Annotated in this window: 46 protein-coding genes and 2 tRNA genes (2 of these 48 cut by a window edge); 32 read left to right on the top strand and 16 right to left on the bottom strand. The window is 70.8% G+C overall.

Going from position 1 to position 57671, the window contains the following annotated elements; translation table 11 throughout:
* A protein-coding gene (locus tag ABD366_RS22905) for an NYN domain-containing protein (protein WP_324771144.1) crosses the window boundary here: on the top strand, positions 1–410 show its final stretch. 502 nt of this gene lie to the left of the window's left edge; only the last 410 of its 912 coding nucleotides appear in the window; its start codon lies beyond the left edge, outside the window; it ends in the stop codon at positions 408–410.
* 152 nt (positions 411–562) lie between these two features.
* Here ABD366_RS22905 and ABD366_RS22900 read toward each other — a convergent pair whose 3' ends face one another.
* Both ABD366_RS22900 and ABD366_RS22895 read right to left on the bottom strand, forming a co-directional pair.
* On the bottom strand, positions 563–1432 hold the full coding sequence (locus tag ABD366_RS22900; protein ID WP_324771145.1) for an alpha/beta fold hydrolase: 870 nt from the start codon (positions 1430–1432) through the stop codon (positions 563–565).
* A 100-nt stretch (positions 1433–1532) separates the two neighbouring features.
* A complete protein-coding gene (locus ABD366_RS22895) occupies positions 1533–3869 on the bottom strand; it encodes a DEAD/DEAH box helicase (protein ID WP_324771146.1) in 2337 nt (778 codons plus the stop codon).
* Positions 3870–4381: 512 nt separating this feature from the next.
* On the opposite strand from ABD366_RS22895, the gene ABD366_RS22890 reads away from it, so the two are divergent.
* On the top strand, positions 4382–5128 hold the full coding sequence (locus ABD366_RS22890; protein ID WP_324771147.1) for a ferritin-like fold-containing protein: 747 nt from the start codon (positions 4382–4384) through the stop codon (positions 5126–5128).
* Between the two features lie 111 nt (positions 5129–5239).
* Here the strand turns inward: ABD366_RS22890 and ABD366_RS22885 are convergent, their stop codons facing one another.
* The 4 genes from ABD366_RS22885 to ABD366_RS22870 form a co-directional block, all read right to left on the bottom strand.
* Positions 5240–5518 carry a hypothetical protein gene (locus ABD366_RS22885; protein WP_324771148.1) on the bottom strand — a complete coding sequence of 93 codons (279 nt, stop codon included), beginning with the start codon at positions 5516–5518 and terminating at the stop codon, positions 5240–5242.
* A gap of 281 nt (positions 5519–5799) precedes the next feature.
* Positions 5800–6027 carry a DUF3107 domain-containing protein gene (locus ABD366_RS22880; protein ID WP_324771149.1) on the bottom strand — a complete coding sequence of 76 codons (228 nt, stop codon included), beginning with the start codon at positions 6025–6027 and terminating at the stop codon, positions 5800–5802.
* Between the two features lie 189 nt (positions 6028–6216).
* Complete coding sequence (locus tag ABD366_RS22875) at positions 6217–6858, bottom strand: TetR/AcrR family transcriptional regulator (protein ID WP_324771150.1); 642 nt, start codon at positions 6856–6858, stop codon at positions 6217–6219.
* Positions 6859–7041: 183 nt separating this feature from the next.
* Positions 7042–7260, bottom strand: coding sequence for a hypothetical protein (locus ABD366_RS22870; protein WP_324771151.1), 219 nt, complete (start codon positions 7258–7260; stop codon positions 7042–7044).
* Positions 7261–7491: 231 nt separating this feature from the next.
* Between ABD366_RS22870 and ABD366_RS22865 the strand changes: the two genes are divergently transcribed.
* The 7 genes from ABD366_RS22865 (at position 7492) to moeZ (ending at position 17271) form a co-directional block, all read left to right on the top strand.
* Positions 7492–8622: an alpha/beta fold hydrolase gene (locus tag ABD366_RS22865; protein WP_324771152.1), complete on the top strand. Its 1131-nt coding sequence runs from the start codon at positions 7492–7494 to the stop codon at positions 8620–8622.
* 8 nt (positions 8623–8630) lie between these two features.
* Positions 8631–10010, top strand: a complete 1380-nt coding sequence (locus ABD366_RS22860; protein ID WP_411293768.1) for a DUF3152 domain-containing protein — start codon at positions 8631–8633, stop codon at positions 10008–10010.
* Positions 10011–10210: 200 nt separating this feature from the next.
* The gene (locus tag ABD366_RS22855) at positions 10211–12307 is read left to right on the top strand and encodes a DUF3492 domain-containing protein (protein ID WP_324771153.1); all 2097 of its coding nucleotides are present in this window, start codon (positions 10211–10213) and stop codon (positions 12305–12307) included.
* A complete protein-coding gene (locus ABD366_RS22850) occupies positions 12304–14037 on the top strand; it encodes a hypothetical protein (RefSeq protein WP_324771154.1) in 1734 nt (577 codons plus the stop codon). The genes ABD366_RS22855 and ABD366_RS22850 overlap by 4 nt, the downstream gene beginning before the upstream one ends.
* Before the next feature lie 280 nt (positions 14038–14317).
* A complete protein-coding gene (locus ABD366_RS22845; RefSeq protein ID WP_324771155.1) occupies positions 14318–15292 on the top strand; it encodes an NAD-dependent epimerase/dehydratase family protein in 975 nt (324 codons plus the stop codon).
* The gene (locus ABD366_RS22840; protein ID WP_324771156.1) at positions 15280–16029 is read left to right on the top strand and encodes a spherulation-specific family 4 protein; all 750 of its coding nucleotides are present in this window, start codon (positions 15280–15282) and stop codon (positions 16027–16029) included. The genes ABD366_RS22845 and ABD366_RS22840 overlap by 13 nt, the downstream gene beginning before the upstream one ends.
* A 63-nt stretch (positions 16030–16092) precedes the next feature.
* Positions 16093–17271, top strand: coding sequence for an adenylyltransferase/sulfurtransferase MoeZ (moeZ, locus tag ABD366_RS22835; protein ID WP_324771158.1), 1179 nt, complete (start codon positions 16093–16095; stop codon positions 17269–17271).
* A 103-nt stretch (positions 17272–17374) separates the two neighbouring features.
* Here the strand turns inward: moeZ and ABD366_RS22830 are convergent, their stop codons facing one another.
* The 3 genes from ABD366_RS22830 to ABD366_RS22820 form a co-directional block, all read right to left on the bottom strand.
* The gene (locus ABD366_RS22830) at positions 17375–18928 is read right to left on the bottom strand and encodes an alpha/beta hydrolase (protein WP_324771199.1); all 1554 of its coding nucleotides are present in this window, start codon (positions 18926–18928) and stop codon (positions 17375–17377) included.
* Between the two features lie 163 nt (positions 18929–19091).
* Positions 19092–20636 (bottom strand): alpha/beta hydrolase, encoded by a 1545-nt coding sequence (locus tag ABD366_RS22825; RefSeq protein ID WP_324771159.1) that lies wholly within the window; start codon positions 20634–20636, stop codon positions 19092–19094.
* Between the two features lie 72 nt (positions 20637–20708).
* Entirely contained in the window at positions 20709–23438 is a 2730-nt protein-coding gene (locus ABD366_RS22820; protein WP_411293770.1) for a lysylphosphatidylglycerol synthase transmembrane domain-containing protein, read from the bottom strand.
* Between the two features lie 200 nt (positions 23439–23638).
* Here ABD366_RS22820 and ABD366_RS22815 point away from each other — a divergent pair, with 200 nt between their 5' ends.
* From ABD366_RS22815 to nudC, 5 genes are all read left to right on the top strand, one after another.
* Positions 23639–24004 (top strand): MGMT family protein, encoded by a 366-nt coding sequence (locus ABD366_RS22815; RefSeq protein ID WP_324771161.1) that lies wholly within the window; start codon positions 23639–23641, stop codon positions 24002–24004.
* A 278-nt stretch (positions 24005–24282) separates the two neighbouring features.
* The gene (locus ABD366_RS22810) at positions 24283–27624 is read left to right on the top strand and encodes an ATP-dependent helicase (protein WP_324771162.1); all 3342 of its coding nucleotides are present in this window, start codon (positions 24283–24285) and stop codon (positions 27622–27624) included.
* A gap of 63 nt (positions 27625–27687) precedes the next feature.
* Positions 27688–31203: an ATP-dependent helicase gene (locus ABD366_RS22805; RefSeq protein WP_324771163.1), complete on the top strand. Its 3516-nt coding sequence runs from the start codon at positions 27688–27690 to the stop codon at positions 31201–31203.
* Between the two features lie 10 nt (positions 31204–31213).
* Positions 31214–32635, top strand: coding sequence for a dipeptidase (locus tag ABD366_RS22800; RefSeq protein WP_324771164.1), 1422 nt, complete (start codon positions 31214–31216; stop codon positions 32633–32635).
* Between the two features lie 83 nt (positions 32636–32718).
* Positions 32719–33678 carry an NAD(+) diphosphatase gene (gene nudC, locus ABD366_RS22795; protein ID WP_324771165.1) on the top strand — a complete coding sequence of 320 codons (960 nt, stop codon included), beginning with the start codon at positions 32719–32721 and terminating at the stop codon, positions 33676–33678.
* 23 nt (positions 33679–33701) lie between these two features.
* Here nudC and ABD366_RS22790 read toward each other — a convergent pair whose 3' ends face one another.
* Positions 33702–33944, bottom strand: a complete 243-nt coding sequence (locus ABD366_RS22790) for a mycoredoxin (RefSeq protein ID WP_324771166.1) — start codon at positions 33942–33944, stop codon at positions 33702–33704.
* A 161-nt stretch (positions 33945–34105) separates the two neighbouring features.
* Between ABD366_RS22790 and ABD366_RS22785 the strand changes: the two genes are divergently transcribed.
* The 5 genes from ABD366_RS22785 (at position 34106) to ABD366_RS22765 (ending at position 38023) form a co-directional block, all read left to right on the top strand.
* On the top strand, positions 34106–36322 hold the full coding sequence (locus ABD366_RS22785) for an ATP-dependent DNA helicase UvrD2 (protein ID WP_324771167.1): 2217 nt from the start codon (positions 34106–34108) through the stop codon (positions 36320–36322).
* Between the two features lie 163 nt (positions 36323–36485).
* Positions 36486–36809: a hypothetical protein gene (locus ABD366_RS22780; RefSeq protein ID WP_324771168.1), complete on the top strand. Its 324-nt coding sequence runs from the start codon at positions 36486–36488 to the stop codon at positions 36807–36809.
* A 187-nt stretch (positions 36810–36996) separates the two neighbouring features.
* Positions 36997–37365: a WhiB family transcriptional regulator gene (locus ABD366_RS22775; RefSeq protein WP_324771169.1), complete on the top strand. Its 369-nt coding sequence runs from the start codon at positions 36997–36999 to the stop codon at positions 37363–37365.
* On the top strand, positions 37362–37685 hold the full coding sequence (locus ABD366_RS22770) for a hypothetical protein (protein WP_324771170.1): 324 nt from the start codon (positions 37362–37364) through the stop codon (positions 37683–37685). Before ABD366_RS22775 ends, ABD366_RS22770 begins: the two co-directional genes overlap by 4 nt.
* A gap of 134 nt (positions 37686–37819) precedes the next feature.
* Complete coding sequence (locus tag ABD366_RS22765; protein ID WP_324771171.1) at positions 37820–38023, top strand: hypothetical protein; 204 nt, start codon at positions 37820–37822, stop codon at positions 38021–38023.
* Between the two features lie 16 nt (positions 38024–38039).
* On the opposite strand, the gene ABD366_RS22760 is transcribed toward ABD366_RS22765, so the two are convergent.
* Complete coding sequence (locus ABD366_RS22760; RefSeq protein WP_324771172.1) at positions 38040–39404, bottom strand: ABC1 kinase family protein; 1365 nt, start codon at positions 39402–39404, stop codon at positions 38040–38042.
* Positions 39405–39471: 67 nt separating this feature from the next.
* The gene (locus ABD366_RS22755) at positions 39472–40632 is read right to left on the bottom strand and encodes a TOMM precursor leader peptide-binding protein (RefSeq protein WP_324771173.1); all 1161 of its coding nucleotides are present in this window, start codon (positions 40630–40632) and stop codon (positions 39472–39474) included.
* 222 nt (positions 40633–40854) lie between these two features.
* On the opposite strand from ABD366_RS22755, the gene ABD366_RS22750 reads away from it, so the two are divergent.
* The 4 genes from ABD366_RS22750 (at position 40855) to ABD366_RS22735 (ending at position 44714) form a co-directional block, all read left to right on the top strand.
* Positions 40855–41451, top strand: coding sequence for a M48 metallopeptidase family protein (locus tag ABD366_RS22750; protein ID WP_324771174.1), 597 nt, complete (start codon positions 40855–40857; stop codon positions 41449–41451).
* A 113-nt stretch (positions 41452–41564) separates the two neighbouring features.
* Positions 41565–43250, top strand: coding sequence for a TerD family protein (locus ABD366_RS22745; RefSeq protein WP_324771175.1), 1686 nt, complete (start codon positions 41565–41567; stop codon positions 43248–43250).
* 11 nt (positions 43251–43261) lie between these two features.
* A complete protein-coding gene (locus ABD366_RS22740; protein ID WP_324771176.1) occupies positions 43262–43942 on the top strand; it encodes an AIM24 family protein in 681 nt (226 codons plus the stop codon).
* Between the two features lie 16 nt (positions 43943–43958).
* Positions 43959–44714, top strand: a complete 756-nt coding sequence (locus ABD366_RS22735) for an AIM24 family protein (protein ID WP_324771177.1) — start codon at positions 43959–43961, stop codon at positions 44712–44714.
* 72 nt (positions 44715–44786) lie between these two features.
* Here the strand turns inward: ABD366_RS22735 and ABD366_RS22730 are convergent, their stop codons facing one another.
* Positions 44787–45311 carry an NUDIX hydrolase gene (locus tag ABD366_RS22730; protein WP_324771178.1) on the bottom strand — a complete coding sequence of 175 codons (525 nt, stop codon included), beginning with the start codon at positions 45309–45311 and terminating at the stop codon, positions 44787–44789.
* A complete protein-coding gene (locus tag ABD366_RS22725) occupies positions 45308–46831 on the bottom strand; it encodes a zinc-dependent metalloprotease (protein WP_324771179.1) in 1524 nt (507 codons plus the stop codon). The genes ABD366_RS22730 and ABD366_RS22725 overlap by 4 nt, the downstream gene beginning before the upstream one ends.
* Positions 46832–47024: 193 nt before the next feature.
* Here ABD366_RS22725 and ABD366_RS22720 point away from each other — a divergent pair, with 193 nt between their 5' ends.
* The 4 genes from ABD366_RS22720 (at position 47025) to ABD366_RS22705 (ending at position 50161) form a co-directional block, all read left to right on the top strand.
* A complete protein-coding gene (locus tag ABD366_RS22720) occupies positions 47025–48137 on the top strand; it encodes an SDR family oxidoreductase (protein WP_324771180.1) in 1113 nt (370 codons plus the stop codon).
* A 108-nt stretch (positions 48138–48245) separates the two neighbouring features.
* The gene (locus ABD366_RS22715; protein WP_324771181.1) at positions 48246–48710 is read left to right on the top strand and encodes a molybdenum cofactor biosynthesis protein MoaE; all 465 of its coding nucleotides are present in this window, start codon (positions 48246–48248) and stop codon (positions 48708–48710) included.
* A gap of 102 nt (positions 48711–48812) precedes the next feature.
* Positions 48813–48977: a hypothetical protein gene (locus tag ABD366_RS22710; protein ID WP_324771182.1), complete on the top strand. Its 165-nt coding sequence runs from the start codon at positions 48813–48815 to the stop codon at positions 48975–48977.
* Positions 48978–49075: 98 nt separating this feature from the next.
* Positions 49076–50161 carry a YlbL family protein gene (locus ABD366_RS22705; protein WP_324771183.1) on the top strand — a complete coding sequence of 362 codons (1086 nt, stop codon included), beginning with the start codon at positions 49076–49078 and terminating at the stop codon, positions 50159–50161.
* 98 nt (positions 50162–50259) lie between these two features.
* Here the strand turns inward: ABD366_RS22705 and ABD366_RS22700 are convergent, their stop codons facing one another.
* The gene (locus ABD366_RS22700) at positions 50260–50802 is read right to left on the bottom strand and encodes a PPA1309 family protein (RefSeq protein ID WP_324771184.1); all 543 of its coding nucleotides are present in this window, start codon (positions 50800–50802) and stop codon (positions 50260–50262) included.
* A 139-nt stretch (positions 50803–50941) separates the two neighbouring features.
* On the opposite strand from ABD366_RS22700, the gene ABD366_RS22695 reads away from it, so the two are divergent.
* From ABD366_RS22695 to ABD366_RS22680, 4 genes are all read left to right on the top strand, one after another.
* The gene (locus tag ABD366_RS22695; RefSeq protein ID WP_324771200.1) at positions 50942–53908 is read left to right on the top strand and encodes a UPF0182 family membrane protein; all 2967 of its coding nucleotides are present in this window, start codon (positions 50942–50944) and stop codon (positions 53906–53908) included.
* A 44-nt stretch (positions 53909–53952) separates the two neighbouring features.
* Positions 53953–54026, top strand: a tRNA-Met gene (locus ABD366_RS22690).
* A gap of 239 nt (positions 54027–54265) precedes the next feature.
* Entirely contained in the window at positions 54266–56083 is a 1818-nt protein-coding gene (locus tag ABD366_RS22685; RefSeq protein WP_324771185.1) for a tetratricopeptide repeat protein, read from the top strand.
* Positions 56084–56203: 120 nt separating this feature from the next.
* Positions 56204–56277, top strand: a tRNA-Met gene (locus tag ABD366_RS22680).
* A 141-nt stretch (positions 56278–56418) separates the two neighbouring features.
* Here ABD366_RS22680 and ABD366_RS22675 read toward each other — a convergent pair.
* Positions 56419–56832 carry a Fur family transcriptional regulator gene (locus ABD366_RS22675; RefSeq protein WP_324771186.1) on the bottom strand — a complete coding sequence of 138 codons (414 nt, stop codon included), beginning with the start codon at positions 56830–56832 and terminating at the stop codon, positions 56419–56421.
* A 136-nt stretch (positions 56833–56968) separates the two neighbouring features.
* On the opposite strand from ABD366_RS22675, the gene katG reads away from it, so the two are divergent.
* Positions 56969–57671: the start of a catalase/peroxidase HPI gene (gene katG / locus ABD366_RS22670; RefSeq protein WP_324771187.1), read on the top strand. 1517 nt of this gene lie beyond the right edge of the window; the window shows 703 of its 2220 coding nt (coding positions 1–703); the start codon lies at positions 56969–56971; its stop codon lies beyond the right edge, outside the window.

The raw sequence follows: 57671 nt of genomic DNA, 5'->3' as shown, positions 1-57671 counted from the left end.
AGGGCTACGGCGCCCGCGTCCACCTGTGGGGCATCGAGGCGCCCGACGGCCGCAACCAGGCGGAGCCGCTCCTGTGGGAGGTCGACAGCGAGCGCACGCTCGACCTCGACTTCTTCAAGCCGTACGTGACCCGACGCGCCATCACCTCGTACGAGAACGCGGACGCGCCGCGCCCCACCCGCGAGCAGGTCCGGTTCGCCGGGGCCCGGATCGCGGCGCAGTGGCTCGGGGAGCGCGGGCGCGAGGCGTTCGCCGACGTGCTGCCCGGCCACCCCTATCTGCCGGGCCCCGTGGACCAGGACCTGCTGGTCGAGGCGGAGGGGGTTCTCCAGTACTCGCTGCGCGGCCAGTCCGACCTGCGGCGGGCGCTGCGGGACGGGTTCTGGGCGCATCTGCACGCCCAGTTCTAGAAGCGCCCCCGGCCGCGCTCCCCGGCCGGGGCGGTCCGGAAGCGCTACCCGGCCGGGGCGGTCCGGAAGCGCTACTCGGCCGGGGCGGTCCGGAAGCGCTACTCGGCCGGGGCGGTCCGGAAGCGCTACTCGGCCGGGGCGGTCCGGAAGCGCTACTCGGCCGGGGCCGGGTGTCGGTCCCAGAAGGCGGCGAGCGCCGCGGCCGTCTCGTCCGGGCGGTCGGTGTTGGGGGAGTGCTCGGCGCCGGCGATCACCGTACGCTCGGCCCTGAGGCGCCGCGCCATGTCGTCGAGCAGCGGCACCGGCCAGGCATCGTCCCGCTCCCCGGACAGTACGTGCACCGGCGGCGCGACCGCGGCCAGCTCCTCGACCCGGTCGGGCTCGGTCGTCAACTGCCGCCCGGTGGCGATGAGCTGGGCCGGACTGTTGCTCAGCCAGCGCTGCCGCAGATTTTCCTCGTCCCCGCGCACGTCGACCACGTCATCGGCTGCCTCCAGCGCCTGGATGGCCTCCCACACCTGCGCCATGCCGAGCGAGGCGAGCGCGCCCTGCAACAGCTCGACGCGCTGTTGCTGCGACGCCGAGACGGCGGCCGGGCCCGAGGCCATCAGCGTCAGCGAGGCGAACGGGGCCGGGTCCGCGATCACCGCGGCACGAGCCACCAGCCCACCCAGCGAGTGCCCGAGCAGATGCACCTTCGCCGGGCCGAGCGCCGCGGCCTGTGCGAGCACGTCCTGTGCCAACTCCGCCTGCGCGTAGGGGCGTTCGTCGTCCGCGGGGCCCTCTGTCTGGTACTGGCCGCGCCCGTCGACGGAGACACAGCGATATCCGGCCGCGCTCAACGGTCCGTGCAGCGCGATGAAGTCCTCCTTGCTCCCGGTGAACCCCGGAAGCAGCAGCGCGGTTCCCCGCACGGGACCGGACTCCGGCTCACCGGCGAGCGCGGCGAAGTCGCCTCTGGCGGTGCGCAGGACATGGGCGCGGGTGCCGGGCGGCGGGGCGAAGGTCGGGGGCCTGCTCATGCGGCGAGGTTACGCGGCGCGGTGTCCGGGCGCCCAAGGGGGCCACGGCAGAGGCCCGGACCCCGCAGAGCGGGATCCGGGCCTCTGGGCGCGGTGCTGATCAGGCGTCGGGGGCCTTGGCCACGGCCTTCTTGCGGGTCCGCTTCGGCTTGTCCTCGGCGGCGGGCGCGTCGGAGGCGGCCTCGGCCTGCGCCGGAACAGCGGCGACGGCCTTCTTGCGGGTGCGCTTCGGCGCGGCCTCGACGGCGTCCGCGGCGGCCTCGGCCGGAGCCGCGGCCTTCTTGCGAGTGCGCTTCGGCTTAGCCTCTGCGGCCTCGACCGTGTCGACGACGGCTTCCGCCTTCTTGCGGGTCCGCTTCGGCTTGGTCTCCGCGGCGGGCGCCTCGGTGACGGCCTCGGCCTGCGCCGGAACAGCGGCGACGGCCTTCTTGCGGGTGCGCTTCGGCTTGTCCTCGGCGGCAGGCGCCTCGGTGACGGCCTCCGCCTCCGCCGGAGCGGCGGCAACGGCCTTCTTGCGCGTACGGGCCGGCTTGGCCTCGACGGCCTCCGCCGTGTCGACGGCGACCTCCGCCTTCTTGCGCGTACGACGCGGCTTGGTGGCTGCCGGGGCTTCCGCCTCGACGGGCTCCGCGACCGGCGCCACGGCCTCGGCCGTCTCGACAGCGGCCTCCGCCTTCTTGCGCGTACGACGACGCGGCTTGGCCGGGGCCTCGGCCTCGACGGGCTCGGCGACCGGCGTCACGGGCTCGGCCACGGCTGCCGGGGCTTCGGCCGACTCGACGGCGGTCTCCGCCTTCTTGCGGGTACGGCGACGCGGCTTGGCCGGGGCCTCGGCCTCGGCGGCAGACTCGGTCACCGGCTCGCTCACCGGCGCGACAACCGTCTCGACCGACTGGACCGTCTCGACGACGGCCTCTGCGGCGGGAGCGGGAGCGGCCTGCGCGGCACCGCGCGTACGACGACGGCGACGCGGCGTCCTCGGCTCGGAGGCGTCCTCCGCGAGCGGCGTGGTCGGCGTGGCGGCGGTGGCGGTCGTCTCCGCGGCGGCCACCGGCTCACCGTTGCGCGTGCGGCGACGGCGACGGGGCGTACGGGCGGAACGCTCCTGGTCACGGTCCCGGTCGCGATCCCGGTCGTGGTCACGGCCCCCGCGGTCGCGGTCCTGCGAGGAACGGCCACCGCGGTCACGGTCACGGTCACGGTCGGGACGGCCACCGCGGCCGCGCTGCGACGCGCCACGGCCACCGGTCTCGCCCAGGTCCTCGATCTCCTCGGCGCCGAGCCCGGCACGCGTGCGCTCAGCGCGCGGCAGGACACCCTTGGTGCCGACCGGGATGCTGAGCTCCTCGTACAGGTGCGGCGAGGAGGAGTACGTCTCGACCGGGTCGTTGAACTTCAGGTCGAGCGCCTTGTTGATCAGCTGCCAACGCGGGATGTCGTCCCAGTCGACCAGCGTGATCGCGATGCCCTTCTTGCCCGCGCGGCCGGTGCGGCCGATGCGGTGGAGGTACGTCTTCTCGTCCTCGGGCGTCTGATAGTTGATGACGTGCGTCACGTCGTCGACGTCGATACCGCGCGCGGCGACGTCCGTGCACACGAGCACGTCCACCTTGCCGTTGCGGAACGCGCGCAGCGCCTGCTCGCGCGCGCCCTGCCCGAGGTCACCGTGGACGGCGCCGGAGGCGAAGCCGCGCTTCTGCAGCTGCTCCGCGATGTCGGCGGCGGTCCGCTTCGTCCGGCAGAAGATCATCGTGAGCCCGCGGCCGTCGGCCTGCAGGATGCGCGCGACCATCTCGGGCTTGTCCATGTTGTGCGCGCGGTACACGTGCTGCGCGGTGTTGCGCACGGTCGCGCCCTCGTCGTCCGGCGAGGTGGCGCTGATGTGCGTCGGCTGCGACATGTAGCGGCGGGCGAGGCCGATGACGGCGCCCGGCATGGTCGCCGAGAACAGCATCGTCTGACGCTTCGCCGGAAGGTAGTTGATGATCTTCTCGACGTCGGGCAGGAAGCCCAGGTCGAGCATCTCGTCGGCCTCGTCGAGGACGAGCGCCTTCACGTGCGAGAGGTTGAGCTTCTTCTGCCCGGCGAGGTCGAGCAGGCGGCCAGGGGTGCCGACGATCACGTCGACGCCCTTCTTCAGGGCCTCGACCTGGGGCTCGTAGGCGCGACCGCCATATATGGCGAGAACGCGCACATTGCGCACCTTGCCGGCGGTCAGCAGGTCGTTGGTCACCTGCGTGCACAGCTCGCGGGTCGGGACGACGACGAGCGCCTGCGGGGCGTCGGTGAGCTGCTCGGGCTTGGCCCGGCCCGCCTCGACGTCCGCGGGAACGGTGACGCGCTCCAGGATCGGCAGTCCGAAACCGAGGGTCTTGCCCGTGCCGGTCTTGGCCTGGCCGATGACGTCCGAGCCGGAGAGGGCTACGGGGAGGGTCATCTCCTGGATGGGGAAGGCGGTGACGATGCCGACGGCCTCGAGGGCTTCGGCGGTCTCGGGCAGAATGCCCAGTTGACGGAAAGTGGAAGTCTGCGTAGTCAGGGTGCTGCCTCTTCTGTGAGGTGCGGTGCGAGGCGAACGCGGGGGTCGTGACCGTGCCGGTGTTACGCCGGTCTCGATCCGCGGGTGCGGGTGGACCGGGTGACGCGGGACCACTGCCGACGCTCGAGCGCTCGTACCGCTGAGGGCCCCTCCTCGTGCCGTACGTCGTGTGACGGACCGGCTGGAGGGCTGTCGGGTCGGAGCCGATCGGGCCTCCGACCGGGCATCCTCATTCGTGCGGCCCGTCGCATGTACGCGCAAACACCAGGAATCGGGCTTGCACTCGGCGGGCTCTTTACCACCATACCCCGGAAACCCGCATGTGCGATGGCCGAATTGGTCACGTCGTCGTCGTCACACTCTTTGACCAGGGCGTTCCGGGGGGTGGCAGGCGGGCTATTGTGCGCTTCATGGAGACGCCTGACAACGCCACACCGTCCACCGAAGCGACCCCCGCTGCGACCGGTATCGCCGCCCAGGACTGGGCCACCGCGTCCGCGGACGCGAACTACCGCGCAGCCGTCGTCGACCTGCTCGGCGCCCTCGCGTACGGAGAGCTGGCGGCGTTCGAGCGGCTCGCCGAGGACGCGAAGCTGGCGCCGACGCTGGGCGACAAGGCGGAGCTGGCGAAGATGGCCTCCGCCGAGTTCCACCACTTCGAGCAGTTGCGGAACCGGCTCTCGGAGATCGGTGTCGAGCCGACCGACGCGATGGACCCGTTCGTCGGCGCCCTCGACGGCTTCCACAAGCAGACCGCCCCGTCGGACTGGCTGGAAGGCCTGGTCAAGGCGTACGTGGGCGACTCGATCGCCAGTGACTTCTACCGGGAGGTCGCGGCCCGGCTCGACTCGGACACCCGCTCCCTGGTCCTCGCGGTGCTCGACGACACCGGGCACGCTTCGTTCGCCGTGGAGAAGGTGCGTGCGGCGATCGACGCCGACCCGCGCCTGGGCGGACGGCTCGCGCTGTGGGCGCGACGGCTGATGGGCGAGGCCCTGTCGCAGTCGCAGCGTGTGGTCGCGGACCGCGACGCCCTGTCGACGATGCTGGTCGGGGGCGTGGCCGACGGCTTCGACCTGGCCGAGGTCGGTCGGATGTTCTCGCGCATCACCGAGGCGCACACCAAGCGGATGGCGGCGCTGGGCCTCGCCGCGTAGGGCCTGTTACCAGCCCGGCTGCGCCGAGGCCCCGGAGGCCGTGTCTGCGCCGGCCGGACCGGGCCCGGCGCCGTCCGGGCTTGCTGCCGTCCGGGCTTGTTGCCGTCCGGCCTACGCGTTGGGGCTCAGCTGGTGTGCTCTTCCCCGCTCCCGGGTCGGGCGGAGCAGCAGCGACAGCAGGGCCGCGGAGATGACGAGCGCGCCGAAGAGCGTGGCGAGCGAATGGCCCGCGCCCAGCGCGCTGTGGGTGATGAACGCCCCGAACAGGGCGCCCGCGACTCCGGTCGGCAGCACAAGGGTGCGCGACGGAAGACGGTGCGGCACACGCAGGCCCGCGGCCCACGCGAGGGCCAGGCCGAGCAGTGCGGAGCCGAGTGCTTCAAGAAGCATAGTGAGGGTCCCTCCCGCGCTGCCAGTGGGTGCAAATCGGTCTTAGCCGGTCTACCCCTGGCACCCGGAACGCAATCCTCCCCAAGTGCATCCGCTGTGCGTGCCCTGTGAATGTGAAGAAGGCCCGACGGCACACTCGCCGTCAGGCCCTCTCGTACTGCTTCTACTGCGTTCCTACTGCGCTTCTACCGCGCTTGCATCGCCTACCGGCGCTCCGGGCGCCTTCCGGTGCCCAAGAGCTCCTAGGAGTACCTAGGAGCCCCCTGAGTGCTCCTCGTGCCCTAGAGCGGGCCGAAGCCCACCTTGCGCACCGCCGGCTCGCCGATCTCCACATAGGCGAGGCGCTCGGCCGGTACCAGCACCTTGCGGCCCTTCTCATCCGTCAGGGACAGCAGCTGCGCCTTGCCGGACAACGCCTCGGACACCGCGCTCTCGACCTCCTCGGCGGACTGGCCGCTCTCCAGAACGATCTCGCGGGGCGTGTGCAGCACGCCGATCTTGACCTCCACGGCCTTGTCCCTCCGACGATCCGTGATGTGCGCGGACGACCGCGCGCCGTACGCAGCAAACATTAGCCCGGTGAGGCGAGGCACCTGGTGCCCCGGCTGCACGCCAAGAGCGAACAGCGGGACGGGAACAAAAATGCGTGACCGGTGTGCGCGCGGGGCAGAGGGCGCGCGAAAGGTGCCCAGCGCCGGTCAGTGCTGGTCGGCGCCGTGCAGCGGGAACCCCGCGATGCCCCGCCAGGCCAGCGACGTCAGCAGCTGTACGGCCTTGTCACGCTCGACCGGGCTCTCGCTGGACAGCCAGTAGCGCGCGACGACCTGGGAGACGCCGCCCAGACCCACGGCCAGCAGCATCGACTCGTCCTTGGACAGGCCCGTGTCCTCGGCGATGACGTCCGAGATGGCCTCGGCGCACTGCAGGCTGACCCGGTCGACGCGCTCGCGCACCGCCGGCTCGTTCGTCAGGTCCGACTCGAAGACCAGCCGAAACGCGCCGCCGTCGTCCTGCACGTACGCGAAGTAGGCGTCCATCGTCGCCGCCACGCGCTGCTTGTTGTCCGACGTGGAGGCGAGCGCCGTGCGGACCGACTGCAGCAGCGATTCGCAGTGCTGGTCGAGCAGGGCCAGGTACAGGTCGAGCTTGCCCGGGAAGTGCTGGTAGAGCACCGGCTTGCTGACGCCGGCCCGTTCGGCGATGTCGTCCATCGCGGCCGCGTGGTACCCCTGCGCGACAAAAACCTCCTGGGCCGCACCCAGAAGTTGATTGCGTCGGGCTCGGCGCGGCAAACGCGTGCCCTTGGGGCGCGCTGCCTCCGTCTGCTCGATGGCTGTCACGCCGCCTCCCAAAATTGTTCGTGCGCGGTGTGCGCCGCGCCGTCATCGTACTTTTGGGTAACCGTGATGTGCGCGGTGCGAGCGCAGAATTTCACGGACCGGACGGCAGCGATAGCCGCACGTAGCGCCCCTACATGTGCAAAGCGGCGCATACTGCCACGCCCTTCGCCGAACTCGTCACCGTCACCGGTAGTCGTCCTCGTCGATGGCGACGACCCGGGCCTGCTCGACCCGGTCGCCCTCGTCGGCGCCGTCCGGATCGGCCACCTCTTCCGGTACGTCCTCCTGGCCCGGGGAGACCTCCATGAACTGCTCGGCGGTGTCCGCCTCCGGCGCCTCCACGTCGATCTCGGGGGGTTCGTTCGCCTCGAAGGTCTCGGGATCGCTGGGGTCGACTGTCATGAATGGCTCCCTTCCTCACCTGTTCCGTGCGGGCCGGGTGCCCTGAATCGAGCGTAGGAGACACGCGATCGAGGCGCTATGCGATCGCGTGCCGGATGGGCTGGTGAGCACCTGTCGGACGGGCTGGTCAGCTCTTCTTGGATGAACCGGGTGAGCTTTGGGTAGAGCTATGCGCTGTCTGTGACGGCGAACACACGATCCAGTGCGTGATCGTCTCGTAACATATGCCGCATGTCTTCGACCGATTCGCCGCGTGTGCCTCCCGCCATCGCCGCCGCGGTACCCAAGCCGGGCACCGTCAAGGTCGCGGAGGGGGAGCGGCTCCGCTCGGTCGGTCTGCCCGGACTCACGCTGTCCGTCCGGTCCCGGCCGGGCACGCGCGAAGGGCTGCCGCCCGCGCTGTACGTGCACGGACTGGGCGGCTCCTCGCAGAACTGGTCGGCGCTCATGGCGTTGCTCGAGGACGGCTTGGACGGCGAGGCAGTCGACCTGCCCGGCTTTGGGGACTCCCCGCCACCGGACGACGGCGACTACTCGGTGACGGGGCACGCGCGCGCTGTCATCCGTTTCCTCGACGCGTCCGGCCGCGGCCCCGTCCATCTCTTCGGGAACTCGCTGGGCGGCGCCGTCGCCACGCGCGTCGCCGCCGTCCGTCCCGACCTCGTACGGACACTGACGCTGGTGTCGCCGGCCCTGCCGGAGATCCGGGTGCAGCGCACCGCACTGCCGACCGGACTGCTCGGCGTGCCCGGAATCGCCGCGCTCTTCACACGCCTCACCAAGGGATGGACGCCGGAGCAGCGCGTGCGCGGCGTCACGGCCCTCTGCTACGGCGACCCGGGGCGGGTCACGCCCGAAGGCTTTCAGGCCGCCGTGGAAGAAATGGAGCGCCGGCTTCAGCTCCCTTACTTCTGGGACGCGATGGCCCGCTCCGCGCGCGGAGTGGTGAACGCGTACACACTCGGCGGCCAGCACGGGCTGTGGCGTCAGGCCGAGCGGGTGCTCGCGCCGACGCTGCTCATCTACGGGGGGCGCGACCTGCTGGTCTCGTACCGGATGGCGGCGCGCGCGGCGCGCACCTTCCGGGACTCGCGCCTCCTCACGCTGCCGGACGCGGGGCACGTCGCGATGATGGAGTATCCGGAGAGAGTCGCCGCGGCGTTCCGGGAACTTGTCGCCGACACCGAGGCGTTCAACGGGCAGCGCGATCTTGAATCGCCGCCCGCGATCACCGGCAGAGGTACCACGAGCAGCGGCACCAAGAGTAGAGACAGTAAGCGCAGTGATAGCAAGAGCAGTGATAGCAAGAGCAGTAACAGCAAGAGCAGTGACGGCAAGCGCAGTGACGAGCAGGGGAGCTGAGGCGGCCAGTGGGACGGCACAGCCGCCGAGGACCGGCAGACAACGGCGATACCGCTGACATACCGGAAGTATCCGTAGCGCCCACCGTGCCCGGTCAGGCACACCCCGGCACCGGCCGCCGGCGTAGGGAGTCCGCCGAGGCTCCCACCGCCGACCGCCCGCGCGCGGGATCCGGGGCACCGCATGTCCGCGGTGGGCACCCCGAGCAGCGGGAGACGGGCGGCGGCTGGGGCGGAGCCGGTGGCCGAGAGGACGCCGGGCGCGGATTCACGGCCCCCGCCGGACCTCCGCTGGTGCCGCGCCCGAGACCCCGGCAGGAGTACGTCGACGCGTTCGACAAGGGTGTTTCCCGGGATCAGGACGGGGAGCGGCGCACCGCCAGGGATCCGCGGGTCGCCACAGATCCTTACGCCGACACAGGGCCTCGCGGCGCCACCGATCCGCGCGGAGCCACTGATCCTTATGCCGCGGTGACCGACTGGGACGACGAGGCGCCCGCGGCCGCCGACGCGCCTTCGCCTTCGGAGGCGGACCCGGCCGGGCCGGACGGCGGTCGCGAGAAGCGGGGCAAGGGGCTCACCTACACCGGTATCGCCGCCGCGGCCGTCACCACCGTGCTCGCCGTGGTCGTCGCCGGGCAGGTCACCGACAGGGATGCGGGCGCCGCCGACGATGCGCGTGCGCAGGCCGCGGAAGGGGGCCGGGTCCACGACGGCTCGGCCTCGCGCTCGGACGACCGTGCCACCCCGTCGAGGACGGCCCAGGCCGCCCCGGCGACGTACGCGCAGAAGATGAGCAAGAAGTACCCGCTGGGCACGAACCTGAAGGGCTCGGGGGACTTCGAGGCGATCCCCGGCTTCGACAAGGCTCCGGGGCACGGGGAGAAGATCCGCTACCGCATCGACGTGGAGAAAGGGCTCGGGCTCGACGGCTCGCTGTTCGCGCAGGCGGTGCAGAAGACCCTGAACGACAATCGGAGCTGGGCCCATGACGGCGCCCGCACCTTCGAGCGGATCTCCTCGGGCGAGCCGAAATTCGTGATCACGCTCGCCAGCCCCGGGACCACGGCCACCTGGTGCGCCAAGTCGGGACTCGACACGACCGAGGACAACGTGTCGTGCGACTCCGCCGCCACCCCGCGCGTCATGATCAACGCCTATCGGTGGGCACAGGGTTCGAAGACGTACGACGACGTGCTCCACGGCGAGTCCATCTACCCGTACCGGCAGATGCTCATCAACCACGAGGTCGGCCACCGACTCGGCTACAACCACGTCACCTGTTCGCAGAACGGCGCGCTGGCGCCGGTCATGCAGCAGCAGACCAAGTTCCTGAGCTTCGAGGGAATCACTTGCAAGCCCAACCCCTGGGTCTTTCCCAAGGGTTGACGCTCCGTAGCTTTCTGTAGCGGCCCGGCCTCTTAGCGCGACAGAACGTCACGCGCACGCGAAAGTTACGACCGTTCACCCCTTTTGGTGGCGCGATGGACAACCGTCCATCGCGCCACCGGCATGTCCGCATACGTTCGTCCCGCTGTGAGCCGCCGGGTCAACGGCGGCTCCCCACATGGGAGATCGGGGGTGTACTCGTGCGCATCGCACTGTTGACCGAGGGTGGTTATCCGTATGTGAGCGGTGAGGCCAGACTCTGGTGCGACCGGCTTGTGCGCGGCCTCGAGCAGCACGAATTCGATATCTACGCGCTCAGTCGCAGCCGTGAGCAGGAAGCGGCCGGCCGGCTCGAACTCCCCCCGCAGGTCGGTCAGGTGCGGACCGCGCTCCTCTGGGCGGGGGGCGCAGGGAGTGCGGGGAGCGAGGACGGCGCACGCGGCGGCGGACTCGGGCGCCGCGCCCGGCGCCGATTCGCCGCGCTGTACGAGGAACTGGCGACTGCGGTCGTTCGTGGCCCCGGCAGCGAACCGAGCGGTGCGAGCGGTGTGAGTGGTGCGAGCGGCGGGAGTAGCGGGAGCGGTGGGAGTAGCGGGAGCGGCGGGAGTAGCGGGGGTGGCGCGAGCGGCTCGGGCGGTGTGAGTTGCGGGGGCGGTACGGGTGGTACGAGCGGCTCGGGCGGCTCGGGTGGTGAGGCGGACCGTTTCGCCAACGCGTTGTACGGGCTCGCCGAGCTCGCCCGCGACGAGGGCGCCTTGGGGGGCGCTCTTCGCTCCGAGGCAGCCGTGCGCATCCTGGAGCGCGCCTGTCGTGCGCCGGGTGCTCTGCGCGCCGCCCGCGCGGCCCGCGTGCCCGACCTGCTCGCCGTCGCCGGGCATGTGGAGCGCGCCCTGCGCCCCCTCTCCCTCGACTGGTACGAGGATGCCGACGGCGGGGAGAGCAGGCACGGGGGCGAGAACAGGCACGCGGGCGGGCGCGGGCGTGGCGGGCTCGGCTCCGTCGACCTGTGCCATGCGACGACGGGCGGGGCGGCGGCCCTGCCCGGCCTGGTCGCCAAGCGGTTCTTCGGCGTCCCCCTGCTCGTCACCGAGTACGGAGTACAGCTCAGGGCCCGCTACCTCGCCGCAGGCGACGCCGAACTCAGTGCGCCGGTGCGCGCGCTCCTCGCCGCGTTCCACGGACTGCTCGCCGCGGAGGTCTACCGGCAGGCGACCGTGATCACCCCGGGAAACGCGCACGCCCGGCGCTGGCAGGAACGGTGCGGCGCCGACCGCGCCAAACTGCGCACCGTCCACCCCGGCATGGAGGCCGCCCGCTTCGCAGAGGTCGGGGAGCGCGAGGAGCCGGGAGAGCCCGACACCCTCGTCTGGGTCGGACGCGTCGACCCCTCCAAGGACCTCATCTCCCTGCTCCACGCGTTCGCGGAGATCCGCCGCGAGGAGCCGAACGCGCGGCTGCGCATCGTCGGGGCGATGCCGGACGGGGCCGAGCAGGGTTGCCCCACGGACCGCGAGGCCGAAACGTACCTCGGGCACTGCAAGGCCCTGGCCGCGCAGCTCTTCCCCGACGAGGCCGAGGGGATCCACGCCGTCGGCGAGAACCCCGTCTCCTTCGAAGAACTCGGCGGCCCCGAAGCACCCGACCTCGCCGAGGTCTACGGTTCGGGCGGCGTCGTCGTCCTGTCCAGCGTCGTCGAAGGCTTCCCGATCAGCCTCGTCGAGGCCATGTTCTGCGGACGTGCCACGGTGTCGACCGACGTCGGCGCCGTCGTCGAGGTCATCGGCGGAACCGGCCTCGTCGTGCCGCCGCGCAACCCCCGGGCACTCGCCGAGGCCTGCGTGGCGCTGCTGCGCGACTCCGGGCGCCGGGAACGGCTGGGCGCGGCAGCCAGGGCGCGCGCTCTCGAGCTGTTCACCGTCGAACAGAACATCGCGGCATTTCACAGCATTTACCTGGAGATCGTCTCTCACTGCCCGGTACGCCGGGACGCCGTGGACGACGCGGGAGAGCCGTTGCCCTTCGGCCACCCCCTCGAGGCCCACGTCCCGGGCCGCTGGACGGCCTCGACCACCGGCGGCCTCGGCGGCTCCTGGCTCGCCGGCCGGTCCAGAGGGGCGGGGACACCGAGCTGGGCGTTCGACGTCTCCGGTACGGGCGACGACGCGGCTGCGCATCTCGATGCGGGCGCGGGTGCCCGCGCTGGTGCTGGTGCCGGTGCCGGTGCCGGCGCTCGCGTCGGCGGTGAGCGGGAGCAGTTGGCCGGGGTGGCGCAGGGCGGCGGGGAGGGTGACGTATGAGCGGGCATGAGGGTGCGGGGCGCGAGACCGGCAGCGGTATCGGAGTCGACGTGCCGCGCGTGCCGGTGAGCGCCGGGGCCTGGGGAGCCGGATCGGCGCAGGCGCTGGAGGGTTCGCCGACCGATGAGCGGCCCGATCTCAGCAAGTTCGGCGCTCTCGGCGATCTGGGTGACTTCGGCCGTCTCGGCGGCGAGCTGCTGCGGGCTCCGCATGCGTGGAAGGCGGCAAAAAGCGGTGCCGGTGCGGGGGCGGGTGTCGGTGTTGGCTTCGAGGGGGCCGGTGGTGCTGGTGCCGGTTCCGAGGAGGCCGGCGGTACGGGTGCCGGTGCGGAACGCCGGGACGAGGACCGTGCCGTCGAGGCTGCGGTGCCGACAGGCGGGAGTACTGGACTGGACCCGGGCGCTCGGTCGGAGGGGAACGACGACGCCGAGCCGGATCGGAGCCCGACGCCGGAGCGGAGCGCGGGCAGCCAGCAGGCACAAGACAACCCCGCGTCGGCGCCTGAACCACTTGCCGACCCGGCCACCCCCGAGTCGTCGCGTGAACCGGACGGTGCTCTCGGCGCCCCGCAAGTGACGCGTAAGAAGCCGCACGCCCTTCCGGAAGAGCGCCTGCCCCACTCCCGCGCGCCGCAGCGCCGCTCGGGCGCCGACCCCGTCAAAGCCCTCATGCACCGGCACCGCGAACTGTGCGAGCGCGCTGTCGACCCCCTGGAGATCGCCGCCGGACTCGAGGCCCACGGCGTCACCGACCGGACCGCGGCCCGCTTCCGCCACAAGGACGTGTTCTCGCTCGCCGAGGAGATGTACGCACGCGTACCCAGCGACGGCGAACAGAACGCGCCGATCGACACCACCTCCGCTCCCGTCCCTGCCCCCACCACCGGCGTGCGCGGCGCGTGGGCCGTGCTCGCGCTGCTGCCGGGCGCCGTCTGCGCACTGACCCTGCTCGCCATGGACGTCACCACCGGCACCACGCGGTGGGCCATCGGCGTCGGTGGTGCGCTGGCCGGGGCCGCCGCCCTGCGTACGACCTTGCGGCACGGGCCGCTGCGCGTCAGGGACGGAGCGCCCGCCCCGACGACCCGCCTGTGGGCAGGATGGCTCCTCGCCTACTCCCTGCTCGGCGACGGCCTGCTGAACGCCGCCCTGGCCGGCGGACCCGACGAGGCCTGGGCCCCGGCGACCGCACCGCTCCTCGCGCTCGCCGTCGCCGTGGCCCCCGCGCACGCGTGCACCCGGCTCTACACGTCCGCGGCCCGCCGCCGACTCACCACCAGCCGCGGACTCGCCGAGTTCACCGCCTCCGCACGGCCGTTGCTCCTCGGCAGCGTTGCCCTCTTCGCCCTCGCCCTCGCCGCGCTGCTCGGCCTGTCCGGAGCGCTGCTCGACCAGAGCGTGGACTACGCAGGAGCCGGAGCCCTGGGCGTTCTGCTGCTCCTCGCGCGCCTCCTCACCGTGCACGGCCGTACGCATGCCCCCGCTGTCGTGCTCGGCGCTGCCGCCGCCGTCCAGGCCCTGGCCGTCGCCTCCGTCTTCGCCGCGCGGCTCCCGGGCTGCGACGCCCTGGGCACGCCCGTCGAGGCAGCTGTCGACGCCCTGGGCGTGGGCGTCGTACCGGGCGCCGCCTGCGGTGCCGCGGCCCTGGCGCTGCTCGTCCACGCCACCCGCACGCTCGCCCGAGCCTCCGCCCACGCCCGCGCCACGAGCGCGACAGGGGGTGCGCCATAACCACCGCCAGGCCTCCCGCCGAGCACGCTGCCGAGCACACCGCTGATCACGTCGCCCGGCGCGCCGCAACAACTGCCGCATGACCAGGCACACCCCTCTCCCGCGGGGCCGACACCGCGGGCCCACCCGACGATCCACGGCAACACCCCTAAGGAGAACGCCAGATGACCACCCCTCCACCCGGAGGCGCCGGATATGCCGGATACTCCGGACCTCACGGGCAGCGCGACATCGACGGTTCGCGCGCACGACGCGCAGCGCGAACCCCGGGAGGTGCCCGATGAGGGTTCTGCTGATCGGAGCCAACGGGTACCTCGGCCGCTTCGTCGCCGACCGACTCCTGGCAGACCCGGCCGTGCAGCTCACCGCGCTCGGCCGGGGCGACGACGCCGACGTCCGCTTCGACCTGGCCACCGGCAGCCCGGGCGCGCTCACCCGCTTCCTGGACGCCGTCCACCCCGGAGTGGTCATCAACTGCGCCGGAGCCACCCGCGGCGGCGCCCGCGACCTCACCCGGCACAACACCGTCGCCGTCGCCACCATCTGCGAGGCCCTGCGCCGCAGCGGCTGCGGGGCCCGCCTCGTACAGATCGGCTGCGGTGCCGAGTACGGCCCGTCGCAGCCCGGCTCGTCCACCGCCGAGGACGCGATGCCCCGGCCCGGCGGCCCGTACGGCGTCAGCAAACTCGCCGCCACCGAACTCGTCCTCGGCTCCGGCCTCGACGCCGTCGTCCTGCGCGTCTTCTCGCCGGCCGGCCCCGCCACCCCCGCCGGATCCCCGCTCGGCCGGCTCGCCGAGGCGATGCGCCGCGCGATGCAGGCCGGCGACGGCGAGTTGAAGCTCGGCGGCCTCGGCGCGCAGCGCGACTTCATCGACGTACGCGATGTGGCGCGCGCCGTGCACGCCGCGTCGCTCTCCGCCGCGCAGGGCGTCATCAACATCGGCTCGGGGCGCGCCGTGCGCTTGCGCGACGCCGCCGCCGTGCTCGCGCGGGTCGCCGGATTCGGCGGCGCCCTCCACGAACTCGACGCGCCGCCGATCGCGCTCCGGCAATCCGTCGGCCACCCCCGCTCCGAATCCGACCACGTGATGCAGGGGGGTCCGGTGGCCGCCGCGTATCCGTACCCCGACGGCTGCGGAAGCTGGCAGCAGGCCGATGTGCGCACGGCCCGCGACCGGCTCGGCTGGCGTCCCCGCATCAACCTCGAAGAGTCCCTCGCCGACATCTGGATGGAGGCGGCATGCCGTATCTGACTCCTACCGCGACCGGCCTGTCGAGCACCGACGTACGCCTCGGCTTCGGTATCCCCGGTTTCGCGCACCCCCTCGTGGCCCCCGCGGAGTGGGCCGAACTGACCCGCCCTCAAGCCCCTCTGCACTGGGTCGTCCTGAACGTCGCCGACGGCCCGGGTGCCCGCCCCGACCCGCACTGCCTGGAGGCGGCGGGCCGACTGCGCAACGCGGGCGTGCGTGTCCTTGGTCACGTCGACATGACCTACGGCGCCCGCTCCTTCGGGGAGCTCGTCTCGGACGCCCATCGCTTTCTCGACTGGTACCAGGTCGACGGGTTCAGCCTCGACCGCTGTCCCACCGAGCGAGCCGCGCTTCCCGAGGTCCGGCGCACCGTCATGACGCTGCGCGCCCTCATCGACGACGCGTACATCGTGCTCGGCCACGGCACGCACCCGTACCCCGGTTTCGCCGAGACGGCCGATCAGTTGGTGACGTTCTCCGGGCCCTGGAGCGACTACCGCTGGTCCCAGGTCGCGGAGTGGACGGCCGACTATCCGCCCGAGCGGTTCTGTCACTTCGTCCACGGCATGCCCCGCGGCCATCTCGACGAGGCGCTGCGCATCGCGCGCTGGCAGGGCGCGGGCACGATCTACTTCACGGATCACACGGACCGCGACGGCGCGACGGACCCCTGGGAATCGATGCCCGGCTACTGGGACGAAATCGTCTCGCGTATCGGACCGGGTGTCTCGGAATGAAGGGGGGCGTGGCAGTGTTGCAGACAGAACAACCGTACGTAGATACCGACCAACGGAGTCCCCGTGTCGCTGCCACCCCTGGTCGAGCCAGCTGCTGAGCTCACCGTAGACGAGGTCCGCAGGTACTCCCGCCACCTGATCATCCCGGATGTCGGGATGGACGGGCAGAAGCGGCTGAAGAACGCCAAGGTGCTCTGTGTGGGCGCCGGCGGCCTCGGATCGCCGGCCCTGATGTACCTGGCCGCGGCCGGCGTGGGCACGCTCGGCATCGTGGAGTTCGACGAGGTCGACGAGTCGAACCTGCAGCGCCAGATCATCCACAGCCAGGCCGACATCGGCCGGTCCAAGGCGGCGTCCGCGAAGGACTCCGTCCTCGGCATCAACCCGTACGTGAACGTGATCCTCCACGAAGAGCGGCTCGAAGCCGAGAACGTGATGGACATCTTCAGCCAGTACGACCTGATCGTCGACGGCACGGACAACTTCGCGACGCGTTACCTCGTCAACGACGCGTGCGTGCTGCTCAACAAGCCGTACGTGTGGGGTTCGATCTACCGCTTCGACGGCCAGGCCTCGGTCTTCTGGTCCGAGCACGGTCCGTGCTACCGCTGCCTGTACCCGGAGCCCCCGCCCCCCGGCATGGTCCCCTCCTGCGCCGAGGGCGGCGTCCTGGGCGTGCTGTGCGCGTCCATCGGCTCCATCCAGGTCACCGAGGCGATCAAGGTCCTGGCCGGCGTCGGCGACCCGCTGGTCGGCCGCCTCATGATCTACGACGCCCTGGAGATGCAGTACCGCCAGGTCAAGGTCCGCAAGGACCCCAACTGCGCGGTCTGCGGCGAGAACCCGACCGTCACCGAGCTCATCGACTACGAAGCCTTCTGCGGCGTCGTGTCCGACGAGGCGCAGGAAGCCGCGGCCGGTGCGACGATCACTCCCAAGCAGCTCAAGGAGTGGATCGACGACGGTGAGAGCATCGAGATCATCGATGTCCGCGAGCCGAACGAGTACGAGATCGTCTCCATCCCGGGCGCCAAGCTGATCCCCAAGAACGAGTTCCTCATGGGCACCGCTCTGTCGGGGCTCCCGCAGGACAAGAAGATCGTCTTGCATTGCAAGACGGGTGTCCGCAGTGCGGAAGTCCTCGCTGTGCTGAAGTCCGCGGGCTTCGCGGACGCCGTGCACGTGGGCGGCGGCGTCATCGGCTGGGTGAACCAGATCGAGCCCGACAAGCCGGTCTACTGAGCCTCCGCTCGACAGTGACCCACCCGGACGGGCCTCGCGCACTGCGCGCGGGGCCCGTCCGGCATGTCGGGGCCCCGTATCGCGCGGAACGACATGGGCGCGGTCAGGAGCACACCTTGCCGTCGCGCGGTATTCGACCCTCCAGCAGGTACGCGTTCACCGTCGAGTCGACGCAGGAACTGCCGGCCGCGTAGGCCCCATGTCCTTCGCCTTTCCAGGTCAGCTCGACGCCGACGCCCTTGCCCAGCTCGTCGGCCATGCGCCGGGCGCCCTCATAGGGAGTCGCAGGATCGCCGGTGTTGCCGACGACGAGGATCGGCGCCGCCGTCGGCGCGCTCACCTCCGGGTCGTCCCACTGCCCCGGCTCGGGCCAGTCGTGGCACCAGCCCGCGGTGTCCCAGCCCATGTACTGCCCGAAGACGGGCGAGATCTTACGGAAATCAACCAGCCGCGCCTTCGCCTGCGCCGCGGTCGGCCGTGCCTTGTCGTCGAGGCAGGAGATCGCGCGCTGCGAGTGACTCGAGGTGCCGTAGTGCCCGCTCTCGGCACGGTCGTTGTAGGCGTCGGCGAGTGCCAGCAGCGCTGTGCCGTCGCCGTTCTCCGCGTCCTGCAAACCTCGCGTGAGGGCGGGCCAACTGTTCTCGCTGTACAGGGTGACCGCGATACCCGTGGTCGCGAGCGACTCGTTCAGCTCGCGGCCGCCCCCTGCGGGCAGCGGCCTTGCGTCGAGCCGCTTCAGCAGCGCCACGACCTCCTTCGAGCCCTCCTTGGGGTCCTTGCCGCGGGACCTGAAGTAGTTGTCCAGGGCGCGCTGGAATCCGCGTGCCTGATTCTCGGCCTGCCCGACCCGCCCCGCGGTCGGGTCGACGACCGCGTCCATGACGAGCCTGCCGACCTTGTCGGGGAACAAGTGGGCGTAGATCCCGCCGAGTTCGGTTCCGTACGAGACGCCCATGTAGTGCAACTCGTCGTCCCCGAGGGTCTGCCGCATCAGGTCCAGATCGCGGGCCGCCTCGACGGTCGACACATGACCGAGCAGCTCACCTGCCTTCTGGCAGCCCTTGCCGAAATCGGCTGCGTCCTTGAGGAAGGCTGTTTCCTCGGCTGCCGTGTCGGGTGTGGGGTCGACGGATTCGGCGGACTGGATGGCCTTGTCGCTACGGCACCGCACACCCTGGCTCCCCGCGACGCCCCGAGGGTCGAAGCTCACCAGGTCGTAGCGCTCGCGCAACTTCGCGTACTGCGGGGCAAAGGCCGGCATCAGATCGACGCCGGAGCCGCCCGGGCCGCCGAAGTTGAACAGCAAGGAGCCGAGCCGGTCGTCCTTGCCGCCCCTGGCCTTGGCGCGGACGAGGGCGAGGCCGACGGTCGGCCCGTCCGGCTTCGCGTAATCGAGCGGGACCTTGAGCGTCGCGCACTGCCAGTCGGAACCGGGCGCGGGTGAGCTGTCGGTCGCTCCGCAGCGGCCCCAGTCGAGGCGCTGGGCCGTGAGCGAGGAGGGGAGCGGAGGCAGCGTGGCCGCGCGCGGCTTGGCCGGGGCGGCGGAACGCGAGGCGCCGTCCGACGACGGTTTCGCATCGCCCCCGCTGCCCTCACCCGAGTCGCTGCAGCTCGTGACGAGACCGGCCGTCAGGACGACGGCGGCCGCGAGCGTCAGGCTGCGGGCCCCTGTTCCGGCATGTGTGCGTGCGCCTGCACGGGCACGCGAATCCTTTGGTGCCACGGGCACCTCCCCCCTCAACCGCCCCCGTTCGAGAAGCGGTCAGGCCATCGTAGGAGGCGCCGCCGGCATCCGCTTCGGCCTGTGGACAACTCCGCGATCACGAACAGACCGTTCCCTCTTTCGGGACCGTCCCGTCGAGGAGATAGCCGTCCACAGCGCTGTGCACACACGCGTTACCGCTGTCGTACGCGCCGTGCCCCTGGCCCTTGTACGTCAACTCGACGCCCACGCCGTCGCCGAGGGCTCCGGCCATCTTCCGCGCGCCCTCGAACGGGGTGGCCGGGTCGCCGGTGTTGCCGACGACGAGGATCGGGGCGGAACCCGTCGCGCCGACGTCCGGGTGGTCGGCGGCGCCGTCGACGGCCCAGCCGGTGCAGCCGAGCATGCCCCAGGCCAGGTAGTCGCCGAACAACGAGGACGCGGCGCGGAACTCTGGCAGCTTCGCCTCGACGTCCTTCGCCGTGTACCGGGAGTTGTCGTCGGCGCAGTTGATGGAGACGTTGGCGGCCTGGATGTTGCTGTACTTGCCGTCCTCGTTGCGCCCGTTCATCGAGTCGGAGAGCAGCATGAGGATCTTGCCGTCGCCGTCGTAGGCCTGTTGCAGGCCCTCGGTGAGGTACTCCCAGAAGTCCTGCGAGTACAGGGACTGGGCGATGCCGTTGGTCGCTGCGGTCTGTGTCAGATCGCGCGGGAAGATCCCCGGGATCGGTTTCTCGTCCAGCTCGTCGAGCAGCTTGGCGATCTTCTCCTTGACCTCTTGGGGAGAGTCACCGACCGGGCAGTCCCCGGCTTTGGAGGTGCAGTCCTTCGCGTAGTTGTCGAGGGCGAGCTGGAACCCTTCGGCCTGGCCGAGCGAGCTCTGCTCCGGGCCCTGCGTGGGGTCGACGACGCCGTCGAACACCGCGCGGCCTACTTTCTTGGGGAACAAGTGGGCGTAGACGCCGCCGAGTTCGGTGCCGTACGAGATGCCGAAGTAGTGCAGTCTGTCGTCGCCGAGGACCTGGCGCATCAGGTCCATGTCACGGGCCGCGTCGGTGGTGCGCAGGTGGGGGAGGGTCTTGCCGGAGCGCTTCTCGCATGCCCTGTTGAAGGACTTGATGTTGTCGACGAGCTTCGTTCGTTCCGCCGTGTCGTCCGGCGTCGAGTCCTGCTGGAAGTACTCGTCGAGCTGCTCGTCGTCCTCGCATTCGACGCCGGCGCTGCGGCCCACCCCGCGCGGATCGAAGCTGACCAGGTCGTAGCGGGCGCGCAGGCGCGCGTAGTCGGCACCGAACGCCGGCAGGCTGGTGACGCCCGAGCCGCCCGGGCCACCGAAGTTGAAGATGAGCGAGCCGATACGCCGGTCCTTGTTCCCGCTGGCCTTCGCGCGGATCAGCGCGATGCCGATCGTGCTGCCCTTGGGGTCGTCCCAGTCGAGGGGCGCCTTCATGGTGGCGCACTGCCACTCGGCGCCTCCGGGCAACGGGGAGGGGGCGTCTCCGCCGCCCTCCGACTCCGCCGGTGCGGGGCAGTCCTTCCAGCTCAGCGGCTGCGACGGCAGATCCACGGAGTCCTCGGACCCGCCGCAGCCCGCAAGGGAGGCGGACAGCAGAGCGACGGCGATGGCCAGGGCAGCGGCACGGGGCCGGGGCGGATTGGGCATGCGTCCATCCTGCGGCGGCACCGCGGGGTGCGCTCGGGCTGCGGGCTGTGCGGGTGAGGTCGCTGGCCGCGGTTACAAAGCGCCCTTGCGCGTGAGGTGGTTGAAGAACAGCCATCCGGGCAGCACAGGCAGCCACAAGGTCAGCAGTCGGTACAGCAGCACCGCCGGAGCGGCCACTTCCTTGGGAAGACCGACCGCGATCAGGCCCACCGTCAGCGTCGCCTCGACCGCGCCGACGCCGCCGGGCGTCGGCGCGGCGGAGCCGAGCGCGTTGCCCGCCAGGAAGACCACCGCGACGCTGGCCAGACTCAGGCTCGTCGCCTCGTCACCGAAAGCGCGGATGGAGGCGTCGAGGCACATCACGAAACAGGCGGTCAGCAGCAGCATGCCGCCGATACCGGTGAGCAGCTTCCGCGGCCGTTGGAGCACATCGAGCATGCGCGGGACGACGCCGGCGAACAGCGACCGCACGCGCGTGACGACGAACTTCCTCAGGAAGGGGATCGATGTCACGACAAGGACCAGCACGGCGACCGTCAGCAGGCCCGCGATGACGGTACGGGACGGTGACAAGGACGGCGTCTTCTCGGTCCCGGTCAGGTAGCCGAAGGTCAGCAGCAGCAGAATGTGGCTGCCCATACCGAACAGCTGTGATGCACCGACACTGGCGACCGCGAGCCCTGGGCGTACCCCCGAACGCTGCAAGAAGCGCGTGTTGAGCGCTACGCCGCCGACCGCCGCGGGAGCCACGATCTTCACGAACGACCCGGCGACCTGGGCCGCGACGGCCCGCACGAAGGGCACACGTTCGGGCACGAAGCCCAGCAGGCTCATCGCCGCCGCTACGTAGCTGAGCGCGGAGAACACCACCGCCAGGCCGACCCAGCCCCACTCGGCCTCGCCGACGATCGCGCCGAAGTCGATGTGCGTGAGCTGCGACAGAAGGAAGTACGCGCCGATCGCGCCCGCGATGAAACTGATCAGCGTGCGGGGTCGGATGCGCTCCAGACGGGCCGGTTCGACGGGTGCCTGCGGCCGGATGCGGAGCACCTGATGGCGGATCTGGGTGAGCAGATCCTCCTCACGCGCCTCGTCGAGAGCGACGTCTATGGCGCGCTTTTCGGCCTGCCGCTCGGCCTTCTCGGACTTCTTCTCGGCGCGTACGGACTTCTTGCCGTCGCCGTCGACCTCGACGGTCTGTTCCAGACGTGCCTCTTTGGCCTTGCCGGACGCCTCCAGGACCGCCTCACGCTCGCGCTGGGCGCGCTCCCGCCCGAGTCTGCGCAGCGTCGCTCTGGTGGTGCGTGTGAGCGCGATGGGCTGCAACAGCGGCAGACAGTCGGCGACGGTGTCGGGGCCGAGGACGCCGACGGCGGAGGCGACGGACCGCTCGGCACCCACGCGCAGGCCCAGCGTGGTGAGCATCTGCGCGATGTCCATGCGTAGGACCAGGTCGCCCGCGGCGATCTCGCCGCCGCGCAGGTCTGTGAGGATGACCGTGCCGGAACGATCCACCAGAAGCGCGTCGCCGGCAAGGCGCCGGTGCGCGATCCGTCGGGACTGCAACGCCTGTACCTGGTGCCAGGTGTCGCGCAGCAGGCCGTCGGTGATCTCCTCGTCCGGCATCGAGTCCAGGGACCGGCCACCGATGTGCTCGTACACGAGCATCACGGCGTCGGGACCCAGCTCGGAAGTGGCGATCAGTTTCGGCGCGTTCGCCCCGGCCGAGATCGCGGCGTAGGCGAGCAGCGCCTCCTGCTCCAGCGCCTGGCGCAGCGACTGGAGGCTGCGCCGCTGGGTGATGCCCCGCAACGTCAGACGGCGCCACACACGGTAGAAGAAGCCTTGTGCCTGCTGTTCCCGGTCGACGACGGTGACGTCCAGCGGTGGGCCGTCCTCCAGGGTGACAAAGTAGCGCCGCCCCCTGTCGCCGTTCTCCGTAGCGCCCTCGTGGGCCTCCTCACGGGAGGCGCTGACCGGGTGAAAGCCGACGTGCCGCAAGCCGGCGAGGAGCGTCTGCCCTGTAGGGCGCACATTGGGCGAGCCGACGGCATACAGCGTTCCGTAGGCGACGGTCCAGCCGAGGAGGATCGTCAGGATGATCGAGAACGGCGTGGTGTAGCCGGTGACCAGCATCGCGAACGCGTCGAGCAGCAGCACCACCCACAGCACCACGCGCCATCGTGGCCGCCGGGACATGCCTACGGCTGTCATGTAGGCGATGACGGGCGCCAGGTAGCCGTGCACCGGGTCGGTGAGCGCATGGATGTCGCCCGGCGACACCTTGGTGAGCGCGTCCTGGATCGACTGCGGCGCGGCCTTGGCGACCCAGAGATCCGTCGCGAGTGTCACTCCGTGCGCGAGGACCGCAGCGAGCACACCGTCGGCGATCCGCAGCCCGTCGCGCTTGATGAGCCGCTCGATGGCGAACGCGACCGGTACGAGAAGGATGGCGATGCTCGAGGCGAGGCCCGCGAACTTGGTCAGCAGGTCGGGAGCCTGCCCGGTGCCCTTGTTGATGTCCTGGGCGAAGCCCGAGGTCGTGGCGTGCGCGAACGCGGCGATGCCCAGCAGGACGGCGATCGCGAGCACGCCCACAAGGAGGCGCATCAGGTCGGAAGGGCGATGCACGCGCGCGGGGAGCAACGGTTCGTCACTGTCGACCCGCTCCGCGTGCGTGTCCACGTCCACGCGGTCGGGGTCGTGCAGGGGCTGCTCCTGCTTCACCTCGTCGGCCTTCCCGGCCGCATCGTCAGGGCGCGCCGGTGTCACAGAGGTGCCCTCCGCCTTTTCGGGGTGCACGCTCTGCTCCGTCGTCTCTTGTTGATCTCGTATCACCAGTCACCGCCCGCACGATGGTGGCATGTCCCATCGTCATAGGGGGGTATCAGGGTGCATTCGAGGAACGTGAAGTCATCGGCAAGCGCCTTCTTGTATGTCTGCGCACAGTGCCTCTTGTAGGTCCCTCCAAGTTGTCGGTGCCGTGAGGCAGGATGGGCCGGATGAGCGAGGAGAGTGAGCCGGCAGGTGAACTGCCCGAGTACGCGGAGCGGGTCCTCGAGGTCGCCGAGCTGATCCCGGCCGGCCGGGTCATGACGTACGGGGACGTCGCCGAGTGGCTGGAGCAGGGCGGGCCGCGGCAAGTGGGGCGCGTGATGGCGCTCTACGGAGGCGCCGTGCCGTGGTGGCGCGTGGTGCGCGCGGACGGAGCGCTGCTCCCGGGCCACGAACAACGGGCGCTCGGTCACTACAGGGAGGAGAGCACGCCGCTGCGCGACGCCTCCCGCGCCTCCGGAGGCCACCTGCCGCGCCTGGACATGAAGCGGGCGAGATGGGACGGCCGGGCGCGTACGGAAGCTCACAATTGACAGCTTCGACCATCCTGCGGGCGGGCGGGGTGCCGGTGGCCCGTACGGGGGAAAAGGGGCGCTCGGGGCACTTCGCCTCAGCTGTGTCCGTTCGTGAGACTGGGCACACCTGCGCCAGGAGCGAGGGGAGGGAGGCGCCGGAAGCTCGGCTTCCGCCACACTCGACGGCGTAGCGTCGACGGCACCGTCGATGGCAGGCACCTCCTTCACCCCAGGGCCACCGCTTCGCGCGGACGGCAGTTCGAGCACCAGCAGACCCACCAGGACCAGCGATCCACGTGAGCTCCTCTTCGTCCCCCCGACACCCGTCGCGCCATCAGGTTCGACAGGGGATCCCGGGTGCGTATCGGCTGGTGCGTACCCCGTCGGCGCCCACGGCCCCCCCTCGTCTGGACGCACGCCAGCGTGCTGTGGTTGACCACACCCGGGGGCCCCTGCTCGTCCTGGCCGGACCCGGCACAGGGAAAACCACGACCCTTGTAGAAGCGGTGTCCGCGCGCATCGCCAAGGGCACGGAACCCGAGCGCATCCTTGTGCTCACGTTCAGCCGCAAGGCCGCCGTCGAACTGCGCGACCGCATGGCGCTGCGCATAGGAGCCGCACGCGCGCCCCAAGCGACCACATTCCACTCGTTCTGTTACGCGCTCGTCCGTGCCCACCAGGACACGGACCTGTTCGCGGAACCCCTGCGTCTTCTGTCGGGACCCGAGCAGGATGTCGCCGTACGAGAGCTGCTCGCCGGCCAGATCGACCTGGAGCAGGCCGGGCTCGCGCACGTGCGCTGGCCCGACGAACTGCGTGCCTGCCTCACCACCAGGGGTTTCGCCGACGAGGTGCGCGCGGTCCTCGCCCGCAGCCGGGAGCTGGGCCTGGGGCCCGCCGCCCTGGACGCCTTCGCGCGCCGCATCGGTCGCCCCGACTGGCGTGCGGCCGCGACGTTCCTGGCCGAGTACCTGGACGTCCTCGACACGCAGGGCGTCCTCGACTACGCGGAACTCGTGCACCGCGCCGTACTCCTCGCTCGCCGTCAGGAAGTCGCCGATCAGCTGGCCGCGCAGTACGACGCCGTGTTCGTCGACGAGTACCAGGACACCGACCCGGCGCAGGTCCGGCTGTTGCACGCGCTCGCGGGCGGCGGTCGCACCCTGGTCGCGTTCGGCGACCCGGACCAGTCGATCTACACGTTCCGCGGCGCCGACGTGAACGGCATCCTGGACTTCCCGTACGACTTCCCGCGCACAGGCGGCACCCCCGCGCCGGTCGAGGTCCTCACCACGTCCCGGCGCTCCGGAAGCGGCCTCCTGGAAGCGACCCGTCGCGTCACCCAGCGGATGCCGCTCACCCGGCTGCCCGCCGAGAAGGTGCGGGCCCACCGCGCGCTGACGCCCGTACGCGACGGCGGCCGGGCCGAGGTCTACACGTATCCGACGCCGGGTACCGAGCTCGACAACATCGCGGACATCCTGCGCCGGGCCCACCTGGAGGACGGGGTTCCGTGGAGCGACATGGCCGTGCTGGTGCGCGCGGGAGCCCGAAGCATCCCGTCGGTGCGCCGGGCCCTCACGGCGGCCGGCGTGCCGTTGGACATAGACGGCGACGACCTGCCGCTGCGCCATGAGCCGGCTGTCGCACCGCTGCTCACCGCATTGAAGGCGGTCGCACAGAACCCGGCGCCGGAGGGAGAGACGGGAGACGAGCAGGACACAGAGGACGCGGAGGCCGCAAAGGACGGTACCGAGGGCGCACTCCGGTTCGACATCGAGACCGCCCTCACGCTCCTGGGCTCGCCCTTGGCGGGCATGGACGCCGCCGATCTACGCCGCCTGGGACGCGCCCTGCGCGAGGAGGAGCGCACCGCGGGCAACCATCTGCCGCCGCCCTCCGACGAACTGCTCGCCCGCGCTCTTGCCGAGCCCGAGCGCCTCGCCCTGCACGATCCGGCGTACGCGCGCGGTGCACAGCGCCTCGGCGCCCTCCTCGCGACAGCCCGCAAAAAGCTCGACGACGGAGGCACCGCGGAGGAAGCCCTCTGGGAGCTGTGGAACGGCACACCGTGGCCGCAGCGACTGGAGCGCGCCGCCCGCCGCGGGGGCGCCGCAGGTCGCAACGCGGACCGCGACCTGGACGCCGTGTGCGCCCTGTTCGCCATCGCCTCCCGCGCGGAGGAGCGCACCGGGGGCCGTGGCGCCCGCAACTTCCTGGAGGAGCTGGACGCGCAGGACATCGCCGCCGACACCCTCGCCGGACGGGCGGTACGCCCCGAGGCCGTACGCCTGATGACCGCCCACCGCTCCAAGGGCCTGGAGTGGCGGCTGGTGGTCGTCGCGGGCGTACAGGAAGGTTTGTGGCCGGATCTGCGCCGACGGGGCTCCCTCCTGGAAGCCGACCGCATCGGGCGCGACGGTCTCGCCGAACCGCTCACTCCTGGCGCGCTGTTGGCCGAGGAGCGACGCCTGTTCTACGTGGCGGCCACGCGCGCGCGGGAGCGGCTCGTCGTCACCGCGGTGAAGGCGCCCGCGGACGACGGCGACCAGCCGTCCCGGTTCCTGACCGAGCTCGGTATCGAGCCCAAGGACGTCACCGGCCGTCCGCGTCGCCCGCTGGCCGTGGCGGCCCTCGTCGCGGAACTGCGGGCCACCACGGTCGACCCGCGCGTCTCCGACAGCCTCAGAGAGGCCGCCGCCCGTCGTCTCGCGCGCCTCGCCGCGCTCAGCGACGACGACGGCAGACCGCTCGTGCCGTCCGCCCACCCGTATCGCTGGTGGGGCATGTACGAGCCCACCGAGAGCAAGGTCCCGCTGCGCGACCGCGACAAGCCCGTCGTGCTCTCGGGCAGCGCCCTCGATCAACTCGCCAACACCTGTGCGCTGCAATGGTTCCTGGGCCGCGAGGTGAAGGCCGACGCCCCCGCCACCGCCGCCCAAGGCTTCGGCAACGTCGTGCACGTCCTGGCGGACGAGGTCGCGTCCGGGCGCACCCCGGCCGACCTCGCCGTCCTCATGGAGCGCCTCGACTCCGTGTGGGACGCCCTCGCGTTCGACGCACCCTGGAAGTCGGCACAGGAGAAGGAGCACGCGCGCGTGGCGCTCGAACGCTTCCTTCAGTGGCACGTCATGGACCGCACCGGCCGCACCCCGGTCGCCAGCGAGCACGCCTTCGACGTGACCCTCGAAGCAGGCTCCTACGAAGTACGCATTCGCGGCTCCATGGACCGCGTCGAGCGCGACAGCGAAGGACGCGCCTACGTAGTCGACTTCAAGACCGGGAAACAGGCCCCCAGCGCGGCCGACGTGGCCCGCCATCCGCAGCTCGCCGTGTACCAGCTCGCCGTGCGCGAGGGTGCCGTGGACGAACCCTTCGACGGGGCTCGCCCCCACCCGGGCGGCGCCGAGCTGGTGCAGCTGCGCCAGGGCGCTCCCAAGAAGGACGGCGGCGAGACGCTTCCCAAGGTGCAGGCGCAGGAACCCCTCGAAGGGGAATGGGTCGGCGACCTCCTCGCCACCGCCGCGGGCAAGGTCCTCGACGAGCGCTTCGCCCCGGCCGCCGGACAGCACTGCACGCACTGCGCTTTTCGCGCCTCGTGCAGTGCGCAGCCCGAGGGCCATCACGTCGTGGAGTGACGTGCGCCTCCGCTGCGCCGGAACGGACCGGCGCTGTCAGTGGTGCCGGTTAGCCTCGATGAGGTGACCACACGCCTCACCGACCCCGAGCAGCTCAAGGAGCTGCTGGGCATCCCGTTCACCCCGGAGCAGACGGCCTGCATCATCGCGCCGCCCGCCCCGCAGGTGATCGTGGCCGGAGCCGGTTCAGGCAAGACGACGGTGATGGCCGCGCGTGTGGTCTGGCTGGTGGGCACCGGGCAGGTCGCGCCCGAGCAGGTCCTCGGCCTCACGTTCACCAACAAGGCCGCGGGTGAGCTGGCCGAGCGCGTCCGCAAGGCCCTCGTCAGGGCGGGCGTCACCGACCCCGACATCATCGACCCGGACAACCCTCCCGGCGAGCCCGTGATCTCCACGTACCACGCTTTCGCCGGCCGGCTCCTGACCGACCACGGGCTGCGCATCGGCCTCGAACCCACGACGCGGCTGCTCGCCGACGCCACCCGCTTCCAGCTCGCCGCGCGCGTGCTGCGCGAGGCGCCCGGCCCGTACCCCGCCCTCACCCGCTCCTTCGCCGATCTCGTCAGCGACCTGCTCGCCCTCGACGCCGAGCTGGCCGAGCACCTCGTGCAGCCGGCAGAGCTCCGTACATACGACCGCGAACTGCAGCGCACCCTCGAAGGCGCCAAGCTGAGCAACGCGGATCTGCGCAAGGTCCCCGAGGCCGTAGCCGCCCGACTCGAACTGGCCGAGCTGGTGGGCCGCTACAGAGAGGCCAAGCGGGCCCGGGACGTCCTCGACTTCGGTGACCAGATCGCGCTGTCGGCCACACTGGCGGACACCCGGCCGGAGGTCGGCGAGATCCTGCGCGACGAGTTCCGGGTCGTGCTGCTCGACGAGTACCAGGACACGTCCGTGGCGCAGCGCATCCTGCTGGCGGGCCTGTTCGGCGCCGGCACGGGACACGCCGTGACGGCCGTGGGCGACCCCTGCCAGGCGATCTACGGATGGCGCGGCGCGTCGGTCGCCAACCTCGATGACTTCCCGCGCCACTTCGCCTACGCCGACGGACGCCCCGCCACCCGCTTCGCGCTCAGCGAGAACCGGCGCAGCGGCGGCCGCCTTCTCGACCTGGCCAATGGGCTGGCCGAGCCGCTGCGCGCGATGCACGCGGGCGTGGAAGCCCTGCGGCCCGCCCCGGGAGCCGAGCGGGACGGCCTCGTGCGCTGCGCCCTCCTGAGCACCCACGCCGAGGAGATCGACTGGCTCGCCGACTCCCTCGCCCACCTCGTCGCCACGGGGAAGGAGCCCGGCGAGATCGCCGTCCTGTGCCGTACCGCGACCGATTTCGCCGAGATCCAGAAGGCACTCGTCGCCCGCGACATCCCGGTCGAGGTGGTCGGCCTGTCGGGTCTGCTGCACCTTCCCGAGGTCGCCGATCTCGTCGCCGTGTGCGAGGTGCTCGAGGACCCCGGCGCCAACGCCTCTCTGGTGCGGCTGCTGACCGGGCCCCGCTGGCGCATCGGCGCGCGCGACCTCGCCCTGCTCGGGCGCAGGGCCCGTCTGCTGGTCTCCCACGCGCGTGGGGGCGACGAGGACGATCCGGACCGACGTCTGGCCGAGGCCGTCGAGGGCGTCGACCCGTCCGAGGTGATATCGCTCGCCGACGCCCTCGACACCTTCCTGGAGACCGCCGTCGACGCCGACGGGGACGACGACGGACTGCCCTTCTCACCGGACGCGCGCGTGCGCTTCGCCCGGCTCGCCACCGAACTGCGGGACCTGCGCCGCTCGCTGTCCGACCCGCTCATGGACGTCCTGCACCGAGTGCTGGCCGTCACGGGCCTGGAAGTCGAACTCTCCGCGTCCCCGCACGCGCTGGCGGCCCGACGCCGCGAGACGCTGTCCAACTTCCTCGACATCGCCGCCTCCTTCGCGGCCAACGACAGCTCCGCTTCCCTGCTGGCCTTCCTCGGCTTTCTGCGCACCGCGGCCCAGTACGAGAAGGGCCTCGACAACGCGCTCCCGGGCGGCGAGAACACCGTGAAGGTGCTCACCGCGCACAAGTCCAAGGGCCTGGAATGGGATGTCGTCGCCGTCCCCGGGCTCGTCAACGGCACGTTCCCGAGCACCCAGGGACGCGAGAAGTGGACGGCGCAGGGCAAGGTCCTGCCGCACGAACTGCGCGGCGACGCCGCCATCCTCCCCGACATCGAGGCGTGGGACTCCAGGAGCATGAAGGCCTTCCACGCCGACATGAAGGACCACCAGCACACGGAGGAACTGCGCCTGGGGTACGTCACGTTCACGCGCCCCCGCTCGCTGCTGCTCGGCTCCGGCCACTGGTGGGGCCCGTCCCAGAAGAGGCAGCGCGGCCCGTCGGACTTCCTCCAGGCGCTCTACGAGCACTGCGCCGCGGGGTACGGCGAGATCGAGGTCTGGGCGGACGAACCGGCGGAGGACGAGGAGAACCCGGCCCTTCAGGAGACCTCGGCCGAGCACGCCTGGCCGCTGCCGCTCGACGAGGCGTCCCTGGCCCGCCGCCGCGCGGCAGCCGACACGGTGCTGGCCTACGTGGAGCGCGCCGAGGACCCCGCGCAAGCCCGCGCGCACACGGAGACCCACCCCGCCGCCAACAGTGAGCCGCCTTTCGAGGACCCCGACTGGCCGCCCCCGCCCGACGACGAGTTCGACGGTGACCTCGCGGACGACTGGGAGGAGCTGTCCGCCGAGCGCCCCGCAGTCCCGCACCCCACCCCGGAGCCCGAGCCGCTGCCCCACGCGCGCGTGGCACCCCAGGACGCGTACCCGCCGCCCGCGGTCCCGCACCCCGCGCCCGCCCCGGAGACGGCGCTCACCGCGGAGGAAGCCCGCACCATCGCCTCCTGGGACCGCGATCTCGACGCCCTCACCGGCGAGCTGCTGCGCGCCCGCGCCGGTGTTCGCGACGTGCCCGTGCCGCACTCGCTCACCGCCTCCCAGGTGCTGCGCCTGGCCGCCGACCCCGACGGGTTCGCTCAGGAGCTGGCCCGGCCCATGCCGCGTCCGCCCCAGCCGGCAGCCCGTCGCGGCACGCGCTTCCACGCCTGGGTCGAATCCCGCTTCGAGGAGCTGCGCCTGCCCATGCTCGACCCGGAGGAGCTGCCCGGCAGCGAAGCGGAGATCGCCGACGAGCAGGACCTGCAGACACTCAAGGAAGCCTTCGAGCGCACCCCGTACGCGCACCGCACCCCCTACAGGATCGAGCTTCCCTTCCAGCTGGCCGTCGCGGACCGCGTCGTCCGCGGCCGTATCGACGCCGTCTACAAGCAGGGCGAGGGCGACGGGACGACATACGAGATCGTCGACTGGAAGACCGGCCACCAGCAGACCGGCGACCCTCTCCAGCTCGCCGTCTACCGGCTCGCCTGGGCCGAGAAGCAGGGCGTGCCCCTGGAGTCGGTCAGTGCCGTCTTCGTGTACGTACGCAGCGGCGAGACGGTCCGGCCGCGGCTGCTGCCCGGCCGTGCGGAGCTGGAGCGGCTCCTCACCGAGGAACCGCAGGCCCCGGCGGAGGCCGCCGAGGAGCCTCCGAGCGAGCACGCTCCGGTGGGGGACTAGGCTCGTGAGCATGAGCAAGTCCGTCGAGAACGCTGACGACGCCGTCAGCACCGCCCGTGCGTACATCGAGAACCACCGGACGGCGTTCCTCGACGACCTCGCCGCCTGGCTGCGGATCCCCTCCGTGTCCGCCCAGCCCGCCCACGCCGCGGACGTGCGGCGCAGCGCCGACTGGCTCGCCGCCCAGCTGGCCGCGACCGGCTTCCCCACCACCGAGGTGTGGGAGACGCCCGGCGCCCCCGCCGTCTTCGCCGAGTGGCCCTCCGGCGACCCCGAGGCCCCCACGGTCCTCGTCTACGGACACCACGACGTGCAGCCCGCCGCCCGCGAGGACGGCTGGGACACCGAGCCCTTCGAGCCCGTCGTCGTCGGGAACCGGCTCCACGCGCGCGGTGCCGCCGACGACAAGGGCCAAGTGTTCTTTCACACACTCGGCGTGCGCGCCCACCTCGCCCTGACCGGGCGAACCGCCCCCGCCGTGAACCTCAAACTGCTGATCGAAGGCGAGGAGGAGTCGGGCTCCCCGCACTTTCGCGCCCTCGTGGAAGACCGTGCGCAGCGCCTCGCCGCCGACGCCGTGATCGTCTCCGACACCGGCATGTGGTCCGAGGACACCCCCACGGTGTGCACCGGGATGCGCGGCCTCGCCGACTGCGAGATCGAGCTGCGCGGCCCCGACCAGGACATCCACTCCGGCTCGTTCGGCGGCGCCGTCCCGAACCCGGCGACCGCCGCCGCCCGCCTCGTCGCCGCGTTGCACGACGAGCACGCGCGCGTGGCCGTGCCCGGCTTCTACGACGGCATCCTCGAGCTCACCGACCGGGAGCGCGAACTCTTCGCCGAGCTGCCCTTCGACGAGGAGCAGTGGCTGCGTACGGCCAAGTCCCACGCCACATACGGAGAGGCCGGACACAGCACCCTGGAGCGCATCTGGGCCCGGCCCACCGCCGAGGTCAACGGCATCGGGGGCGGTTACCAGGGCCCCGGCGGCAAGACGATCGTGCCGTCCTCCGCGCTGCTCAAACTGTCGTTCCGGCTGGTCGCCGGGCAGGACCCCGACCACGTCGAGAAGGCGGTCACCGCCTGGGTCGCCGAGCAACTGCCCGCGGGGATCAGCCACACCATCACGTTCGGCGCAGCCACCAGGCCGTGCCTCACGCCGCTCGACCACCCGGCCCTGCAGTCCGTCGTGCGCGCCATGGGCCGCGCCTTCGAGCAGGAGATCCGCTTCACGCGCGAAGGCGGCTCGGGTCCGGCGGCCGACCTACAGGACGTCCTCGGGGCGCCTGTGCTCTTCCTGGGCATCTCCGTCCCCTCCGACGGCTGGCACGCCCCGAACGAGAAGGTCGAACTCGACCTCCTTATGAAGGGCGTCGAAACCACCGCCTACTTGTGGGGCGACCTCGCGGAGAACTGGACGGACGCACCCTGACCGAAGCTCCGCCCCCGCCCGCCGCCCGACCTCCTGAACCGCCCGCCGAACCACCCTTGACACCGGGGGAGTTGGAAGCACCTGTGACCACCTGGACCGACCGCACCGCCGATCTCGCCGCCGACCGACCGCTCTCGCTCGCCGCGCCGAGCGGGATCGACCGCGCCGCGCACCACCGCCTCGACGAGGCCTGGCTCGCCGCCGCGTGGAGCCACCCCACGACCCGCGTCTTCGTGGTCTCGGGCGGCCAGGCACTCATCGACGAGACGGCGGACGGCGCGACGGAACTGGTCATGACGCCGGCCTTCGAAGCGCCCCTCACCGAGGCCCACCGCTACTTCCTGGGCAGCGACGAGGACGGCGTGAGCTACTTCGCGCTCCAGAAGGACACGCTGCCCGGGCGCATGGACCAGTCGGCGCGCCCCGCCGGCCTGCGCGAGGCGGGCCTGCTCCTCTCGCAGCGGGACGCCGGCCTCATGGTGCACGCCGTCGCGCTGGAGAACTGGCAGCGACTGCACCGCTTCTGCTCCCGCTGCGGCGAGCGCACCGTCATCGCCGCCGCGGGCCACATCCGCCGCTGCCAGGCCTGCGGAGCCGAGCACTACCCGCGCACCGACCCGGCCGTGATCATGGCGGTCATGGACGAGCAGGACCGCATCCTGCTCGGGCGCCAGGTGCACTGGCCCGAAGGCCGCTTCTCGACGCTGGCGGGCTTCGTGGAGCCCGGCGAGTCCATCGAGCAGTCGGTGCGCCGCGAGGTCTTCGAGGAGGCGGGCGTACTCGTCGGCGACGTCGAGTACGTCGCCAGCCAGCCCTGGCCCTTCCCCTCCAGCCTCATGCTGGGCTTCATGGCGCACGCCACCTCGACGGAGATCAACGTCGACGGGGACGAGATCCACGAGGCGCGCTGGTTCTCCCGCGAAGACCTGCGGGCCGCCTTCGAGACCGGGGAAGTCATGCCTCCCTACGGAATCTCGATTGCGGCCCGCCTGATCGAGCTCTGGTACGGCAACCCCCTGCCGAAGCCGAGCGACGCCCTCTGAGCGCCGGGCTCAAAGAAAGGCCCTCAGACGCCGATCTTCTGCTTGACCTGAGCCAGCGAGGGGTTGGTGAGGGTCGAGCCGTCGTCGAAGAGAACGGTCGGAACCGTCTGGTTCCCGCCGTTCGCCTTCTCGACGAACGCCGCGGAAGCCGGGTCCTGCTCGATGTTGATCTCGGTGTACTCGATGCCCTCGCGCGCCATCTGCTTCTTCAGTCGCTGGCAGTAGCCGCACCAGGTGGTGCTGTACATCGTCACAGTGCCCGGCATGTCGTCGCGCTCCTTCGTGGCTGGGGATGCATGTTCGCAATCAGTCGAACGTATGCGATGCGGTGGCCATTCCCACCCGCCGACCGCATCAGTACGACTAACACCGGCTGCCTGTGGACAACGTGACGCACCCGTTCCCACCGACCTGGCAGCATGGCGGGGTGACAGCAGCAACGCACTCCACCCTGTTCCCGCAGGTCCCGCAATCGGCCGACGCGGTGCTCGACGGGCTCGACCCCGAGCAGCGCGCCGTGGCGACGGCCCTGCACGGTCCGGTGTGTGTGCTCGCGGGCGCGGGCACCGGCAAGACCCGGGCGCTCACCCATCGCATCGCGTACGGCGTTCGCGCCGGGATCCTCCAGCCCGGCAGTGTGCTTGCCGTCACCTTCACCAACCGCGCCGCGGGAGAAATGCGCGGGCGGCTCCGACAGCTCGGCGCGGGGGGAGTCCAGGCCCGCACCTTCCACTCGGCGGCGCTGCGCCAGCTCCAGTTCTTCTGGCCCCGAGCTGTCGGCGGCGAGCTGCCCCGACTCGTCGACCGCAAGATCCAGCTCGTCTCCGACGCCGCGGCGGCGTGCCGGCTGCGCCTGGACCGCGGTGAGCTGCGTGACGTGACCGCGGAGATCGAGTGGTCCAAGGTCACCCAGACCGTCCCCTCGGACTATGTCGCGGCGGCGCACAAGGCCGGCCGTGAAGCCGTCCGCCACCCGGCCGAGATCGCCCAGATCTACGCCAATTACGAAACGCTCAAGCGGGACCGTTCCGTCATCGACTTCGAGGACGTCCTGCTGCTGACCGTCGGCATCCTCCAGGACCGGCACGACATCGCCGACCAGATCCGGTCCCAGTACCAGCACTTCGTCGTCGACGAGTACCAGGACGTCAGCCCCCTCCAGCAGCGTCTGCTCGACCTGTGGCTCGGCGACCGGGACAACCTGTGCGTCGTCGGCGACGCCAGCCAGACGATCTACTCCTTCACCGGCGCCACCTCCGACCACCTGCTCAACTTCCGCACCCGCCATCCCAGCGCCACCGTCGTCAAGCTCGTCCGCGACTACCGCTCCTCGCCCCAGGTCGTGCACCTCGCCAACGGAGTCCTGGCCCGAGCCAGGGGCCGGGCCGCCGAGCACCGCCTGGAGCTGCTCTCCCAGCGCGACCCGGGACCCGAGCCGGTCTATGCCGAGTACGCCGACGAGCCCGCCGAGGCCGAAGGCGCGGCACGGCGCATCCACGAGTTGATCGCCTCCGGGGTCTCCGCGGGCGAGATCGCGATCCTGTTCCGGACCAACAGCCAGTCGGGCATCTACGAACAAGCCCTCGCCGACGCCGGTGTCCCGTATCAGCTGCGCGGAGCGGAGCGGTTCTTCGAGCGCGAGGAGGTCCGCAGAGCAGGCCGTGCGCTGCGCGCCGCGGCCCGCTTCGGCGGGAATGACGCGGAGCTGGACGAAGCCGTCGACCTGCCCTCCCAGGTCAGGGCGGTCCTGTCCGGCGAGGGCTGGACGACCGAGCCGCCCGCGGGCTCCGGCGCCGTCCGGGACCGCTGGGAATCCCTCGCGGCCCTCGCCCGGCTGGCCGAGGACTGCGCGCGGGCCGAGCCCACCGCCACCCTGGCCGACTTCGTGACCGAGCTGGACGAGCGGGCGAACGCGCAGCACGCCCCGACCGTGGAGGGCGTCACGCTCGCGTCGCTGCATGCGGCGAAAGGCCTCGAATGGGACGTCGTGTTCCTGGTCGGCCTCGCCGAGGGCATGATGCCGATCACCTACGCCAAGACCGAGGAGCAGATCGAGGAGGAGCGCCGGCTGCTGTACGTCGGCGTGACCCGGGCCCGCTCTCACCTGGGCCTGTCCTGGGCGCTCTCCCGCTCGCCCGGCGGCCGCCCCAACCGCAGACCGAGCCGCTTCCTCGACGGGTTGCGGCCGGGCTCCACCGGCTCGGCCGCACGCAGCGCGAGCCGGGGGCGCGGCGGCGTCGAGCACGGGGCGCGGTCCGACGCCGCAGGGCCGACGGGCGAGGCTCGCCGCAGAGGCGCCAGAAAGGTGGCGCGCTGCCGGATGTGCGGCCGCACGCTCGAAGCGGTCGAGATGAAGCTGATGCGCTGCGAGGACTGTCCCTCGGACATGGACGAGGGGCTCTACGAGCGTCTCCTCGAGTGGCGTGCCCGCACGGCGGCCGACCTCGGGCAGCCCCCGTTCTGCGTCTTCACCGACAAGACCTTGATCGCCATCGCCGAGTCCGCACCGGAGGACGAGGGCGAGCTGTCCCGCATCCCGGGCGTCGGCGTGCGGAAATTTCGGGCTTACGGATCCGATGTGCTGGCCATTTGTGCAGGTCAGATACTGGACGACGAGCTCGAAGGAGCTGACGGGGACGACTGATGCAAACTCGTCGAAAAAATAGTTTGCGCATGCCCCAGCAATCCCCATAGGTTCTTAATCACGAAAGCAGCGGCCTTCTCGAAGGCCCTGGTTCCGTGCTGTACTTACAAGCCGTCGGACCGGTTCGCGCCGGTCCCCAAGACGCCGAGAGGAGGCGAATCCAGTGATCAGCATCAACACCAGCTCCATCAGCACCGTGAAAATGACCGATCGCTCGGTCGTCGCTTCCTGCCTGCTCGGCTTCTCGAACCTGGGCACCGGTCTGTCTGGCGTCAGCGCCATGCGTCCGGAGTCCGGCCTGTCTCTCGCGGGTCTTCCCATTCGCGAGGGCAATGAGCGACCGACGAAGGCACCGGAAGCAGTAGCGACGGCACAGGCTCAGGCCTATGCCGCAGCCGCGGCCGGTGCCGGATTCCGGAAGCAGACGACGCAGCACCACACGATGTGGGCCTTCCGTGGGCTCGAACCCTGGAGTGATCCAGTCTGATCGACGATCAGACAGGCGCCTTCAGGGCCGCGGAACCCCACCCGGGATCCGCGGCCCTTCTGTTTTCCCGGAAGACCCAGCGATCTTCCGAGGAACCAGCACGAAGGGGCCTCGGGACAACAAAAGAACCCGGCGCCACCGCCACCCGGCCCACCGGCCGGAATGACCAGACGAGGAAGAAAACACCGTGCAACTCGAAGCGCACGCCCCGTCCGTACCGCCTTCGGACCCTCTTCCCCCGCCCGTGCCCACGGAGGACACCACCTTGAACCCGCTGACTGCGCTCACCGCGCTCGACGACGCCATCGAGAACCTCGGCGTACCCGTCCCCTGCCGTGCCTACGACCCGGAGGTCTTCTTCGCGGAGTCGCCGGCGGATGTCGAGTACGCCAAGTCCCTCTGCCGTACCTGCCCGCTGATGGAGGCCTGCCTCGCCGGCGCCAAGGAGCGGCGTGAGCCCTGGGGCGTCTGGGGTGGCGAGCTGTTCGTCCAGGGCGTTGTTGTCGCCCGGAAGCGGCCGCGTGGCCGCCCGCGCAAGAACCCGGTCGCGGCATGAACACCCGAGGAACGATCGACCGCCCCCTGACGCACGACCCCAAGAAGCAGGCCCCGATGAAGCCGTCCACGAGCGAGCCCGCCGGCTCCGCGATCCCAGACTTTCCCACGTCCGACGCGCACGACTCGCGTCAGAACAGGACCCGTCAGATGCAACTCATCCCAGAAGCCCTGGCTCGTGCGCATATGCACGAGCAGCTGCGGGACGCCCACGCCGAGCGCCAGGCCCTGCGCCTGGTGGTCGCCCGCCGGATGCAGCGTCGCGCCGAGCGCGCCTCGCTGCGCGCCCGGCGCGCGCTCGCCATGGCCGTCATGCAGTAACACTCCGTCGGCACACACGTCGACCTGAGCAGCGGCAGTACGCGGCTGCTCCTGCGGGGGCCGGTCCGGAAGGGACCGGCCCCCGCGGTGCGTTGCGCCTGACGATCATCGGTCCATGGGGTTATCGTCGCGACGTGACGTCTCTTCCTGGCGGGGACTCCGCGCAGCAGACCCATCCTCAGGACGTCGTGTGCGCCCGGTGCGGCACGACGGCCCAAGGGCCGCCCCTGACCTGGACCTGTTCCGTCGAGGGCGGCGTCCGCCGGTACTTCTGCGACGCCTGCGCCCGGGAGCACATCAGGGCCATCGAGGGACGGCTCGACTCCGAGTGGTGGTGATCCCCACCAGTTGCGGTCAGGCCTCCGCGGCCGACTCCTGATCGGCGCCCTCGTCCGCCTCGGCCACGAACCCCAATACCCACGCCTCCAGTTCGTCCCGCAACCGCACCGTCGCGCCGAGCTGGCACAGCACCCCGATCGTGCTGAGCGTCACCCGGTGTATCAGCAAGTACGACGGCGGCAGATTGAGCTGCTTGCCCAACTGGTGGGCGGGGGAGCGGATGTCGGCGATCCGAGCCGCCTGACTGCGCATCCAGGAACGGGTGAACGTGAACGCGTCGACCTGAGCCGGCTCGATGATCGGCAGCAAGTAGTCGAGTACGGCGTCCGGTTCGAGCTCGATCGACTCCCTGACGAAGCCCTCCTTGCGCAGCAGCTCGTAGACCGCGAGCGCCTCACCGTCGAGCGTCAGCCGCAGCGAGCGGCCGATCGGAGTGGGCAGCCCGCCCGGCAGCCGGTCCACGGTGCCGAAGTCCAGGACACCCAGGCGCCAGCCGCCCTTCCCGTCCGGCAGCAGCCGGAAGTTGCCCGGGTGCGGATCCGCGTGCAGCAAGCCGGTGCGTGCCGGGCCCGAGAACAGGAAGAGTGCCAGCAACTGGCCCGCGCGATCTCGCTGTTCCTGACTCCCGTCGTTGATGATCTCGGCGAGCGGCGTCCCCTCGATCCACTCCGTGACCAGGACCTGCTCGCACTGGTGCACCACGTCCGGCACCACGACATCGGGGTCGTCGCGGAACTCCTCGGCGTGCGCGCGCTGGGCCTGGGCCTCCAGCGCGTAGTCCAGCTCCTCGGTCACCCGGTCGCGCAGTTCGGTGATCAGCGGCTTGATGTCCATGCCCGGGATCAGCGGCCCCAACAACCGGGCGAAACGGCTGAGTTGACTGAGATCCGAGAGCAGCGCCTCGCCCGCACCCGGGTACTGCACCTTCACGGCGACCTCACGCCCGTCGTGCCAGACGGCGTGATGCACCTGGCCTATCGACGCGGCCGCCGACGGCTTGTCCTCGAACTCCAGGAACAGCTCCTGCCATCGCTCGCCGAGGCGCTCCTCGAGAACCGCGTGCACGGTGCGCGTGGGCATCGGAGGCGCGGCTTCCTGCAGTTTCGTCAGGGCGGCCCGATAAGGGCCCGCGACCTCCTCCGGCAGAGCGGATTCGAAGACGGACATGGCCTGCCCGAACTTCATGGCCCCGCCCTTCAGCTCGCCGAGGACCTTGAAGAGCTGATCGGCCGTGCGCTGCTGCAGCTCGCGGCCGACGATCTCGGCGGACTTGCCGCCGATCCGCTTGCCGAGACCCCAGGTCGCTCTGCCGGCAAAACCGATCGGTAGTGCGGCCAGCTTGGCGGTACGGGTAACCGCCTTCCGGGGAAGATCAGACATACACCCCTCCAAGTGCCGGACAGCCGTGCCGCGCATGCCCAGGCGTCATGACGCCGTCAGCCGTTGCTTACACCGCCATTGTGTCGTGCGGCCCTTCCTCCACGGAGGTCTCCTGCCCGTTACCTCCCTCACCCGCACCGCACGGGCACTGCGGATGTGGCCATACCGGCCGGGCATGCCAGTCGAGGCCGGGAGCTGCCGCCTCCCAGCGGGCCCCGGTACTCGACGGCAACTCCCCGTCCAGGAACGCCAGCGCATGCGCCGCGGCCAGGCCCGCGACCGCGGTGGCCAGGCCCAGGTCACAGGCCTGGACCTGGCGGCAGGCGTGTCCCGAGCGCCACTGGGCGAGCAATCGTGGCCACGTCGGATCGCGGTCCGTGCGGCCGAGGAGCAGACAGTGCGCACAGCCCGTGCCGCCGGGCAGGACCAAGGGGCCCACGATCCCGGTGGCCTCGGCCACGCCCGCGTACAGGTGCGGGATACCCGCCGCGATCAGGTCCTCGGCGGCGGACGGGTCCGGGGAGTGGATCGCGAGTCCGTCACGCGGGGCGACGATCACGAGGGAGAGAGCGCCCTCCTGCTCCCCGTCGGCCGGACGCTCCTGTGTCCTGCGCCGGTCCGGGCGCGGCGGCCGGACCGGCGCGACGGCACGCACCAACTGCCGCGCCGACACGTCCCGGCGCTCGCCCACCGCTTCCACCGGCTGCCCGCCCGGCGCCACGTCCCACGGCTCGACGCAGCCGCCGTCCCGCACATCGACATGGCCCACGCCTGCGGCGGCGAGAACGGAGGCCACGACCGCGCCCACCCGGCCGGCGCCTCTGACCTGTACACGCATGCTGTGCCGGGCCGCCAGCTTCCTCGCCCCCTCGGCCGGCTCGAACGTCATCACTGTCAGGGCCGCGTGGTCGGGGCGCAGCCGGTCCATCACCCGCGTTTGTTTGCGCAACGCTTGCGCGGGCGGGCCGCCGCCCGTGGCGTCGTCGAGCAGTCCGGCCCCGGTCAGCCGCTCCAGAAGCGCGTCCACATGTCCGTCGGGCAGGCCCATCCGCTGCGCCTCGTCGCGCAGCAGCGGCACTCCCCGGGTCCCGTCGAGCAAGGTCAGAAAGCTGCCCGTGGCCGTGTCGACCGGGCCGAGGACCACGGCGTGCGCGGGTGTCAGCCCGAACTGCACCGTGTTCAGGTCGTGCCAGCCGCGCCGCAGCGCAGGCTTCAGGATCGGATGCATGACTGTCCCCCGTGCCCTCAGTGCTGTGCCCTCAGTGCCGTGCCCTCCGCGCCGAAGGTCTCGATCGATGGCCAGCATGCCCGCCCGGCCGGGACGCGTGCCGAAGGTTGTCCACAGGCAGGGGGTGATAGTCGTACTAACCCAATGGCAGTGGGTGAGGCAGCACACCGAAACAGTTCCGGAGGCGGGACTTCCACCCTGCGTAACCGGTAACGTCGGGGCGTGCCCGCCGACCCTCTGCACCGTGCCACGAAGACACAGCGCAGCCCGACCAGCCCGCCCCCAGGCGGCCCGGGGGTGAGCGCGGTCGAGGTCCGCAGGAGCGCCCGGCGCCGCAGGACGGTCTCCGCGTACCGCGAGGGAGACCGCACCGTGGTCCTCATCCCGGCGCGCATGTCGGAGGCAGAGGAGCAGCGCTGGGTCACCGTCATGCTGGCCAAGCTCGCGGCGCAGGAGAGCAAGCGGGTCCTCGGCGACGCGGAGCTGGCCGAGCGCGCGGAGCGCCTCTCGGAGCAGTACCTCGACGGCAAGGCCCGGCCCGCATCGGTGCGCTGGGTCACCAATCAGAACACCCGATGGGGCTCCTGCACCCCGGCGGAAGGCAGCATCCGTCTTTCGCACCGGCTGCAGGGCATGCCCGAATACGTCGTCGACTACGTGCTCGTCCACGAGCTCGCGCACCTGTTGGTTCCCGGCCACGGACCCCGTTTCTGGCGGCTCCTCGAGGCGTACCCCCGCACCGAGCGGGCGCGCGGGTACCTCGAAGGGGTGGTTGCGGCGGACCGCCTGCCACATCTGCCACCCGGGCGCGGCGAGTGACGGGTTTACGGACCCGGTTCTGTACCAGGGCTGTACCGACTTCTTCCGGCCACGGTGTTTGCAGTTAGCCTGACGCGACGCAATCGCATCCGGATGGGGGACGGTCGTTACGCATGGCCAGGGAATTCCAACGCGGCCACAAGGCCAAGATCAGTGACCTCACCGCGGGCACGGACCTGTACGTCGGCGTACAGATCACCGGCCCCGGACTGACCTTCGACATCAGTTGCTTCGGCCTGGACGCCGAGGAACGGCTCTCCGACGACCGGTACTTCGTCTTCTTCAACCAGCCCAAAACGCCGGAGGAGTCCGTCCAACTGCTCGGCGCGCAGGCCGGTGACGCGGAGTCCTTCCGCGTCACGCTCGACAAGATCCCCGCGACCGTCCAGAAGCTGTCGTTCACCGCATCCCTCGACGGCCCGGGCCAGATGTCGCAGGTGGCGCCCGGGTACATCCGGATCGTCGCCGGTGGTGAGGAAGTCGCCCGGTACTCCTTCCACGGCGGTGAGTTCTCCACCGAGCGTGCGGTGATGCTGGGGGACTTCTACCTGAAGGACGTATGGCGCTTCGCGGCCGTCGGGCAGGGCTTCGACGGTGGCCTGGACGCGCTGCTGCGGAACTTCGGGGGTGAGGTCGCGGAGGAGGAACCCGCGGCGCAGCCCCAGTCCGCCGCGGCTCCCGGTTTCGCGCCGCCCGCACAGGCCACCGCGCCGCCTGCCTTCGGCGCCCCGGCCGGCCCCGCCCCCACGCCGCAAGCTCCTGCTCCGGCCCCCGCTCCGGCACCCCAGCCCTTCGCGCCGCCGCAGAGTCCGACGCCGCCACAGGCTCCCGCCCCGGCCGCGCCTCCCGTCCACGCGGCGCCGACCATCGTCGCGCCGCTGGCCACACCGCCGGGCGCGGTGCCGCCACCCCCGGCCCCCGCTCCGTACGCGCAGCAGCCGCCCCAGCAGTACGGGCAGGTACCGGGACAGGGCGGCGCGAGCCTGCCGCCGGGTTACGGGCAACAGGCACCGACCGCGCCTCCCGATTACGGGCAGCAGCCCCAGGCACCGACCGCGCCCCCCGGCTACGGCCAGCCGCCCGCCGCTCCCTCGCCGTACGGTGCTCCCCAAGGCGTGCCGCAGCAGGCAGGGGCGCCGGGTGTGGCAGCCGCGCTCGAGAAGTACCGCGAGGTACCTACCGGGCAGCGCTGGACGCTGCAGAACAAGAAGCTGATCCGTGTCGACCTGGGAGCCGGCGGCGACCAGCCCGTGCTGGCCCGGCAGGGCAGCATGGTGCTCTACCAGGGCAAGGTCGAGTTCGGCTACAAGGGTGCCGGGTTCGCCGGACGCGTCGTGGGCAACGCCACCGGCCAGGAGATGCAGCTGATGCGCTGCACCGGCCGCGGCCAGGTCTTCCTCGCCGAAGAGGCCACCCATCTGCACCCCATCGAGCTCCAGGGCGACGCGATCTGCGTCTCGGCGGAGAACGTCCTCGCCTTCGACGAGAGCCTTCAGTACGAAGTGCGCAGGATCGAGGGGCACGGCATCCCTGGCGGCGCCCTGTTCGTCATGCAGTTCCAGGGCATGGGGACCGTCGTCGTGAAGACGCACGGAACGCCCGTCGTGCTGCCGGTGACGCCGACGACGTTCGCCGACTGCAACGCGGTCGTGGCCTGGTCGGCGGCCGCGCAGGCGATCATCTCCAGCCAGGTCCGGATGCGCCGCAACGCCTATCCCGGCCACAGCGGGGAGAGCGTGAACCTTCAGTTCCGGGGCGCACCCGGCAACTTCATCATCGTCCAGCCGTACGAGGTCTGAGGGAGCCCGTCATGAATCAGCCGCTCGCGGGCTTCGCCCCGACCCCGGTAGCCGCCCGCATGGAGAACCACGGCAACAACATGCTGAAGGTCGCCATGCAGACCGGAAACGACCTCTTCGCGCGCGTGGGCTCGATGGTCGCCTACGAAGGCTTCGTCCAGTACGAGCCCAACCCGCCCGCCGTACGCCAGATCGCCCGCGACTGGATGACCGGCGAAGGCGCGCCTCTCATGAAGTGCTCCGGTGACGGCCTGCTCTACCTCGCCGACTACGGCGCGGACGTCGTCATCATCAACCTCGGCGGCGAGTCGATCTCCGTCAACGGCACCAACCTGCTCGCCTTCGACGCCCACCTCCAGTGGGGCGTCGAGCGCGTGAAGGGCCTCGCCAAGTTCGCTGGGCAGGGCCTGTGGAACATCAAGGTCAGCGGTCAGGGGCACGTCGCCCTGACCTCGCGCGGCACCCCCATCGTCGTCGACTGCGGCCGTGGCGAGGACGAGACCTACGTCGACCCGGACGCGCTCATCGCCTGGTCACCGAATCTGAAGGTGAAGGGCAAGCGCAGCTTCAAGGCCGGCTCGCTCATCGGGCGCGGCAGCGGCGAGGCCTACCAGATGGGCTTCTCCGGGGAGGGCATCGTCGTCGTACAGCCCAGTGAAGACAGCACCGACCGTCTCCGAGCCCGGGGCTGAGGGGGAGCGAACACACATGCAGAGCCCGCTTTTCGCGTACACCGAGCAGCAGACCCAGGAGCGCTACACGGTGCAGAACCCGCAGCTGCTGCGGGTCGCCCTGGAAGGCCACGACGACATCCTCGCCCGTAAGGGCTCGATGGTCGCCTACCAGGGATTGATGGAGTTCGACGGCGAGATCCAGACGTCCGGACAGCAGCGCTCCCGCGCGTACACCGGTGAGGGCCTCGACCTGATGCGGTGCCACGGGCAGGGCGTCGTCTACCTCGCGAACCTCGCCCAGTACATCCACGTAGTGGATGTCGAACAGGACGGGCTGACCGTCGACAGCAGCTACGTTCTGGCGATGGACTCGGAGCTCCACCACGAGGTCATCGCGGTGGACAGTCAGTTCGGCATCTCCGGCTCCGGCAAGTACCAGCTCAACATCACCGGGCGCGGCAAGGTCGCGCTGATGACGTCGGGCCAGCCGCTGATGCTCCAGGTCACACCCGACCGGTACGTCAACGCCGACGCGGACGCCGTCGTCGCCTGGTCGACAGGGCTTCGGGTGCAGATGCAGGCACAGACGCACTCCTCGGGCGTCTGGCGCCGTCGTGGCAACACGGGCGAGGGCTGGGAGCTCAGCTTCATGGGGCACGGTTACGCGCTCGTCCAGCCCAGCGAGCTGCTGCCGCCGCAGAACTCGGTGGCCGGTCAGGGGATCGCGGCCCAGTACGGAATGGGCCAGCAGGGTGCCCGGGGCCAGAACCAGGGGAACGTCTGGAGCTGACGCGCAGGTAGGGGTGTGTGTAAGGGGCGGTCGCTCTGGCGACCGCCCCTTACACACACCCCTACCTGGAAGCTAGAGGCGGGCCCGCGTCGCCTCGACCAAGCGCACCACCGACGTGTCGGCCACGTCCGCGACCTCGTCGTAGCGGAACCACCGCAGGTCCAGGGACTCGTCGCTGATGGCCTCCGTGGCGCCGGCGGGCGCGAGCGCCGCGTACTGCGTGTCCAGGTGCTGCGTGCACGGCCCCGGAATGGGATGCCGGTCCAGGCGGACCGGGCCGCCCGCGAGGAGCGTGAGCCCCGCGATGCCGGACTCCTCGGACGCCTCGCGCAGAGCCGCGGCCGCCAGCGTCGGATCACCGGGCTCGCAGTGGCCGCCCATCTGGAGCCACATCCGCAGCTTCTTGTGCAGCGTGAGCAGCACGCGCCCGCGCTCCGGGTCGATCACCAACGCGCTCGCCGTCAGGTGACCCGCGGTGCAGGGCTTCCACATCGCGGCTTCACCATGGGCGGCGAGGTGGTCCAGGTAGCCCTGGCGCAGCTCCGGCTGGTCCTCGTAGCTCTTGAGCACAAGGACCGCGTCGTCGTACAGGCTCACTTGTCGCTGTCGCCCTTGCCGTCGGTGTCGCCCTTGTCACCGGTGGTGCCGGTGTCGCCCGAACGGTCGGCGCCGTCCGTGTCAGCCCGGTCGCCCGTGTCGTCCTTGGAAAGGGGCGACTTACCGGCGGAGCGGCCGCCGGCCGCCTCGCCGAGCATCTTGTCCAGCTCCGAGAAGTCCAGCTGCTCGCGGTGGACGAAGCCGTCCGGGTCGTCCAGGTCCGAGGCCGTCGGCAGCATGTCCGGGTGCGCCCACAGACCGTCACGGCCGTCCACACCGCGCGCGTCAGTGAGCGAGGCCCACAGGCGCGAGGCGTCCCGCAGCCGGCGCGGACGCAGCTCCAGGCCGATCAGCGTCGCGAACGTCTGCTCCGCCGGACCACCGGACGCGCGGCGGCGACGCAGCGTCTCGCGCAGCGCGTCCGCGGACGACAGACGCGGCTTCGCGGCCGCGTGGACCACCGCGTCGACCCAGCCCTCCACGAGCGCCAGAGCCGTCTCCAGGCGCGCCAGGGCCGCCTTCTGCTCGGGGGTGTCCTCCGGCTGGAACATGCCCTGCTGGAGCGCCTCCTGGAGCTGCTCCGGGTTCTGCGGGTCGAACTGGCCGACCACGTCCTCCAGCTTCGTGGTGTCGACCTTGATCCCGCGCGCGTACCCGTCGACCGCGCCGAACAGGTGCGAGCGCAGCCACGGCACGTGCGAGAACAGCCGCTGGTGGGCGGCCTCGCGCAGCGCCAGGTAGAGGCGGACCTCCTCCTTGGAGATGCCGAGGTCCTTGCCGAACGACTCGATGTTCAGCGGCAGCAGCGCCGCCTTGCCGGCCGGGGCCAGCGGCAGACCGATGTCCGTGGAGCCGACGACCTCGCCCGCGAGCACGCCCAGGGCCTGCCCGATCTGCGAACCGAACATGGCACCGCCCATGGAGCGCATCATGCCGATGAGCGGGCCCGCCATGGCCTGCATCTCCTCGGGCAGCACGTCACCCATGGCCAGGCCGACGCGCTCGGCGACCGGGTCGACGAGCTCCTTCCACACCGGGAGGGTCGCCTCGACCCACTCGGCGCGGCTCCAGGCCACCGCGGTGCCGGCCCCGGAAGGCAGCGACGTCGCGTCGTCCAGCCACAGGTCGGCCAGGCGCACGGCCTCCTGGACGGCGGTACGGTCGGCGGGACCCACGCTCGCGTCCTTCACACCGTCCTGCGTGCCCTGGGAGACGGTCTGGCGCGCGATGTCCTTCGCCATGTCCCAGTTCACCGGCCCGCCCTCGTACGAGAGCATCTGGCCGAGCTGCTGGAAGGCCGCCCCCAGGTCGTTCGGATCCATGGAGCCGAACATGGCCGCGAACGGGTTGTCCCCGCCCGCGCCACCGGGCCCGCCCGCGCCCGGCAGGCCCGGGAACCCGAATCCGAGGGGGTTGGCAGGTCCCTGACCGCCACCGCCCTGCTGGTCCTTCTTCTTGCCCTCGTCGCCGTCGTCCGGCTCCTCCGGCGGAAGGCCGAAACCAAATGGGGTGTCACTCACGGGATTCCTCGGCTGGTAAGGCCACCGGTTTCTGTCCCGGCGGCGACTGCCCGACTACACACACCCAGCGTAGACACCGTGACGGGATCGGGCCTCGGTGCTTCGCCGACTCATGGCCTGCGGCAGGATGGATGCCTCCTGGTACGTACGCGTCATACACGTACGTACTGAAGACAACCGCTGGAGACGCCCGGTGAGTTCCCCAGATCCGCAGGTTCGCGCAGCGCGAAACCCCTCAACCAGTTCAGCCGTACGCGGCCCCGTCGTCGCGGTCACCGGCGCCGCGTCCGGCACCGGAGCCCTGCTCACCGAGCGGCTCGCCGCGTCGGACGAGATCAAGCAGGTGCTCGCCATCGACGAGCGGCGCGGCGAGTGCGCCGCCGCGACCTGGCACATCCTGGACGTACGGGATCCGGCCATCGCCGAGAAGCTCCGCGGCGCCGACGTCGTCGTCCACCTGGCCCTCGACCTCGACCTGGAGTCGGACGCCGCGGCCCGCACCGCGTACAACGTGCGCGGCACCCAGACCGTGCTGACCGCCGCGGCCGCCGCCGGAGTGCACCGCGTCGTGCTCTGCACCTCGGCGATGGTCTACGGAGCGCTCGACGACAACGAGCTGCCCCTCTCGGAAGACGCGGAACTGCGCGCCACCGCCGAGGCCACGGGCGTCGGCGACCTGCTGGAGATCGAGCGGCTCGCCCGGCGGGCCCCGCGTGCCCACCCCGGCCTCAACGTCACCGTGGTGCGTCCCGCGGTGCTCGTGGGCGGTACGGACACGGCTCTGACGCGTTACTTCGAGTCGCCGCGCCTCCTTGTAGTGGCAGGCTCGCGGCCCGCCTGGCAGTTCTGTCACGTAGAGGACCTGTGCAGCGCTCTGGAGTACGCGGTGCTGGAGAAGGTCGAAGGGGAGCTCACGGTCGGCTGTGACGGCTGGCTGGAGCAGGAGGAGGTCGAGGAGCTCAGCGGGATCCGCCGCATGGAGCTCCCCTCGGCCGTCGCGCTCGGCGCGGCCGCGCGGCTGCACCGGATCGGACTGACGCCCTCTCCGGCCGGTGACCTCGCCTACACGATGTACCCCTGGGTCGTGAGCGGAAGCCGGCTGCACGACGCCGGGTGGCGCCCCCGGTGGACGAACGAGGAGGTCCTCGCCGAACTCCTCGAAGAGGTCGCGGGACGGCGCACGGTCGCGGGACGGCGCCTCGGCCGCAAGGACGCGACGGCGGCCGGAGCCGCGGGCGCGACGGTGGCACTGCTGGGTACGGCGGCGGTCGTACGGCGGGTGCGCAAGGCGCGACGGCGTATCTGACCTCCACGTAGCCGCGCGCGGACCTGTAGGAGGCTCCAATCCCCCACCCGCGCGTGCCGGTCGAAAACGCTATTCACGGTTGTCGGCGGCGTGCGGCACGATGAGTTCATGGCACCCACCCAGCACGACCATCCAGGTGAGCAGGCGGCGCAGGACCCGATCAAGCTGCTCGCCATCCGTGAGACGCCCCTCTCCCTCGACGAGGTCTTCCAGGCCGTCGGGGACGACGCCGCGGGCGGTACCGCGCTCTTCGTGGGGACCGTGCGCAACCACGACGGCGGGGCCGATGTCGATCAACTGGGCTACTCCTGTCACCCGACCGCCGAGGCGGAGATGCGGCGCGTCGCGGAGAAGGTCGTCGCCGAGTACCCCGTGCGCGCCCTGGCGGCCGTCCACCGGATCGGCGATCTGACGGTGGGGGACCTGGCCGTCGTGGTCGCCGTGTCGTGCCCGCACCGGGGCGAGGCCTTCGAGGCGTGCCGCAAGCTCATCGACGATCTGAAGCACGAAGTACCCATCTGGAAGCATCAGAAGTTCTCCGACGGGACCGAGGAATGGGTAGGCGCCTGTTGAGGTTCCGGTTGCGTAACCGCACCCCTGCGACAAGCGTTGACCCTGTGGATGGTTAATCTGCTGATCAGTCAGTTGTGATTGCTCAGGAGTCGGGAGGTCGGCATGGCGGCGCTCATGTGGCTGCTGATTCCGGTTGTCGCCGCGGTCGGTGCCGCGCTGTGGGGCACCTGGGCCGGACGGCGGCGTCACAAGGCGGGTGACGTGAACGAGCTCAGTGGCTACGCGCGCTTCCGCGAGGTCATGGACAAGTCGAACTCCGGGAGCTGAGGCGGACGTGTGGCGGGCCCACGGGGCCTGACACGTCGTCGGCGCCGGACGTCCGGCCCCACAGGTGCGGCCTCAGGCCCGTCCCGTACTGTCGTTCCATGCCACGCCGCACCGCGACGATGCTCGCCTCGACCCTGATGCTGATCGCGCTGCTCTGCGCGGGGGTGCTCATCAAAGTGCCGTACGCGGAGATGTCGCCGGGTCCGACGGTGAACACGCTCGGGGACCACGAAGGCGAACCCGTGATCCAGATCCCCGGTCGCAAGACCTACGAGACGACCGGGCACCTCAACATGACGACGGTCCGCGTCACCAGCGCCGACTTCAACATGAATCTGGTCTCCGCCGTCTACGGGTGGCTCGCCCACGACAGTATCGTGGTGCCGCACGACACGCTCTACCCGGACGGCCAGACGGAGGAGCAGTCCTCGCAGGAGAACGCGGAGGAGTTCAGCCAGTCCCAGGAGAGCGCCAAGGTCGCCGCCCTGGACCAGCTGGGCATCCCGGTCAAGTCCTGGGTGATCGTCTCCACCGTCGTCAAGGACAGCCCCGCCGAGGGCCGGCTGCACGCCGGTGACGTCATCAAGGCCGTCGACGGCACCAAGGTCACCAAGCCCGCCGACGTCGCCGAGCTGGTCACCGAGCACAAGCCCGGCGAGAACGTCGACTTCACGATCGTGCCCGTCAAGGAAGCCGCCGCCGCCGAGAAGGAGGGCAAGGAGGCGACCCGCACGGAGAACGTCACGATCAAGACGGCCAAGGCCGAGGACGACCGCGCCATCGTCGGCATCCAGGCCGGGACCGACCACACCTTCCCGTTCCAGATCGACATCAAGCTCGCCGACGTGGGCGGTCCCAGCGCGGGCCTGATGTTCTCCCTCGGCATCGTCGACAAGCTCTCGCCCACCGACCTGACCGGCGGCAAGTTCGTGGCCGGCACCGGCACCATCGACGACGACGGCAAGGTCGGCCCCATCGGCGGCATCGGCATGAAGACCGTCGGCGCGCGGGAGAAGGGCGCCCAGTACTTCCTGACGCCGAAGGACAACTGTGCCACCGCGGCCAAAGACATCCCGGACGGCCTCACGCTCGTCAAGGTCGGCACCATCGACGACGCGATGGACGCCCTGAAGGACATTCGCAGCGGCAAGACCGCCGATCTGCCCCGGTGCACGACCAGCTGACGGCCGGCTCTACGTAGAGGGGCGCGCCGGGTACATCCCGGCGCGCCCCTCTACGTAGATGAGGAAAAGCTCCCTCGCCTACGTAGACGAGGAAAAGTTCACTCGGCGAACGTGGCCGACAGGGCCTCCGCCAGGCCCGGCACGAGCTGTGAGCCGGTGAGGACCTCGGTGGGCGAGTCCTTCTCGCGCAGGCGCAGAGCCGAGTCGCGCGAGCCGTCGCGCAGCACCGCGACCGTCATGCGGACCTCCTGGCGGTCCGGGTGCTGGGCGACCCACGCCGCCAGCTTCTTGTCGCTCAGGCCCTCCGGGACGGTGGCCTCCGCGGACGGCGGCAGCATGAGGCGCTCCACCGTCAGGGCGCAGCCCACGACGGCGTCGGGCCAGGCGATGGTGCCGAGGAACTCGTCCAGCGCCTTCCCGGCGGGAATCTCGTCCTGCTCGATCGGGGTGAGGTTGGTGGTCTCCTGCTCGCCCTCCAGGCCGAGCTGGGTGGCGAGAGCGGGTTCCTGGGCGCGCAGTGCGGCGGTGTCGACGAGGGCGAAGAGGCGGGCGGGCTGGTCCCAGCCGAGGCCGGAGGCGTACTCGTCGATCTCGAGTACGGCCCGGGTGAGGGGGCTCGCTGCCATGGGAGTGTTGGACATGGTCACAATCCTGCCTCGTTCGTCCCCGGAAACGGGAACTGAGTAAAGCGTGAGTAAGTTGCATAGGTGATGGGTCCGCGATCTCGGGGGCCCGGCCGATCGATTACTCAACTTCGAGGTGCGCACCTTGGCTTTCCAGATGCCGGACCGCGGCGGAGGCCCGACGGGGCCGCGGATCAGAATGGGCCGCCCGTCACGGCGGTCCCGGACGCTGCTGCTGACGCTGGGCGTCCTGGCCGTGCTCGGCATGGCCTTCGTCATGTTCGCCGGATTCTGGACGGACTGGCTCTGGTACCGATCGGTCAACTACTCGTCCGTCTTCACGACGACGCTGTGGACGAAGATCGGGCTCTTCTTCGTCTTCGGTCTGCTCATGGCGCTCGCCGTCGGCGTGAACATCTGGCTGGCGCACCGGCTGCGTCCGCCGCTCAGCGCCATGTCGATGGAGCAGCAGAGCCTCGACCGCTACCGCATGGGCATCGCGCCCTTCAAGAAGTGGCTGCTGCTCGGCGTCACCGCCCTGGTGGGGCTCATCGCGGGGGCCTCGGCCGCCAGCCAGTGGCGTACGTGGCTCATGTACGTGAACGGAGTGCCGTTCCACCAGAAGGACCCGCAGTTCCACTTGGACGTGGCCTTCTACGCGTTCGACCTGCCGTGGTACCGCTTCCTGCTCGGCTTCGGGTTCGCGGCCACCGTCATCGGTCTGGTCGCCGCCGCGCTGACGCACTACCTGTACGGCGGGCTGCGCGTCACCAGCCCGGGCGCGCGCGCCACCGCGGCCGCGACGGGGCACCTCTCCGTCCTGCTGGGTGTGTTCGTCACCCTGAAGGCCATCGCGTACTGGCTCGACCGGTACGGGCTGACCGTGAAGTCGAGTGACTTCAAGGCGACCGACAACTGGACGGGCCTCAGGTACGTCGACGCGAACGCGTATCTGCCGGCGAAGACGATCCTGTTCTGCATCGCCGTCATCTGCGCGGTGCTGTTCTTCGCCACGCTGTGGCGCCGGACCTGGCAGCTGCCGGTCATCGGCTTCGGCCTGATGGTGCTCTCGGCGATCCTGATCGGCGGCCTGTATCCGGCCATCGTCCAGAAGTTCCAGGTGCAGCCGAACGAGCAGTCCAAGGAAGCCCCGTACATCGAGAAGAACATCGAGGCGACCCGCAAGGCGTACGGCATCGACAAGGCGAACCCGGTCGACTACAGCGGCAAGAGCTCGGACGACACCAAGAAGCAGCGCACGGACTCCGACACGGCGGCCAGCTACCGTCTGAACGATCCGAACATCGTGTCGCCCACCTTCCAGCAGCTCGAACAGCAGCGGAAGTACTACCAGTTCCCGACGACCCTGGACGTGGACCGCTACAACGGCGTGGACACGGTCGTCGGCCTGCGCGAGCTGAACCTCGGCAAGCTGGACAAGCGCAACTGGATCAACGACCACTTCGTGTACACGCACGGCTACGGCGCCGTGACCGCGAAGGGCACCTCGACGGCCCAGGGCGCGCCCCAGTTCACCGAGTCGGGCCTGCCGACCACGGGTGACCTGGGCGATTACAACCAGCGTGTCTACTACGGCGAGAAGACGACGCAGTACTCGATCGTCGGCGGGCCGCAGAAGGAGCTGGACTACGAGCAGGACGACGGCACGCAGAAGACCACGAGTTACACGGGCAAGAGCGGCGTCAACCTCTCGAACCCGATCAACCGCGCCGCGTACGCGGTGGCCTTCAGCGAGCCGCAGATCCTCTACTCGGGCGCCATCGGCGACGGGTCACGGATTCTGTACAACCGCACTCCGAAGGAGCGCGTCGAGGCCGTCGCCCCCTGGCTGACCATCGACGGTGACGCCTATCCGACGGTCGTCGGCGGCAAGATCAAGTGGGTCGTCGACGCGTACACGACGTCGAACGGATACCCGTACGCGTCCCGTACGACGCTGGGCGACACCACCGCCGACTCCCTCAACGAGGGCGACAACCAGCGCGCGGTGGTGACCCAGCAGAACCAGGTCAACTACATCCGGAACTCGGTGAAGGCGACCGTCGACGCGTACACGGGCGAGGTCAAGCTCTACACGTGGGACGACAAGGACCCGGTCCTGAAGACCTGGAAGAAGGCGTTCCCCGGCACGGTCGAGTCGAAGAGCGCGATCCCGGCGGACCTGAAGGAGCACCTGCGCTATCCGCAGGACATGTTCAAGGTCCAGCGCGAACTGCTGAGCCTGTACCACGTGACGAACTCGGACCAGTTCTACAACGCGTCCGATGCCTGGCAGGTCCCCAACGACCCGACGAAAAAGGACAACAGTGCGGTCCCGCCGTACTACCTGTCCATGAAGATGCCGGGTCAGACAAGTCAGCAGTTCTCCCTGACGACGACGTTCACTCCCAGCGGCCGGCCCAATCTGCGGGCGTTCATGGCCGTCGACGCCGATGCCACCAGTAAGGACTACGGGACCATAAGGCTCCTGAGAGTCACCGAGGACAAGGTCTACGGACCCGAGCAGGTGCAGAACAAGCTCAACTCCTCGGGCACCGTGGCGAACTGGGTGCGCGACATGAAGGGCGCCGACTCGACGGTCCTGTACGGCAATCTGCTGACAGTGCCGCTCGACAAGGGCTTCCTGTACGTGGAGCCGATCTACGCCCAGGGGCGCAACGCCGAGTACCCGCTGATGCGTAAGGTCGCGGTCTCCTACGGCGACCGGACGGGCTTCGCCGACTCCTTGTCGGAGGCGCTCAACCAGGCCTTCGAAGTCGACGGGGCGGAACCGGCGGAGCCGGAGAAGCCCGGTGGGGACACGACGGAGCCACCGGCGAACTCCACCGTCAAGGAAGCGCTGGCCGACGCCGAGAAGGCCTTCGAGGACGGTCAGAAGGCGCTCAAGGAGAACGACTGGGCCGCGTACGGCGAGGCGCAGGAGAAGCTCGAGGACGCCCTGCAGCGCGCCGACAAGGCCCAGACACAGGCCGACAAGGACGCCAAGCAGAACAGCGACAGCGACAACAAGAACGACAACAAGAACGACGACAACAAGAACAGCGACAAGAACAACAGCAGTAGCGACGACAAGAGCGGTGACAAGGAGACCGCCGGCGACTGATTCCGTAGCCCCCCGCGCGCCGTGGTACGGTTTGAACACAACGGCGCGGGGTGGAGCAGCTCGGTAGCTCGCTGGGCTCATAACCCAGAGGTCGCAGGTTCAAATCCTGTCCCCGCTACTGATGATCGAAGGCTCGGAAGCAGCAGCTTCCGGGCCTTCGGTGCGTCGGAGCCCCGAGTGTCACGAGCCGCTGGCATGTGCGAAGTGTGTACCAGGTCGGTACGAACACTGCTCCGCTCGGGGCCAGTTCGGGAAATTGTGTTTCACTTGTCGCCCTGTGGGCATGTCGACAAAACGCTGAAGTGACCTCAAAGGCTGCGGTATACCAGGTGTACCCGGGTTACGGGTGGTGCGACGATGGACGTTATGGGGGACAAGGCAACTCTGTTGGAGACAGGGCGGTTTGTGCAGCCTTCTGACCGGGACGAATCCGGCGAGACGGTAGAAGAAGCACGCCAGCGGCTGGCCGCGGAGGCCGGCGACGTCGAGGCGATGAGTGTCCTCGGCGCCATGCTGCTGCGCCGCGGTGATCTCGACGGAGCCGAACCCCTGCTGCGTGGTGCCACGGGCGAGGGCGACCGGGCCGCGGCCAACAATCTGGGTGTCCTGCTCCACCAGCGCGGCTACGCGGACGAGGCCGCCGGCTGGTGGCGGGTCGCCGCCGTCGCCGGTTCGGCCCCCGCCGCGCACGCGCTCGGCCGGCACTTCCGCGAGCGCGGTGACGAGCCCGCCGCCGAGTACTGGCTGCGCCAGTCCGCCGAGCAGGGGCACACGCTCGGCGCGTACGCCCTCGCCGACCTCCTGGAGCACCGCAGCGACGTCGGCGCCGAGCGCTGGATGCGCGTCGCCGCCCAGCGCGGGCATCGCGAGGCCGCGTACCGGCTCGCCCGCGCCCTGGACCGGCAGGCCGCCCGGCTCGGCCCCGAGGATGTCCTGGTCACCGACGAGAACAGGAAGCCGGCCGCGGAGGCCGAGCAGTGGTACCGGCAGGCCGCCGCCAAAGGGCACCGCCGCGCCGCACTGCACCTCGGCGCGATCCTGGAGAAGCGCGGCGAGCTGAAGGAGGCCGGGCGCTGGTACCTGACGTCCGCCAAGGACGGCGAGCCGCGCGCCGCGTGCGCCCTCGCCTTCCTGCTGCGCGACGCCGGGGACGAGGAGAGCGCCGCCGTGTGGTGGCTGCGCGCCGCCCAGGACGGCGACGGCAACGCGGCGAACGCGCTGGGCGCGCTGCACGCCCAGCGCGGCGAGACGCAGACAGCCGAGCGCTGGTACCGCGCCGCCATGGACGCGGGCGACAACAACGGCGCGTACAACCTGGGTCTGCTGTGCGCCGAGCAGAAGCGCACCGCACAGGCCGAGAGCTGGTACCGGCGCGCCGCCTACGCGGGCCACCGCGAGGCGGCCAACGCGCTCGCCGTGCTGCTGCTGCAGAACGGCGACGCGGTCGGCGCCGAGCCCTGGTTCTCCAAAGCGGCCGAGGCCGGAAGCGTCGACGCGGCCTTCAACCTCGGCATCCTGTACGCGGGCCGGGACGAGCCGGAGGCCGACCAGCAGGCACTGCGGTGGTACGAGCGCGCCGCCGCCGGAGGGCACACCGAAGCCGCGCTCCAGGCCGGTATCGCGCGACTGCGCGAGGGGGACGAGCCGAGCGCCGAGCGGCACCTGCGGTGCGCCGCGGGCGGCGGCAGCCCCGAGGCGGCGTACCGGCTCGCCCAGCTGCTCGACGTACGACGCCCGCCCGCCGCCCGGCACGAGCTCGGCGAGCCGGTCACGGCGAAGAGCGAGTGCGAGGAGTGGTACGAGCGGGCTGCCGAGCACGGGCACCGGCGTGCGCAGGTCCGCGTCGGCATGCTCGCCGCCGTGCGCGGTGACGTGGTCGAGGCGGCCCGCTGGTACCGGGAGGCCGCGGAAGCCGGCTCGCGCAACGGCGCGTTCAACCTCGGGCTGCTGCTCGCCCGCGAGGGCAGTGAGCCGGAAGCGGCGCTGTGGTGGACGCGGGCCGCCGACGCCGGGCACGGACGGGCGGCGCTCAGGCTCGCCCTGCTGTGCGCGCGGCGCGGCGATCTGGTCGAGGGCCAGAAGTGGGCCAGCCGGGCCGTCGAGTCCGGACCGGCCGAGGTCGCCGAGCGGGCGGGCCGGCTGCGCGACGCACTGCGCCAGGAGCTGTCGGCCTGAGCGCGGGCCGACCTGGCCGACCTGGCCGACCCGGCCGGCCCTGCCGCCCGGGCCGCCCGCAAGCCCTCCGGCCAGGGATTTGCGCTGGTCGGAGGCGTCCCGTAAGGTTGTGTTCAACGGCGCGGGGTGGAGCAGCTCGGTAGCTCGCTGGGCTCATAACCCAGAGGTCGCAGGTTCAAATCCTGTCCCCGCTACTCAGGTCTCAGGGCCCGGAACCAATGGTTCCGGGCCCTGAGGCGTTTCCGGGTACTCGTACCAGGAGGGTCTCCCGCCAAAAGGCTCCCGTACCGCAAAAGGCCCGCACCAGAAGGTGCGGGCCTTTTGCGCAAGAAGTCCTAGGTCGCGCAGTTCGGGCAGACGCCTCGGTACGTGACCTCCACGTCCGAGATGCGGAAGCCGAAGCGCTCCGAGTCGGGGAGAGCCGCCAAGGGGTTGCCCGTCGGGTGGACGTCGCGGATCTGGCCGCACTGGCCGCAGACCAGGTGCTGGTGCGGACGGTGCGCGTTCGGGTCGTAGCGCTTCGCCCGCTTGTCCGTGGCGACCTCGATGACCTCGCCCAGCAACACCATCTCGCCCAGCGTGTTGTAGACCGTCGCCCGGGAGATCTCGGGGAGCTTCGCGACAGCGCGCGCATGCACCTCGTCGGCCGTCAGATGAACGTGGTCCCCTTCGAGGACCTCTGCCACGACGCGCCGTTGCGCGGTCATGCGCCAGCCGCGCTCGCGCAGTCGGTCCAGGAGATCGCTCATGGAAACCAGCCTAACAGCAGGGGACCTTCATCCCGAATGAATGTGACTTTGGAGTGTTGCTTGACTTAGACATTGTCCATTGTAGGATCAACGGTGGCTTAGGCCAAGCGACAGGACAGACTCCGGAAGGGTTCGCATGACCGAGAACCATGAAGCAATCGTCACGGACGCGAAGACGGAGGAAGAGACGGGCGGCTGCCCGGTCGCGCACGGCCGGGCCAAGCACCCGACTCAGGGCGGCGGCAACACCCAGTGGTGGCCGGAGCGGCTCAATCTGAAGATCCTCGCCAAGAACCCGGCGGTAGCGAACCCGCTCGGCGAGGACTTCGACTACGCCGAGGCGTTCAACGCGCTGGACCTGCCGGCCGTGAAGCGGGACATCGCCGAGGTGCTCACCACCTCGCAGGACTGGTGGCCCGCCGACTTCGGGAACTACGGGCCGCTCATGGTCCGCATGGCCTGGCACAGCGCCGGCACGTACCGGATCAGCGACGGCCGCGGTGGCGCCGGCGCCGGTCAGCAGCGCTTCGCGCCGCTCAACAGCTGGCCCGACAACGGCAACCTGGACAAGGCCCGCCGCCTGCTCTGGCCCGTCAAGCAGAAGTACGGCCAGTCCATTTCCTGGGCCGACCTGCTGATCCTCACGGGTAACGTCGCGCTGGAGACGATGGGCTTCAAGACCTTCGGCTTCGCCGGCGGCCGCCCCGACGTGTGGGAGTCGGAGGAGGACGTCTACTGGGGCCCCGAGACGACCTGGCTCGGCGACGAGCGCTACACCGGCGACCGCGAGCTGGAGAGCCCGCTCGGCGCGGTGCAGATGGGTCTCATCTACGTGAACC

The sequence above is a fragment of the Streptomyces kunmingensis genome, from assembly GCF_039533535.1.
Classification (GTDB): domain Bacteria; phylum Actinomycetota; class Actinomycetes; order Streptomycetales; family Streptomycetaceae; genus Streptomyces; species Streptomyces kunmingensis.
This window is presented reverse-complemented; position numbering and strand designations above follow the sequence as displayed.

Coding starts and splice junctions, on each gene's coding strand:
- ABD366_RS22755 (WP_324771173.1), bottom strand. CDS start 40,632: ATGCATCCGATCCTGAAGCCTGCGCTGCGGCGCGGCTGGCACGACCTG.
- ABD366_RS22870 (WP_324771151.1), bottom strand. CDS start 7,260: ATGACAGTCGACCCCAGCGATCCCGAGACCTTCGAGGCGAACGAACCC.
- ABD366_RS22715 (WP_324771181.1), top strand. CDS start 48,246: ATGGCACCCACCCAGCACGACCATCCAGGTGAGCAGGCGGCGCAGGAC.
- ABD366_RS22760 (WP_324771172.1), bottom strand. CDS start 39,404: ATGTCTGATCTTCCCCGGAAGGCGGTTACCCGTACCGCCAAGCTGGCC.
- ABD366_RS22675 (WP_324771186.1), bottom strand. CDS start 56,832: ATGAGCGATCTCCTGGACCGACTGCGCGAGCGCGGCTGGCGCATGACC.
- ABD366_RS22825 (WP_324771159.1), bottom strand. CDS start 20,636: ATGCCCAATCCGCCCCGGCCCCGTGCCGCTGCCCTGGCCATCGCCGTC.
- ABD366_RS22685 (WP_324771185.1), top strand. CDS start 54,266: ATGGACGTTATGGGGGACAAGGCAACTCTGTTGGAGACAGGGCGGTTT.
- ABD366_RS22740 (WP_324771176.1), top strand. CDS start 43,262: ATGAATCAGCCGCTCGCGGGCTTCGCCCCGACCCCGGTAGCCGCCCGC.
- ABD366_RS22865 (WP_324771152.1), top strand. CDS start 7,492: ATGTCTTCGACCGATTCGCCGCGTGTGCCTCCCGCCATCGCCGCCGCG.
- ABD366_RS22885 (WP_324771148.1), bottom strand. CDS start 5,518: ATGCTTCTTGAAGCACTCGGCTCCGCACTGCTCGGCCTGGCCCTCGCG.
- ABD366_RS22895 (WP_324771146.1), bottom strand. CDS start 3,869: ATGACCCTCCCCGTAGCCCTCTCCGGCTCGGACGTCATCGGCCAGGCC.
- ABD366_RS22745 (WP_324771175.1), top strand. CDS start 41,565: ATGGCCAGGGAATTCCAACGCGGCCACAAGGCCAAGATCAGTGACCTC.
- ABD366_RS22770 (WP_324771170.1), top strand. CDS start 37,362: ATGAACACCCGAGGAACGATCGACCGCCCCCTGACGCACGACCCCAAG.
- ABD366_RS22710 (WP_324771182.1), top strand. CDS start 48,813: ATGGCGGCGCTCATGTGGCTGCTGATTCCGGTTGTCGCCGCGGTCGGT.
- ABD366_RS22695 (WP_324771200.1), top strand. CDS start 50,942: ATGCCGGACCGCGGCGGAGGCCCGACGGGGCCGCGGATCAGAATGGGC.
- ABD366_RS22890 (WP_324771147.1), top strand. CDS start 4,382: ATGGAGACGCCTGACAACGCCACACCGTCCACCGAAGCGACCCCCGCT.
- ABD366_RS22800 (WP_324771164.1), top strand. CDS start 31,214: ATGAGCAAGTCCGTCGAGAACGCTGACGACGCCGTCAGCACCGCCCGT.
- ABD366_RS22700 (WP_324771184.1), bottom strand. CDS start 50,802: ATGTCCAACACTCCCATGGCAGCGAGCCCCCTCACCCGGGCCGTACTC.
- ABD366_RS22705 (WP_324771183.1), top strand. CDS start 49,076: ATGCCACGCCGCACCGCGACGATGCTCGCCTCGACCCTGATGCTGATC.
- ABD366_RS22815 (WP_324771161.1), top strand. CDS start 23,639: ATGAGCGAGGAGAGTGAGCCGGCAGGTGAACTGCCCGAGTACGCGGAG.
- ABD366_RS22790 (WP_324771166.1), bottom strand. CDS start 33,944: ATGCCGGGCACTGTGACGATGTACAGCACCACCTGGTGCGGCTACTGC.
- ABD366_RS22850 (WP_324771154.1), top strand. CDS start 12,304: ATGAGCGGGCATGAGGGTGCGGGGCGCGAGACCGGCAGCGGTATCGGA.
- ABD366_RS22900 (WP_324771145.1), bottom strand. CDS start 1,432: ATGAGCAGGCCCCCGACCTTCGCCCCGCCGCCCGGCACCCGCGCCCAT.
- ABD366_RS22735 (WP_324771177.1), top strand. CDS start 43,959: ATGCAGAGCCCGCTTTTCGCGTACACCGAGCAGCAGACCCAGGAGCGC.
- ABD366_RS22845 (WP_324771155.1), top strand. CDS start 14,318: ATGAGGGTTCTGCTGATCGGAGCCAACGGGTACCTCGGCCGCTTCGTC.
- ABD366_RS22840 (WP_324771156.1), top strand. CDS start 15,280: ATGCCGTATCTGACTCCTACCGCGACCGGCCTGTCGAGCACCGACGTA.